Origin of the sequence: Kribbella catacumbae DSM 19601 (assembly GCF_000372465.1) — a bacterium.
Classification (GTDB): domain Bacteria; phylum Actinomycetota; class Actinomycetes; order Propionibacteriales; family Kribbellaceae; genus Kribbella; species Kribbella catacumbae.
Window position 1 is genome coordinate 1 of the sequence record NZ_AQUZ01000073.1, and the last position, 41,694, is coordinate 41,694.

The following is a 41,694-nucleotide window of genomic DNA, read 5'->3' on the forward strand; positions in this document are numbered from 1 at the left end:
GGGGCGTTGGTGCGGTCGGTGTCGGGGGTGCTGCTGCGGTTGGTGTCTGGGGCGGTGCCTGGGTTGCTGGTGCGTTGGTTGGGTGGGGTTAGGTGGGTGGCGAGGGTGAGGAGGAGTTCTTGGGTGAGGGTGGGGTCGNAGATGATGCCGACGGCCATGGCCATGCGTTGGCCGAGGGTGCCGGGGTGGCCCAGTTCGGCGAGGGCGTCGGCGAGTTGGCGCAGGGTGGCTTTGAAGCGGATCACGTCGCCGGTGGAGGCGCGGATGGTCAAGGTGGTGGAGCCGTGTTCGTCGACTCGGCCGGCCCAGACTCCGCGTTCTTTGGCGTTCTGTTCGGCGGTGGCGCGGGCGCCNTCGGGGTCGGCTTGCTGGATGGCGGCTTTGACGATCTTGTCGAGCTGGATGGGGGTGACGGTGTCGATGATGCGGGCGACGCGGCGGTCGACGATCGCGGCGGCTTCGACTGACAGGGCCAGGCAGGCGGTGGCGATGGTGCGGGCCTTCCAGGGCTCGCCGTGACCGGATCTGACCATGGCCAGGATCAGGGGGAGGCGGTGTCGCAGGGCCAGGGATTGGCCGATGAAGGCGGCTGCTGATCCGGCGGAGCGGCCGATCGCGGCACCGAACTCGGCGGCGGCGAACTCGGCGAAGCCGGGGCAGCCGGGGCCGCCGCAGTTCCAGCCGCGTTCGCCGCCGGGGAGTGATACGTGGCCGGGGATGGTGGCGGGGTCGGGGTGGAGGTCGGCGAAGCGCAGGGACAGTTCGAGCAGGTCGAGGTCGGCGCGGGTCAGGTCGGCCTGCGCGTCGGTGGCCGCGGCGAGGGTCTCGGCCGCGTCCAGCTCATCANCATCACGTTCGAACATGTCTTCGAATTTACGCCTCCAAGGGGCGGCAAGCAAATCGTGCGGTGGCTTGATTCGCCTTATCCACAAGGGGAAACGTCACACGGAGTTCAGTGAAGGAAACGGATATACGACGAGCGGCGGTCGACCGTCGGCGAGGCATCCGAGCTGCGGGCGGATCGGCAGCTCTTGCTTGAAAGGAAACAGCTGGGTAGGACGGACCTGGTCACCGGACATGAGCGGGCACGTGGTGAAGCAGGCGACTCAGCAGGTCGCCCGGGGAGTACAGCACCTCTCGATCCCGTTGACACCAGCACAACGTGCCCGGCTGGCGGCAGATGGGCGGCTGCTGGTCTCCTACGAGACAGCGCAGAACCAGGTGCAGGCGTTCGACGTACGGCTCAGCGGGCGGTGAGGTCGAGGCCGTTGCCGTCTGGGGCGCGAAGCTTCAGGCGGTCGGCCTCGATGGTGTAGGTCAGCTCGCCCTTCAGCGCACCCAGGACGGTCTGCTCCAGCTTGGCGTCGTCACCGGTACAGGCCTTGCGGGTGGTACTGAGCTCGCCGAAGGTGAGCTTGCCGGCGGTCTTGGCGACGATGCCCTGGAACTCGTTGCAGCCGGTCGATCCGGTGACGCGCTCGCCGGCGATCGTCAAGTGCGCCTTCTCGGATCCCACCGAATGCGACGCGGTCTGGCCGGCGATGACGGTCTCGAGCGACCACTTGGTCCCGTCGAGCGGCTTGTCGGGCTGCGCGGTCTCGCGGTCCTGGAGGACGAGCTCGGTGCCGCCGCGGGTGAGCGTGAGCTTGTCGGCTTCGAGTTTCCACGTCGGCCGGTCCCGCAGCAGTTGGCCTACCCAGTCCTCCTGCGCATGGCGAGCCGGATCGCAGCCCATCTCGGTGCCACCCAGTTCGCCGACCGTCAGCTTGCCGTCGTCGGTGGAGACCTCGCCGCCCAGCTGGTTGCAGCCGGTCTCAGCGTGCACGTTCCCATCCTTGAACCGCAGCCCGATCCGGGTGTTCGGCGCCAACTGCTTCGGCTTGCCGTCCTCGGTCACCGAGATGGACAGGAAGGATCTCCCGGTGAGCGAGCCACCCGCGGAAGATTCGCTTCCACAGGCAGAAAGCAACATCATCCCGGCCGCAGCGACAACCACCATCCGCATCCTCATAACCTACGGACGCCACAGCCCACCCCCGGCGTTGCACCTACCGCAGATGCCCACCCAGTACTTCGGCCGCGCGCGCCACGTCATCGGCGGTGGTGGTGAGGTGGAAGCAGAGACGGAGGCGACCCGCGCGGACGGCAGCCACGATGCCGGCTTCCGCCATCAACTCGGGGACCTTCTCATCGGCCTCGGCGGACACGATCGCGGAATGGTAGGGCGCCAGGCCGACGGCCTCCCGGAAATCGGCCGCGAGCAACGTGTTGTGAGCATGGATGGCTTCGACGCCGACATCCCGGAGCAGTTCGAGAGCCGGGGCGGCCGCCACCCAGCAGTGCCAAGCGGGCGAGACGTTGAAGCGACGCGCGTCCTCGGCCAGTCGCAGGGGTGATCCGTAGATGCTCGTCCAGGGCGACGGACCGGCGTACCAGTTGGCGTTGAGCGGGGTGAGGGCGTCGAGGTACTCGGGTTGCACGGTGAAGAAGGCGGTACCGCGCGGCGCGAGCAGCCACTTGTAGCCGCCCGTGATGGTGAACGCGTACTGCGAAGCGTCGATCGGCAGCCACCCGGCGGCCGAGGGCAAAGAACGGAAATGTCAGGCTGGTGAATTCACCCTCCGCAATCAATACATCACAATTAGTTGGCAGCCAAGTGGCGATCATTCCGGCGAATACCGAGACCTGGCTGCCGACCGCGATCAGGCCAGGCTCGACGCCCACCAGTTCGCCGTACGCCGCCCGCGCCGCCGGCCGGGTCGAATTCGCGCCGGGCCTGGTCGATGCTCGTCATGGTTCAACCCTCGGCCCGGCCGAGCTCAAGCGGTAGGCCGTCCTGCTGAGGTCTGATCAAACGAATGCTTTGACCAGGTGAACACCTCGGGAGTTCAAGGCAAATACTCGCCAACGCTAGTTTCGCGGTGATCTTCGTAGCACCATGCTCCTCGGTGAAACCCTTTCTGAGCTAGGAGCGAATTTCCTGTGGCAATCTCCAGAGCGCGCCGGCGCATCGTCGCGGCGGCGCTGCCGCTGGCCGTCATGGCCGCGATGGCCGGACTTCCCGGTACCGCGAACGCCCTGTCGGCCGACGTCGTCATCTCCGCGGTGTACGGCGGCGGTGGCAACTCCGGCGCGATCTTCAAGAACGACTACATCGAACTCGCGAACCTGAGCGACAGCCCGGTCGACGTGTCGTCGTGGTCGGTCCAGTACGCGTCGGCCGCGGGCACGACCTTCCAGCTCACCAACCTGACCGGCAGCATCCCGGCGCACGGCAAGTACCTGGTCCAGCAGGCCGCGGGAGCGGCCGGGACGACCTCCCTGCCCACGCCGGACGCGATCGGCACGATCCCGATGTCGGGCAGCTCCGGCGTCGTCGCGCTCCGCACGAACCAGACCGCGCTCTCGGGCTGCGGCACCACCTGCTGGAGTGCACCGAACGTCAAGGACCTCGTGGGCTACGGCGCGACGGCGAACGTCGAGGGATCCGCGGCACCAGGGCTCAGCAACACGACGGCCGACGCGCGGACCGGCACGATGGTCGACACCGACAACAACGCGGCCGACTTCACCTCCGGCGTACCGAAGGCGACGAACTCCGCCGGGACCACGGTCACCGCAGGCGACGACCCGGGCGACCCCGGCGATCCGACGCCCGGCCCCGTCCGCATCCACGACATCCAGAGCAGCAGCCGGGTCTCCCCGCTGGTGGGCACGAACGTCACCAACGTCCCCGGCATCGTCACGGCGGTCCGGGTCACGGGCAGCGCGCGCGGGTACTGGTTCCAGGACCCGACCGCTGACGCTGACCCGCTGACGAGCGAGGGCCTGTTCGTCTTCACCGGAAGCACCACGCCGGCGGTGGCTATCGGCGACTCCGTTGTGGCTTCCGGCCGCATCACCGAGTTCCGGCCGGCCACGGGTGCGCAGACGCTCACCGAGATCGGCGGCACGGTCAAGACCATCAAGGTCAGCGGCGGTAACCCGCTGCCGGCCGCAGTACCGGTGGCCTTCCCCGACGCCTTCACCAAGACCGGCAACCTCGAGACGCAGCCGCTGGAGCCGTCGAGCTACGTGCTGGACTGGCTCGAGGTGCACGAGGGCATGCGGATCACCGTGGCCCAGGACACTCGCCTGGTCAGCCCGGTCGACACCCAGTTCGGTGAGCTGTGGGTGACGCTCAAGCCGGGTCAGAACCCGACTCCGCGCGGTGGCACCGTCTACAAGTCGTACGACGACCAGAACAGCGGCCGGCTGAAGATCCTGTCGCTGACAGGCGCTCCTGCCGCGAACGTCGGCTCCACGCTCGCCGCGGGGACGACCGGACCGCTCGACTACCAGTCGTTCGGCGGCTATGTCCTGCAGGCGACCCAGCTCGGCACGATCACCGAGGGCGGCCTGAAGAGGCAGAAGGTGCTGCCGCCGAAGAAGGCCGGCGACCTGTCCGTCGCGACCTACAACGTCGAGAACCTGGCCGCCAACAACCCGGCCTCCAAGTTCGCCAAGCTGGCGCAGGCGGTCGTGTCCAACCTCGGCTCGCCCGACATCCTCGCGCTGGAAGAGATCCAGGACAACAACGGCGCGACCAACGACGCGATCGTCGCGGCCGACCAGACCGTCGCGAAGTTCGTCGCCGCGATCCAGACGGCCGGCGGACCGGCGTACGACTGGCGCTCGATCGACCCGAACGATGACACCGACGGCGGCCAGCCAGGCGGCAATATCCGCCAGGTGTTCCTGTTCAACCCGGCCCGTACTACGTTCGTCGACCGCCCGGGCGGTGACGCGAACACGCCCGTCTCAGTGGTCCGCGCACGACCGACCAGCAACCAGGTCGCATTGTCGGTCTCGCCCGGCCGGATCGACCCGGCCAGCGACGCGTGGGGATCCAGCCGCAAGCCGCTCGTCGGTGAGTTCCTCTTCGACGGCAACAAGCAGCTGTTCGTGGTAGCCAACCACTTCAACTCCAAGGGCGGCGACTCTCCGCTGTCGGCGGCGGTCCAGCCGCCGGTGCGCGGTACCGAAGTACAGCGGCTGAAGCAGTCTGCTGAGGTGCACGAGTTCGTCAAGGATCTCAATGAGAAGAGCGCTGGGCGCGCCCGCGTCGTCGTACTCGGCGATCTGAACGACTATCAGTTCAGTCCGGCCATGCAGACCGTGACCGGCAACGGCGCCGAGCTGAAGATGCTGATCGACACGCTGCCCGTCGAGGAGCGGTACAGCTATGTCTTCGACGGCAACTCGCAGGTGCTCGACCACATCGCCGTCAGCCCGGCGATCAAGGGCTTCTCGTACGGCGTTGTGCACATCAACGCCGAGTTCTCCGACCAGGCGAGCGACCATGATCCGCAGATCGTGCGGATCCTGACCGGCTGCGACATCAACCCGCTGCCGGCTCGCTGCCGGCCTGGTAGCCCGGTGGTAGACGAGTAGAGATGACGACCGACCTCGACCCCAGACGGCTGCTGATCTTCCGAGAAGTAGCCCGCCTGGGGTCGTTGTCGGCGGCGGCGACCGCGCTGGGCTGGACGCAACCCGCCGTCGGGCAACACATGCAGCGGCTGGAACGCGACGTCGGCATCCCGCTGATGCTCCGCTCCGTCCGCGGCATCACCCTGACCGAAGCCGGTACTGCGCTGCTGGCGCATGCCGATGCTCTCGCCTCCCGGCTGACGGCTGCCGAGACGGAACTGCGGGCCTTCGCGTCGATGGAACTGGGCACGCTGTCGCTCGCGGCCTTCCCATCGGCCGCCGCCGTCCTGGTGCCACCCGCGCTGGCGAAACTGGAGTCGCGCGCACCGGCCCTCGAAGTACGCCTAACAGAAGCAGAGCCCCCGGAAGCGCGAGCCCTGGTCACCTCAGGCGAGGCCGATCTGGCGATCGTCTTCGAACATGGGGTTGTGCAGGAAGGCGAGCTCGTCTTGTTGCCGCTCCTTGCGGATCCGCTGCGGGCCGTGCTGCCGTCCGGCCATCGGCTGGCTGGCCGGGTGCGGCCGATCGCGCTTGGCGATCTGGCTGGGGAGCGGTGGGTTGCGGGGTGTCCGCGGTGTGAGGAGAACCTGCTGACCACTACCCGGGCTGCCGGATTCGTTCCGGACGTCCGGCATCGGACCGACGACTATGTGGTCGCTCAGCGGCTGGTGGCCGAAGGGCTCGCTGTCACCTTGCTGCCAGGGCTCGCGCTGCTCGCGGCGCCGGGGAAAGGCGTGGCCGTGTTGCAGGTGCGGACCTCACCTGAGCGGCGGGTCGGTGTGCTGGTTCGGGCAGAGTTGATGCAGAGTGCGGCGGTCGTGGCCGCTATCGATGCCTTGCGCGTGGTGGCTGATCGGACCGCCAAGCGACTGGTCTCCTTGTCGTAGGGTCGAGGAGTGACTGGACCTGGCTTGGTGATCTTCGACAACGATGGCGTGCTGGTGGATTCGGAGCGGCTGGCGAACGGGATCCTCGCCGAGCTGCTGACCGAGGCAGGACTGCCGTACACGTTCGAGGAGACCGTCCGCGACTTCATGGGCGGCAGCATGGTCTCGATGCGCCAGCAGGCTGAGGCCAAGCTGGGATCGGCGTTGCCCGCGGATCTCGAGGACCGGTACCACGAGCGGCTGTTCGCCGGCTTCGCCCAGCTGCAGCCGGTTCCCGGCGTACGGGAGGTGCTGGATCAACTGGATGCCGAGGGCATCACTTATTGCCTGGCCTCGTCGGGCACGCATCGGCGGATCCACACCGCGCTGACCACGGTCGGCTTCTGGGACAGGTTCGAGGGCAGGATCTTCAGCTCGGAAGACGTTCGGCACGGCAAGCCGGCGCCCGACCTGTTCCTGCACGCGGCGACCACGATGGGCGTCAAACCGGCCGACTGTGTCGTCGTCGAGGACAGCCCGCTCGGCGTCGCCGCCGCCAACGCGGCCGGGATGCGGGTGTTCGGTTTCGCCGCCATGACCGACCCGGCCAAACTGTCCACCGCGACCGCGGTTTTCCACAACATGACCGCCCTCCCGGAGCTGATCTCCGCCGCCTGAGACACTGGTAGCGCTATGTCAGAGCTTGAAGAGCCCTCGAAGGTTCGTGCTGAAGCGGTCGTGGACCTCGGCGCGATCCGCCACAACGTGGCCACGCTGCGTGCGCGCGCGAGTACCGCGCAGCTGATGACCGTGGTCAAGGCCGACGCCTACGGGCACGGGATGATCCCGGTCGCCCGGGCCGCGCGGGAGGCCGGTGCGGACTGGATCGGTACCGCGGTGCTCGACGAGGCGCTCGGGTTGCGGGAGGCCGGTGACACCGGGCCGATCTTCTGCTGGCTGACCACGCCGGGCGAGCCGCTCGAGCAGGCCATTGCCGCTGGCATCGACTTGTCCGCGTCCGCGCCCTGGGAGATCGACGAGGTCGCCGCCGGCGTGACGGACCGGCCCGCTCGAGTGCACCTGAAGATCGACACCGGCATGAGCCGCGGCGGCGCAGTACCGGAAGAGTGGCCGGCCCTGATCCGCTCCGCGCTGGCGGAGGTCAAGGCCGGGCGGATCGAGATCGCCGGCGTCTGGTCCCACCTGGCGTCGTCGGACGAACCGAAGAGCCCGGTGAACGAGTTCCAGGTGGCGACGTTCACCTCCGCCGTCGACGTGGTGGAGTCCTTCGGGATCGACCCGGGGCTGCGGCACCTGGCCAACTCCGGTGGCACGCTCGCGCTGCCCGAGACGCATTTCGATCTCGTCCGGCCCGGCATCGCGACGTACGGGCTGTCTCCGTTCGGGCGTGATCTGCCGTCGGACGAGCTCGGCCTGCGACCGGCGATGACGCTGCGGGCGCGGTTCGCGATGGTGAAGCGGGTCCCGGCCGGTACAGGGGTCTCCTACGGGCTGACCTGGACCGCGCCCAAGCCGTCGACACTCGGACTGATCCCGCTCGGGTACGGCGATGGCCTGCCGCGGCACGCGTCGAACGGTGCGCCGGTCCAGGTCGCGGGCGAGCGTCGTACCATCGTCGGCCGGATCTGCATGGATCAGTGCGTGGTCGATTGCGGCGACGACGAGGTGGCGGCGGGCGACGAGATCGTGCTGTTCGGGCCGGGCATCGACGGCGAGCCGACCGCGGACGACTGGGCGGATGCCGCAGGAACCATCAACTACGAGATCGTCACCCGGCTGGGCGCCCGCATTCCCCGCCGGTACGTCGACAGCGGGAGGTGACCGGGATGGCGAACGTGGGTCGCACTGCCGGTCTGATCGGCGCCGCGGTCGGAGTGCTCGCAGCGGGTGCTGCCGCCGGCGTCGCCGTCGAGCGCCAGGTGATCGGCAGGCGTTCCGGTCAGCGCGCGCAGCTGGAAGCCGAGCCGTTCGGCTCGCTGCGCGGTACTCCACACGTCTTCACCGCCGACGACGGCGTCGAGCTGTACGTCGAGGTCGATGAGCTCAAGCGATCCCGCCGCCCGGAGCCGCCCGCGAAGCGCAGGCTCCGTCGCAAGGTGGCGAACCCGCCCGAAGACCTCACGTTGATCTTCCTGCACGGCTACGGGCTGAACATGGACTGCTGGCACTTCGAGCGCCGCGACCTGGCCGGGATCGGCAGGATGGTCTTCTACGACCAGCGTTCGCACGGCCGGTCCGGGCGGTCGCCGAAGGAGAACGTCAGCATCGAGCAGCTCGGCCGCGACCTGTACGGGATCCTGGAGAGGTTCGCGCCGACCGGGCCGGTGGTCCTGATCGGGCACTCGATGGGCGGGATGTCGATCATGGCGCTGGCCGAGGCGCACCCCGAGCTGTTCGGCGACCGGGTGATCGGCGTCGGACTGTGCTCGACCAGCGCGGGCGGGCTGGACCAGGTGCCGATCGCGCTGCCGGGCCGGATCGGGATGCTGGTCCGGACCCTGGCGACGCCGACGGTCTCCGCGCTGGCGCGGATCCCGGACGTGGTCGAGCGCAGCCGCAAGGCGGGCACGGACATCAGCTACCTGCTGACCCGGAAGTACTCGTTCGGCTCCGAGGTGCCGCCGGCCTTCACCGAGTTCGTCAACGAGATGATCGCCGCGACGCCGATCTCGGTGATCGCGGAGTTCTACCCGATCTTCGCGCTGCACGACAAGTACGGCTCCCTGGAGCCGCTGCAGAAGGTGGAGTGCGTGGTGATCGGTGGTGACAAGGACCACCTGACGCCGTTCGAGCACTCCGAGGAGATCGTCCGGCACGTGCCGGGAGCGGAACTGGTCGAGGTACCGAACTGTGGTCATCTCGGCCTGATCGAGCACCATCGTGAGTTCACCGCGGCCCTGCTCGGGATGATCGAGCGGGCCGAACTAGCCCTGGGACAGACATGACCGACCTGCACGTGGTGGACGCGACCGCGGAGCACGTGGCCGAGATCGTCGCGGTGATCCACCACGCCTTCTCCGCCCGCCGGACGCTCGACCCGCCGTCGACCGCGTTGTCCGAGAACGCCTCCACGGTTGCCGCCGCCGTTGCGCAGTACGGCGGGCTGCTGGTGCGGATCGACGGCGAACCGGCCGGGGCGATGCTGTACGACGTGTCGGGCGAGGTGCTCGCGTTGCGCCGGGTGTCGGTGAATCCGCGCTTCCAAGGGCGCGGGGTGGCGTCGGCGATGGTCGGGTGCGCGGAGGACGCCGCGCGGGCTCGCGGGTTGCGGCGGGTGCGGTTGATCGCGCGGGTCGAACTGCCTGACACGGTCGAGTTCTGGCGGCGGCGCGGGTACTCGGTGGTCGCGCGCGAGGGGCAGAACCTGATCTATGCGAAGGCGATGCCGATCTCGCTGAGTGTTCCGACCGCGGATCACATGCGAGCTGCTGCTGAGGAGCTGGCCGGGCAGTTGCGGGCGGGCGACGTACTGGTGCTGTCCGGCGATCTGGGCGCAGGGAAGACGACGTTCACCCAGGGCCTCGGCGCTGGTCTGAAGGTGCGGGGCGACATCACTTCGCCGACGTTCGTGATCTCTCGCGTACATCCTTCGCTAGCCGGTGGACCGGCGCTGGTGCACGTGGACGCCTATCGCCTGGGCGGAATCGCCGAGTTGGACGACCTGGACCTGGACGCCAGCCTCGACGAAGCAGTCACCGTCGTCGAATGGGGTCAAGGCCTAGCCGAAACCCTGGCTCCCGACCGCTTGGACATCGTCGTCACCCGAGGCGACAACGACACCGACGAAACCCGAGACCTCCGTATCACCCCCGCCGGCCCCCGCTGGGCAGAAACCGGCGTACAGCTCTCATCGTTGAACAGGAGCTGACTGTGCTTCTCGCCTTTGATACCTCCAGCGCTGCCGTCACCGTGGCGCTTGCCGACCCGATCACCGGCTCCGTGCTCGCTTCCTCTTCCACCGTTGACGCCTTGCGGCATGGGGAGTTGCTTGCTCCGGCTATCGCTGACGCGTTGGCTACTGCGGGTGCTTCGCCTCGCGACCTCACGAAGATCGCCGTGGGGGTGGGGCCGGGGCCGTTCACCGGGTTGCGGGTTGGGCTGGTGACTGCGCGGACCATGGCTGACGTGCTCGGGATCGAGATCGCGGGTGTTTGCAGTCTCGACATCCTCGCTCGGCAGTCCTCGCTGAGCTTGCCGGTTGCCGTCGCGACTGACGCCCGCCGCAAGGAGATCTACTGGGCCCTGTACGACGGTCCTGCGGCTGACGGCAGCCGTCGGCGACTGGAAGGACCCGCCGTGGACCGCCCGGCCGAGGTCGCGCACGTGCTTGCCGGGTTGCCGGTGATCGGCCGCGGCGCCGTCCTGTACGCCGAGGCGCTCGGAGTCGAGACCAGCGACGTGATCGAGTACCCGTCGGCCGAAGTACTGGCTCTCGGGGTGGCGACCGGCACCCTGCAGGTCGTCGCGCCAGACCCGCTCTACCTGCGCCGCCCCGACGTCACGATGTCCGGCGGCCCCAAAAGCGTGCTTCCCAAGTGAGACCCGCGATCCGCCCAGCCACCGCGACCGACCTGGACGCCCTCGTGGCGCTCGACCAGGTCTGCTTCGGCGACTCCGCCTGGAGCACCGAGTCCTGGACGGCGGAGTTCGCCCGGCTCGCCACGGATCGCGTGGTGCTCGTGGCGGACGAAGGAGTCGCGGTCGGGTACGTCGTACTGCTGGTTCCCCCGGTTGGGGAGGATCCGGTGGAGCTGCTGCGGATCGCGGTCAGCCCGGCGGAGCGGCGTACGGGGATCGGCGGGCAGTTGATGACGGCCGCGTTGCAGCGCTGCGCCGGCCGCACGGTTCTACTAGAAGTTGCTGCAGGCAACGAGTCGGCCGGGGCGCTGTACCGTGGCTTCGGGTTCGAACAGATCAGCCGGCGGCGCGGGTACTACGCCGGCGGCGAGGACGCGGTCATCATGCGATGGCAGGAGGATCATGAGTGAGAACGAGCCCCTGATCCTGGGGATCGAAACCTCGTGCGACGAGACCGGGGTCGGCATCGTGCGCGGGCAGACGCTGCTCGCTGACGCGATCGCCTCCAGTGTGGAGGAGCATGCCCGGTTCGGCGGCGTTGTCCCCGAGGTCGCCAGTCGCGCGCATCTCGAGGCGATGGTGCCGACGATCCGCCGCGCCTGCGAGACCGCCGGGATCAAGCCGACCGACGTCGACGCGATCGCCGTCACCAGCGGACCCGGCCTGGCCGGCGCACTGCTGGTCGGTGTCGCCGCCGCCAAGGGACTCGCGCTCTCACTCGAGAAGCCGTTGTACGGCGTGAATCACCTGGCCGCGCACGTCGCCGTCGACACCCTCGAGCACGGCGACATCCCCAAAGGCGCGATCGCGATGCTCGTCTCGGGCGGTCACTCGTCGCTGCTCGCGGTCGAGGACATCACCGTCGGCGTCGAGCCGATGGGCGCGACCATCGACGACGCGGCCGGCGAGGCTTTCGACAAGGTCGCGCGGGTGCTCGGGCTGCCGTTCCCGGGAGGTCCATATGTCGACAAGGCGGCACGGGATGGCGGGGACGCGCTCTACGTCCGGTTCCCGCGCGGGCTGACGAGCCAGAAGGATCTGGAGCGGCATCGGTTCGACTTCTCCTTCTCCGGTTTGAAGACGGCCGTCGCCCGGTGGGTCGAGGCCAAGCGGCGTGACGGTGAGGACGTTCCGATCAACCACGTCGCTGCTGCTTTCCAAGAGGCTGTTTGCGATGTGCTGACGCGGAAGGCGATCGACGCCTGCAAGGACCGCGGTTACGAGCACCTGCTGATCGGCGGCGGGGTCGCGGCGAACTCCCGACTGCGGGCGATGGCCGAGGAGCGTTGCTCGGCGGCAGGGATCGCAGTACGGGTTCCGCGGCCGGGGTTGTGCACGGACAACGGGGCGATGGTGGCCGCGCTCGGTTCGGAACTCGTCCGGGCCGGGAAGGCGCCGTCGCCGTTGGGGTTGCCGGCCGATTCGTCGATGCCGATCACGACGGTGCTGAACTCATGAGGTGGCAGCACCCGGCCGGGTTCGAAGCCGATGACGCCGCCTCGCGGATCGATCTCGATGTGGTGCACGGGTTCCTCAGTGCGGCGTACTGGGCGCCGGGCATGCCGCGCGAGGTGATGGCGAAGGCGATCGCGGGGTCCTTGAACGTGGGCGTCTATGAGCCCACCGGCACGCAGGTGGCGTATGCGCGGGCGGTGACGGATCGGGCCACCTTCGCGTGGATCGCGGATGTGTTCGTGCTGGAGTCGCATCGGGGTCATGGGCTCGGCAAGTTCGTCGTGTCGACGTTGCTGGAGCATCCGGAGTTGCAGGGGTTGCGGCGGATGATGCTGGCGACGGCGGATGCGCATGGGCTCTATCGGTCGTACGGGTTCGATGACGTGCAGGATCCGAGCATGCTGCTGGTGGTCCAGCGCGATGCGGCGTCGTTGTACGGCCAGTCGTGAGCTTTCCCCGCATCGACCTGCTGGTGGCACCGCCGGATGCGACGGAGTTGGTGGTGCTCGCGCATGGTGGGGCGGAGAACTCGCTTGAGGTGCCGGGTGCGTTTCGGCCGCCGATCCTGCGGATGTGGCCGTTCGCGCGGGCGGCCGCTGCCGGTGCGCCGGGTGCGGCGGTCGGGCTGATCCGCTATCGCTATCGCGGCTGGAATGGTGCCGACGCGCATCCCGCCGCCGATCTGCGGGCGGTGCTCGACAAGTTGCCGCCGCGGATCACGCGCGTGCTCCTGATCGGCCACTCGATGGGCGGCCGCGCCATTGTTGCTGCCAGCAACCATCCCCTGGTGGCCGGTGTGCTGGGCCTGGCGCCTTGGCTGCCGTCTGGCGAGCCGCTGGTCGCGCCGCGAGGCCCCGTCGTCCTGGCTCACGGCACGGACGATCGGGTCACCAACCCGGCCTTGACTGCCGACTATGCCCGGCGATTGCGCGCGTCAGGAGCGCCGGTCGCGCTGCTGTCCGTCGACGGCGAGACTCACTCGATGCTTCGCCGCAGCGCGGACTGGAACGCGCTCGTCGCAGGCTTCACCGCCGGTACGTCGTATGAACCCATGGGTGAGTTGCCCCGATCATCGCGCTCGGACAGCGCTCTGCGTGGTGTGGTGGACGTTGCGAAATCCAGGCTGCACCTCCGAGTCGTCGGCTCGCTTTAGTGGCGGGCTCCTGGCCGGGGTGGCGGCAACAGACGCAGCACCTCGTCCGTCGGCGAGCCGGCCAGGAGCCCGCTCGTGAGATCGATCATATGTTCGAATCTAGTGCGAGCGCAAGTCGGCGACAGGAATACGCGACCGCGTCCCGGCCGATCCGGGTGACGATCAGCGTGGCGCTCGCGGAGCCCTTGGGGGACAGCTTCTTGCGCAGTACGGCGGGGTCGAAATCCACGCCGCGCTTCTTGATCTCGAGAGTGCCGATGTCCTGCGCGCGTACCCAGGACCGCAGCGCCTTCTCCTTGTAGGGCAGCTCCTCGATCACCTCGTACGCCGAAGCGAGCGGCGTCGCCACCAGAGCATCGCCGCTCACATAGGCGATCCGCGGATCCAGGAGCCACCCGTCGACCGCCTCGGCTACCGCTGTGACCAGCCCTGCCCTGACGACGGCTCCGTCGGGCTCGTAGATGTACTGCCCGACCGGAGCGCTCACAGCCTCCGGGGCCGACGTCACGGTCGCGCCACTGGGCAGGAGCGTCGCGCGACGCGCAGTACCGGCGTAGAGCTTGCCTGACCAGAGTGCGGCCTCTTTGACCTCGCCTGCGTCGCTGACCCACTCCGCCTCGACACCATCCGGTACTGCGCTGTGGGGGATGCCTGGTGCGACCTTGACGCAGGCAGTGCCCGTCAGTAGCTCGGTGATGAAGGACCAGGGCGGCGAGTAGGCGTTGTGGTCGAATACCCGCTTCCCATCCGCCCGCCGTGCCGGATCAGCAAAGACCACCTCGTACTGCGAAACGTCCTGCGCCTCAGCGTCACCTACCAGGACCTCCCCGGGCAGTCCTAGCGCCGCAAGATTGGCCCGAGCCGCAGTGGCCGTCGCTGGGTCCCGTTCGACACCAGTGACTCTCAACCCGGCCCGGGCGGCACTGATGAGGTCCCCGCCGATCCCGCAGCCCAGGTCGACCACAGTGGCACCCGGGAGTGCTTGGGCGATGCGTGTGGCTCGGTGTACTCCGACAGTTGTCCGGGTGGCCTGCTCCAGACCGTCTGGGGTGAAGTACATCCGCTCTGCGTCGGCTCCGAACTTGGCGGTCGCCCTGTGTCGCAGTGAAGCCTGCGTTACCGCTGCGGTGACCAGCGCAGCGTCGTACCGGCGTCTGAGCTGTTCGACCAGGCGCAGCTCGCTGCCGGGGGAGAAGGCGGCGCAGGTCTCAGCTAGTACTGCGGACCCGTCCGGCGTTAGCAGTGACGTGATCGATGAGGGGTCCACTCGCCCAAGGTTAGAGCGGGCTGGAGCAGGCCTTGCTCCAGGTGTTGGTCCTGGTGGAGAACAGGCGCCAGTTCATCGCCGAGCGGGTCCTTGGGCCGTAGATGCCGTCAACGGCTAGCCCGTGGCGCTTCTGGACTGCCCGGATCACCCCGCGGGTGTTGCTGCCGTAGACGCCGTCCACTGTGAGCTTGTAGCCGTAGCAGTAGTTCAGATTGCGCTGCAGGGTCCGGATGGCGGTGTCCGGGTCGCCTCTGCGGGAGGTGGTCCGGTACGGGTCGTCGCCGTACATGAGATTGCAGGTGGTGCTCGCGCTGTTCCATACCGCCGGCATGGGGATGCCCCAGCCGGTCCTGCCGACAGGTACCAGCCGGGCGTACAGGCACTGCGGTGTCACGGCCGCAGCCGTCCGCAGGCTCTCTGTGGTGGTGTCGTGAGCAGGCTTGACCTGTACTGCGGGTGCTCCGCCGCCTGGGGCCGGGGCCGCCGCGCCAGGGTTGGTGGACGACGAGTTGTGGAGGCCGTTGGCCGCGAGGCCGGCGACCACGAACGGGCTGACCGAGATGGCCGCGAACACGACCTTCTGGCGGGCTGTCAGCTTCGGCAACGACGGGAGGCGGAGGGCCATGATTCTCTCCTCGAGTAGTCGATCCCGGGGCGGCCGGGAACCCTACAGAGACGACGGTCCCACGGCCGGGTGGGGTTCGCACAGGCCTCGGTGGCGGAAAGCGTCCGGGCGGTCACGTGCGGTGGAAGTGTTCGCCAGGGGCGAGAATCTGGCACTCGAGTTGACCGAGTGCTAATCGCGGCCTAGATTCGGTGTTGGCACTCTCCACCCGAGGGTGCCAGCGGCCCGGCCTCTGATCCCCGCGACGGCAGAGGCGAACGGCCGCCTGCAACACCTATGACAACACCAAGAACTCGACCGTGGAGGTCAGCAAGTGTCGGTCACGATCAAGCCGCTCGAGGACCGTATCCTCGTTGCGCCGCTCGAAGCCGAGCAGACCACGAAGTCCGGCCTGGTGATCCCGGACACCGCCAAGGAGAAGCCGCAGGAGGGCGAGGTCCTCGCCGTCGGCCCCGGCCGCATCGACGACAACGGCAACCGCGTCCCGCTGGACGTCAGCGTCGGCGACAAGGTCATCTACTCCAAGTACGGCGGCACCGAGGTCAAGTACGACGACCAGGACTACCTGATCCTGAGCGCCCGCGACATCCTCGCAGTCGTCACCAAGTGACGATCGCCTGCAGTTCCTGACTGATACCGCTCCGGTGCCGGATCCCGGCACTGGAGCGGAGTCGGTTCTCCGGGGCGTGCGGGCACCAATGTTGAAACTCAGAGAGGGACTTGTTTTTATGCCGAAGATCCTCGAGTTCGACGAGAACGCGCGGCGCGCGCTGGAGCGTGGCGTCGACAAGCTCGCGAACACGGTGAAGGTGACGCTGGGGCCCAAGGGCCGCTACGTCGTGCTGGACAAGAAGTGGGGCGCCCCGACCATCACCAACGACGGTGTGACCGTCGCCCGTGAGGTCGAGCTGGACGACCCGTTCGAGAACCTCGGTGCGCAGCTGGCCAAGGAGGTTGCCACCAAGACCAACGATGTCGCCGGTGACGGTACGACCACCGCGACCGTGCTGGCGCAGGCGCTGGTGCACGAGGGCCTGCGGGCCGTCGCGGCCGGCGTCAACCCGATGGGCCTGAAGAAGGGCATCGAGGCCGCCGTCGAGGCCGTCTCGAAGAAGCTGATCGAGACCGCCCGCCCGGTCGACGACAAGGGCGACATGGCCCACGTCGCCACCATCTCCGCCCGCGACGCCGAGATCGGTTCGCTGATCGCGGAGGCGTTCGACAAGGTCGGCAAGGACGGCGTCATCACCGTCGAGGAGTCGAACACCTTCGGCACCGAGCTGGACTTCACCGAGGGCATGCAGTTCGACAAGGGCTACATCTCGCCGTACTTCATCACCGACGCCGAAGCCGGCGAAGCGGTGCTGGACGACCCGTACATCCTGATCAACCAGGGCAAGATCTCCGCTGTCGCGGACCTGCTGCCGCTGCTGGAGAAGGTCGTGCAGTCGGGCAAGACGCTGCTGATCATCTCCGAGGACGTCGAGGGCGAGGCGCTGTCGACGCTGGTCGTGAACAAGATCCGCGGCAACTTCACCTCCGTCGCCGTCAAGGCGCCGGGCTTCGGTGACCGCCGCAAGGCGATGCTCGAGGACCTGGCGGCCCTCACCGGCGCCCAGGTGATCGCTCCCGAGGTCGGCCTCAAGCTCGACCAGGTCGGTCTCGAGGTGCTCGGCACCGCCCGCCGGATCGTCGTCACCAAGGACAACACCACCGTTGTCGAGGGTGCCGGCAAGTCCGACGAGATCGAGGCCCGGGTCAACCAGATCAAGGCCGAGATCGAGCGCACCGACTCCGACTGGGACCGCGAGAAGCTGCAGGAGCGGCTGGCCAAGCTGGCCGGTGGCGTCTGCGTGATCAAGGTCGGCGCGGCCACCGAGGTCGAGCTGAAGGAGAAGAAGCACCGGATCGAGGACGCGGTGTCCGCGACCCGTGCGGCCATCGAAGAGGGCATCGTCGCCGGTGGCGGCTCCGCCCTCGTCCACGCCTCCGCGGTGCTGGACAACGGCCTCGGCCTGGAGGGCGACGAGCTCGCCGGCGTCCGGATCGTCCGCAAGGCGATCGTCGAGCCGCTGCGCTGGATCGCCGAGAACGGCGGCTACGAGGGCTACGTCGTGACCGCCAAGGTCGCGGAGCTCGAGGCCGGCAGCGGCTTCAACGCCGCCACCGGCGAGTACGGCGACCTGCTGGCCCAGGGTGTCCTGGACCCGGTCAAGGTCACCCGCTCGGCGCTGGCCAACGCCGGCTCCATCGCCGCTCTGCTCCTCACCACGGAGACCCTGATCGTCGACAAGCCCGAAGATGAAGAGCCCTCCGCAGCCGGTCACGGCCACGGCCACGGCCACTGATTCTTCGTTCCAAGCTCCACCCGAACTGCCCGGCAGACCACCAGGTCCGCCGGGCAGTTTTTCTTGTACTACGCACCCACGCGACGGCGCGCCAGCAGCCGAGGCCCAGAACGCTGGTGGGGATGTCGATGAGATCGGCCGCTAGCGCGTTATGGGGCGACTGGCGCCCTGTAGCGCGCTAGTCGCCCCAGAAGCGGCTAGTCGCCGCTCTACCGAAGCGGGTTGGGGCGGGGTGGCCGGGTAACGATTACTGTTTGTAGTGGAAAAAGGGCTGGGATCACCTATTGCCACTATGCAAAGGGGGTTGGCCGCCGTACTATCTTGCACGCTGAACGGTCTGTAGCAAGGGGGGCTAGGGGTGACGGAGGTCCAGGTGCCGCACACCCATGATCGCGTTGAGCTTCGTGATCTTGCTGCTGCGGCCGGCGCTGGTGACCGGGTTGCGCTGAACGATCTGCTGACCCGGGTCCGGGCTGTGGCGCATCGTTATGTGCGGTCCAGGTTGTGGACGTATCCCGGTGGCGCCGACATGGTCGATGACGTCGCTCAGGAAGTTTGTGTCGCGGTGTTCGGCGCGTTGGGCCGGTACCGGGACGAGGGGAGGCCGTTCGAGGCCTTCGTCTACGGCATCGCGGCCCGCAAGGTCGCCGATGCCCAGCGTGCGTTCGCGGTGGCGGACTTGTCGACGCCGGATCTTCCGGACGGGGCGGACGAGTCGCCGACGCCTGAGGAGCACGCGGTCAGACATTCAGAGGTCCAGCACATCGTGGGGCTGCTGGACAGATTGCCGGAGAAGCTGCGGGAGATCCTGCGGCTCCGGGTGGTAGCGGGGTTGTCAGCCGAGGAGACCGGCCGGGCACTGGGGATGACACCGGGGGCGGTGAGGGTCGCACAGCATCGGGCGTTGAACACGCTCAGGGGGTTTGTGGGGCATGAGGCAAAGTCGGAACGACGGGCAGGGGAGGAGCGAAATGGCTGATCGTTTTGATCTCGACGCGATTGAAGCCGATGACGCGCTGCTCGACCTGCTCGCAGCCGGTGGGGAGTCCGCCTGGGAGGCGGGCGAGCACGACCCGGCCCTGAAGCTGCTGGCCGATCTGCGGCTCGCGGTGGAGGTCGAGGATGAGCTCCCGGTCGAGACGATCGACGATCCGGAGAGTTTCCTGGCGCGCTGTGCCGCCCTGAACCCGGTCACGGATCCGTTCGCGCGCAAGATGGCGGCCAGAAGCCTGGCGCTCGGCGTCGCCGCGGTGGCCGCGTTGTCGGTCTCCGGGGTGGCCGCGGCCGTCACGGGTGACCCGCTGTCGCCGTACGAGAAGGTGATCGAGAAGGTCGTCGACGGGCTGCGCGAGGAGACGAGCTTCCCGAAGGAACAGCTCGACGGCATGCCGGTGGTCGACAAGACCAAGATCGTCAAGGTCGCGAAGGACTACCAGCAGAAGCAGGTCGAGGCCCAGGAAGAGCAGAAGGCCAAGGACGGCGAGCTTCTGGTCTCCGCCGAGGACCCTGCTCGCGCCCAGCTCGGGCCGAAGCCGCCGCTGGCCCGGCCGATGCTGCAGACCGAGGAGCAGCTGCTGATCGAGCAGCCTGTCGTCCCGGTGGTGCCACCGGTCGAGCAGAAGCCGGTCGAGGAGAAGCCTGCCGACCCGCCGGTGGAGCAGCCGGTCGACCCGAAGCCGACTGAGGAGCCGACGACACCCGTCGACCCGAAGCCGACCGAGGAGCCGACGACACCCGTCGACCCCAAGCCGACCGAAGAGCCCACCACCCCGACCACGCCGCCGCCGACGGAACCGGCGACCGAGCCGACCACGGCTCCGTCGACCCCGCCGCCGACCAACAGCGACAACGGCTCGACGGGCAACCCGGGGCAGGAGCAGACGACGCCGGTCACCCAGCCGACGACGGTGCCGAGCACCGGTACGGGCGACACCGGTACGGAGAGCCAGACCGGCGACGACCAGACCACACCCGGTGACCAGACCGCACCCGGCGGCTCGAAAGACGACGAGACCGGCGACCAGGGCTCCGAGGAAAAGCCGGCCGACCCGATCGCCGAGGTCTCGAAGATCGTTGAGACCGTCGCCAAGGTCATCCCCGTCCTGCCGACGCCGACCGGCGCACCGGCAGAGGAGCCGGCCCGCCTGCGGCAGTACTTCGGCAAGGGGTTCTCGGCCACAGGCAAGCACGCTAGTGACAAGCCCGCGCTGGGATGGGCCAAGTCGCAGTACGCCAAGGGCAAGCACTCCAACGGCAAGTACCCGGAGGGCCAGCACGCCGCGATCGCGCGGGCGCACGGCTCGGTGGCACCGGTCACCATCCGGCAGATCCTGAGCGTGCTCAACACGCCCATGCCGGAGCGCTGACCAGCACACCGATTCGGGCTGTTGGGTGGCCGCGGCATAGGATGGGGTCCCGTTCTCGCCGTGCAAAGGTGCCTGCCTCACTCATGGACATCACACCCGCTGGAGTTCCCGACAAGTTCGCCGTCCTCGGCCTGACGTTCGACGACGTGCTGCTACAGCCGAACGAGTCCGACGTCATCCCGTCCGAGGCCGTCACCAAGTCAAAGGTCAGCCGCAACATCGAGGTGAACATCCCGCTGGTGTCCAGCGCGATGGACACCGTCACCGAGGCGCGGATGGCGATCGCGATGGCGCGCCAGGGCGGTCTCGGCGTGCTGCACCGCAACAACTCGATCGAGGACCAGGCCCAGCAGGTCGATCTGGTCAAGCGCTCCGAGTCCGGGATGATCGCGCAGCCGATCACCATCGGCCCGGACGCGTCCATCGGCGAGGCCGACGCGCTCTGCGGTCAGTACCGGATCTCCGGCGTGCCGGTGGTCGACAACGCCGGCGTCCTGGTCGGCATCGTGACGAACCGGGACATGCGGTTCGAGAGCGACCCGGCCCGGCCGATCCACGAGGTGATGACCCGCCAGCCGCTGGTCACCGGCCCGCAGGGCATCTCGGCCGACGACGCGATCAAGCTGCTCAGCCAGCACAAGATCGAGAAGCTGCCGCTGGTCGACGAGGCCGGCAAGCTGACCGGTCTGATCACGCTGAAGGACTTCGTCAAGCGCGACCAGTTCCCGCTGGCCACCAAGGACGCCTCCGGGCGGCTCGTGGTCGGTGCCGCGATCGGCTTCTTCGGTGAGGCCTGGAAGCGCGGTATGACGCTGATCGAGGCGGGCGTCGACGTGCTCGTGGTCGACACCGCGCACGGTCACTCGCAGGCCCAGTTGGACATCATCCGCAAGCTCAAGGCCGACCCGGCCACCCGCGGCGTGGACATCGTCGGCGGCAACGTCGGCACCCGCGCGGGCGCCCAGGCGCTGGTCGATGCCGGCGCCGACGGCGTCAAGGTCGGCGTGGGCCCGGGCTCGATCTGTACGACCCGGGTCGTGTCGGGGGTCGGCGTCCCGCAGGTCACCGCGATCTACGAGGCGTCGCTGGCCTGCAAGCCGGCCGGCGTACCGGTGATCGGCGACGGCGGCCTGCAGTACTCCGGTGACATCGCCAAGGCGCTCGTCGCCGGCGCGGACACGGTCATGCTCGGCTCGCTGCTGGCCGGTTGCGAGGAGTCGCCCGGCGACCTCGTGTTCATCAACGGCAAGCAGTTCAAGGCGTACCGCGGGATGGGCTCGCTCGGCGCGATGCAGTCCGGCGGCCTGCGCAAGTCGTACTCCAAGGACCGCTACTTCCAAAGCGACGTCGGCAGCGACGAGAAGCTGATCGCCGAGGGCGTCGAGGGCCAGGTCCCGTACCGCGGCCCGCTGGCCGCCGTCGCGCACCAGCTGATCGGCGGCCTGCGCCAGTCGATGTGGTACTGCGGTTCGCGGACCGTCCCGGAGCTCCAGGACAAGGGTGTTTTCGTCCGGATCACCTCGGCCGGCCTGCAGGAGTCGCACCCGCACGACATCCAGATGACGGTCGAGGCCCCGAACTACTCGGGCCGCTGACCGCCATGGACAGGGGTTGAGTCCAAACCACCTTGCCGTGTGACAAGGTGGTACCTCCCACTGGTACGCACCAGTGGTAGGTACCAGTGCTGGAGGTCTGGGTGGCCGTCGAGGTGCCGCTTCGGCGGATCGAGGTGAGTGGTCTGACCTCGCTGAGTCATGCCGCGCTGGACTTGTCGAGTTCGGTTACGCTCCTCGTCGGGCCCAACGGTGCGGGTAAGAGCAACGTGGTCGACGCCTTCGAGATGCTGGGCCGGATCATCGACCAGCAGTTGAATGACAGTCTGGTGAGGACTGGCGGGTTCGCGACCCTGCTCCACCGGACGGCGGACCCCGCGCTGTCGCCGGAAGCGATCGAGATCGAGGTTTGGGGCCACTGGCACCAGGAGATGTCGAACGGATACAAAGTTCGGATCGAGCCGGGTGCCGATGACACCGCCGTGGTGCGCGAGACCACGATGTTCCACGATCGATCGAAGTACGACCGGCCGCACGAAACGAGTCTGGGAACAGCCCGGGAAAGCCGGCTGCGGGAACAGGCCGAAACTGCGCCCAAAGCGTCGTACGTGCTCAGCGTGGTCTCCGGCTGCCGGGTGTTCCACTTCGATGACACCAGTGCCGATGCGCCCGTCAAACGGCGGGTGGACCTGGCCGACAACGTGACGCTGCTGCCGGACGCACGCAACATCGCCGCGGTACTGCTGCGATTGCGAGCCGAAGACCCGCCTCGCTACCGCCGGATTGTCCGGGTCGTACGTACGGTGGCTCCGTACTTCGACGACTTCGTGCTTGAGCCAGAGGGGACCGCGATCCGGCTCAGATGGAGCGAACGCGGCCTGGACTCTGTCTTCTCCGCTGACAATCTCAGCGACGGGACTCTGCGTTTCGTCTGCCTCGCCGTGCTGCTGCTGCAGGACAACGCTCCTGGCACGATCGTCCTCGACGAACCCGAACTCGGCCTGCACCCTTTCGCGATCCATCAACTCGCAGCTCTCCTCCGTCGCGCGGCGAGCGATCGGCGGGTGGTCGCCGCCACCCAGTCGGTCACCTTGCTGGAGCAGTTCAGTGTCGAGGAGGTTGCGATCGTCGAGCGAACTGGCTCGGGAACACAGATCCAGCGACCTGACCCGCAAGCCCTGGCGGAGTGGCTTGACGATTACTCCCTGGGCGAATTGTGGGAGAAGAACCTGCTCGGTGGCCGCCCGCGTCCGGACGACTCCCCCCGCGTGGTCAGTGGATGAGCACACCCCGCCAGATCGCGATCGTGGTGGAGGGACAGACCGAATCGGCCTTCGTCAGCGAGATCCTCGCGCCGTACCTGCAGCCGATGAACGTCTACGTCACGCCGGTGATCGTCAAGACCTCGCGACTCGCCGACGGAACCACCTTCAAGGGTGGCGGAATGGTGTGGAAGCACTATGACAACGACATTCGGAGGTTGCTGCGAGCCTCGCACCTTCGGTGCGTCTCGATCCTCGTCGACTTCTACGCTTATCCGCGCAATGCGCCCGGCGCGGACTGCTGTGCCCGTCCGCATCGGCCGCGCCGATGTACTGAGCTGCGGATCGCTGCGATGGCGGACGCTGTCGCTGATCCGCGGTTCGTGCCGCACGTCGTACTGCATGAATTCGAGACCTGGGTGATCGCAGCCGCGATGGAGACCAGCCACGTTCTCGGGGACCAAGCGGTCGCAAAGCGGCTGCAGGTTCAAGCGCAGTCGGTCGAGGGGGATGTCGAACTGCTGAACGACTCGTCCGCAACCGCTCCCTCCAAGCGCGTACTCAAGTCCTGGCCCGACTACGACAAGGTCACCGATGGCATCGAGGTCATACGGGAGGCAGGACTGCCGGTAGTCATGGAGCGCTGTCCGGGGCTGAGCACCTGGGTCGACCAACTGCTGGCCCACTGACCGATGGCGGGCGCTCGGCTAGGTAGTCTGACCCTATGACCGAGATCGAGATCGGCCGCGCCAAGCGCGGCCGGCAGGCCTACGCGTTCGACGACATCGCGATCGTGCCGTCGCGGCGGACCCGCGACCCCGAAGAGGTCTCGGTGGCCTGGCAGATCGACGCGTACCGGTTCGAGCTGCCGATCCTGGCCGCGCCGATGGACTCGGTGATGTCGCCGGCCACCGCGATCGAGATCGGCAAGGCCGGCGGTCTCGGCGTGCTGAACCTCGAAGGGCTCTGGACCCGGTACGACGACCCGACCTCGCTGCTGGAGGAGATCACCACCATCAGCAAGGAGCAGGCCACCACTCGGCTGCAGGAGATCTACTCGGCGCCGATCAAGCCCGAGCTGATCTCCCAGCGGGTGCAGGAGATCCGGGACTCCGGCGTCACCGTGGCCGGCGCTCTGTCACCGCAGCGGACCAAGCAGTTCGCCAAGCACGTCGTGGACGCGGGTGTCGACCTGTTCGTCATCCGCGGTACGACGGTGTCGGCCGAGCACGTGTCCGGTCAGGCCGAGCCGCTCAACCTCAAGCAGTTCATCTACGACCTCGACGTACCGGTCATCGTCGGTGGATGTGCGACCCACCAGGCCGCGCTGCACCTGATGCGGACGGGCGCGGCCGGAGTACTGGTCGGCTTTGGTGGTGGCGCGGCGCACACGACGAGGAAGGTCCTGGGCGTGGCGGTGCCGATGGCGTCAGCCGTCGCGGACGTCGCCGCGGCCCGGCGGGACTACATGGACGAGTCCGGTGGCCGCTACGTGCACGTCATCGCAGACGGTTCGGTCGGCCGGTCGGGTGATCTCGCGAAGGCGATCGCGTGCGGTGCGGATGCCGTGATGGTCGGCTCGCCGCTGGCCCGGGCAAGTGATGCACCGGGTGGCGGCTTCCACTGGGGTGCCGAGGCCTGGCACGCGGATCTGCCCCGCGGTGAGCGGGTCGAGTTCGGCGTCAGCGGCACGATGGAGCAGATCCTGTTCGGCCCGTCGTTCGTCCCGGACGGGACGATGAACCTGGTCGGTGCGCTCAAGCGCGCGATGGCGACCACCGGCTACACGGAGCTCAAGGAGTTCCAGCGGGTCGAGGTCGTCGTCGGGTGAGAGGATGGTCGGCATGGGATGGTTCAAGCGCCGTACCGAAGCCGACAATGTCGCTCTCGCGGGAGCGCGGGCCCAGCTCACCTCGGAGGACGTCGACCAGATCCGGTTCCTGCTGACCACCAAGAAGACACTCTTCGCTGTCAAGTACGTGATGGAGCGGACCGGGATCGAGCCCAAGCAGGCACGCGACCTGGTCGAGGACATCCGGCTCGGCCGCTACGTTCCACCGGTCACCGACACCCCGATCGTCCGGCTGCCCGGAGCGAACCTGGCCGAGCGCACCCGCGCGCTGAAGGCCGCCGGCGAGCTGCACCAGGCGACCGCCCTGGTGGTCAGCGAAACCGGCATGACCGAACTCGAAGCCGGCCTTTTCGTCGGCGCCCTCCACCCCAGCCCGCAGGACTCCTAACCTTTGACGTAGGAGAACTTCTCCGCGACCTTGCCGTCGCGCAACCGTAGTACGTCGACCCCGCGCACGTGCCCGTGCCCGCCGTCCGCCTCCGCCCACGAGAACTTCCACCGGACGATGGCACGATCACCGAGCACCACCGACTCCTCGGTCTCGAACAGCGGATCCTCGGTGCCGGTGAACAGCTGCCGCCACTGCTCCCGTACTGCGTCCGCTCCCTCGAAGCGCCCGCCGTCGGGAGCCGGTGAGGTGGACTCGAAAACGCAGTCCGCGGTCATCTGGGCCATGATCGCGTCGACATCCCCGTCGCCGAAAGCCTTACCCAGCAAGGCAACCGTGGTGTGCCCGGGTGTCCAGGACGGGTCGCGGCCGAAGGTGCCGAGCAGTGAGTCGGTAGCGCTGGAGAAACCCTCGAGCCGCGGGCCGATCGCACCGCCGCCGCGATAGAGCTCCTCCCGATCCTTGAACCAGGCCGCGACCCCGGCGACTACCTCGGGATCGAGCTGGGCATCCCCGCCGATCGCGACCGCCAGATCCCAGCCGTGGACGAGATGGTCCGCCGCCAGTTGCGACACATACTCCGCGGCCGACTCCTCGCCGTACGAGAGTTGCACGGTGGCGCCTCGTAGTACGGGTTCGGTGATGGCGTTCTGGGCGGCGCGTGCCGCGTGCGCCGCGGCATCAGCGGGATCGTCGCCGAGCAGGTCGCCGTCGAGCGAGTCGCCGACGTCTTCGATCGTGCGGCCGGCCAGCAGCGGTACGGTCCAGCGCTCCTCGCCGACGACATGGTTGACCAGCGTTCGCACGTCCCAGTCCGCGCAGGGTGTCGGAGCGTCCCACTGGTCCGACCGCACCAAAGCCACCTGCCGGACGAACTCCTCGCTGGCACGGCGATGTAGTTCAACAACGTCCATGATGTTCTCCCCCTTCAGCGTCAGCGTGCGCTCAGGGGGATAACCAGGTCAATGCTTACAGCTGGGCGGCCGCCTCGTGGGCGTGCTGGGAGGCGGTGAAGTCACCCTTCGCGGCGAGCAGATCACCGTGGTGACGCAGGCAGTCGCCGGCCAGGGTCTTCATCTCCAGATCCGTCATCGTGAACGGGATCAGCGCGGTCGCCACCTCGGCGCTCCAGCCGGCCAGGTCGAGGGCCATCTCGATCTGCCCGCTCGCGTGGTACGCGCCGGAGATGTCGAGCAGCACCTGCGCCCAGACCGGCGCATAGGTGCTCGTCTCGTACCGCATCCGCTGCGACTCGCGCTCGGACGAGATCGCGAAGAGGTAGTGCGCCTCGAGGCCCAGCGTCAGCGCGGTCTCGGCGTCCTGCTCGAGCATCGGGCGGACCAGTTCGGCCAGCTCGGTGGCCCGTACTGCGGCCGACTCGGGGTCGGTCCGGCCTGACACCGTCGCCAGCGTCATGCCCGGCGCGGGCTCGCTCAGCGCCACCAGCCGGTGGTACTGCTCGTAGGGTCCGAGCTTGATCTCGGCCGTCTCCAGTGCGGTGCTCAATGACGGCGGGATGCCGCGTTCGAGCTCCTCGGTGACGATGGCGGCCGTCGCCGGATCGGTCGCGAACGCCGTCCGCAGGCAGTTCTCGCCTTCCAGGACCCGGCCGACGATGCCGAGGTGCTTGCCCTTGCGAGTCAGCGCGGAGACGAGCGTGCGCAGATCCGTCGCCGACTCCGAGTCGGCCAGCGTGTCAGCGGTGTTCAGCCCGACCTCGTCGGCCTCCAGCGCGAGATCCAGGCGGCCGTTGGCGGCGTGGATGTCAGCCGAGACGGCTGTCGCCGAGCAGAGGTAGCGCGCGTACGACAAGGACTGCGAGCTCGCGTTGATCTGGTCGGCCAGTTGCAGGAACAACTGGGTGGCCGCGTCCGCCGACGCGACGGCCAGGGCGGGATCGCCGTACCGGCGGAGGATGAGCGCGTTCATCGCGAGCACCCGGGCGAAATCGGGCTGGTGCAGGATGCCGTCGTCACCGCCGACCAACTGGCCGTACGCGATCACGGCGCCGTCCATCTCCAGTACTGCGGTCGCCCCGTACCCGCGATGCGCCTGGGTCATCGCGCGGCGGGCGCGGACGTCGGCCAGGAACGACGTGCAGTCCAAGACCTCGGCATCGCTCAGCTCGGTGTAGCCGAGTTGGGCCTCGTGCAAAGCGGCAAGCGCTTCCTCGTGACGGCCCGAGGCGTTCAGGGAGCCGGCCAGCTCGTACTGCGTCGCCGCCATCAGGTGCTTGGCCTCGTAGTGATCCGGGCGGTCCCCGGCGCGCTCCCTGGCCAGCTCGATGACGCGTTGCTGGTACGGTCCGGCCTCGTCGGCGCGGCCCTCCTCGATCAGCACCTGGGCTGTCTGCAGTGCCTCGCCGAGCTCGTCCTCAGGGGGCGTCCATAACCCCCCGCTGTCCACCATCTTTACAAGCCACCCCTTCAAAGGTTCAGTCGTTCACCCTAGCGCCAAGACGCCCCGATCTGCGCACCTTCGAGTCCACGACATCAACTACTGACACAAGCTGTTACCGACAGGTAGCCTGGGTGGATGAGCGAGCAGACCTCGATTCCTGCCGACCCTGAGCTCGACCCGACCGCGTCGTACGCGACTGACCAGTCGGTCATCCGCCGGCTGGCCGGTCTGTTGCGCGCCTCGGCGGGCACGCGCACGTCCTATGCGCCCGCGACCGGGCAACCGATTGCTGAGCTGCCGCTGTCCGGACCGGACGACGTGATCGCCGCGGTCCGGTCCGCGCGCCGGACCCAGCGGAGCTGGAAGGGCACGTCGATCGCCGACCGGGCCGCCATCCTGCTGCGGTACCACGACCTGGTCCTGGACCACCGTCACGAACTCGTCGATCTGGTGATCGTCGAGTCCGGCAAGGCCCGCAAGCAGGCCTTCGAGGAGGTCGCGCACGTCGCGCTGACCGCCCGGTACTACGCCCGCAAGGGCCCCGAGCTACTCGCGCCGCAGCGCAAGCTGGGCATGTTCCCGATCCTCACCCGCGCCGAGCAGCGGTTCGTGCCGAAGGGTGTCGTCGGCATCATCTCGCCCTGGAACTACCCGCTCAGCATGGCGATGGCCGACGGCCTGCCCGCGATCATGGCCGGCAACACAGTGGTCCACAAACCCGACAGCCAGACGCCGCTGACCGCACTGCGCGCGATCGAACTGCTGTACGACGCGGGCCTGCCGCGCGACGCCTGGCAGCCGGTGAACGGCGACGGCCCGACCGTCGGCGGCGCGATCATCCAGAACACCGACTACGTCTGCTTCACCGGTTCGACCAAGACCGGCAAGCTGGTCGCCCAGCAGGCCGGTGAGCGGCTGATCGGCTGCAGTCTCGAGCTCGGCGGCAAGAACCCGATGCTCGTACTCCGCGACGCCGACGTGAACCGCGCTGCCGAGGGCGCCGTCCGTGCGTGCTTCAACAGCGCCGGCCAGCTGTGTGTCTCGATGGAGCGGCTCTACGTCGCGGACCAGATCTACGACGCGTTCATCACCGCCTTCCTCGACCGGGTGAAGCGGCTCAAGCTGTCGGCCGGGACCGGCTGGGACGTCGACATGGGCTCGCTGATCTCCAAGGCCCAGCTCGAGACGGTCACCCGGCACGTCGAGAACGCCCGCGAGCACGGCGCCGTCGTACTGGCTGGTGGGAAGCCGCGGCTGGACATCGGGCCGCTCTTCTACGAGCCGACCGTGTTGTCCGGCGTGACGCCCGAGATGGAGTGCTTCGACAACGAGACGTTCGGCCCGGTGGTCTCGGTCTACCGATTCTCCGACGAGTCCGAGGCGATCCAGCGCGCCAACGAAGGCGAGTTCGGGCTGAACGCCAGCATCTGGACCAAGGACGGCCGGCGCGGTCGCGCGATCGCGGCCCAGCTGGTGGCCGGGACGGTCAACGTGAACGAGGGCTACGCCGCGACCTTCGGCTCGATCGACACCCCGATGGGCGGCATGCGCTCCTCCGGCCTCGGCCGCCGCCAGGGCGTCGAAGGCATCCGCCGGTACGTCGACCCGCAGGCGATCGCGACGCAACGGGTACTCCCGATCGCCGCCTCGCACGGACTCAAGGACGAGGCGTACGCCGAGCTGATGACCGGAGCCCTACGAGTGCTGAAGAAGTTGGGACGCGCATGATCTTTGACCACGACGTCATCATCATCGGATCGGGATTCGGTGGCAGTGTCAGTGCGCTGCGGCTGGTGGAGAAGGGGTATGACGTCGGGGTCCTGGAGGCCGGCGCGCGGTTCGAGGACCAGGGGTTCGCGAAGAACTCGTGGGACAAGAGCCGGTTCCTGTTCGCGCCGAAGCTCGGCTGGTACGGCATCCAGCGGATCAGCGCCCTGCGGGACGTGATCATCCTGTCCGGCGCCGGAGTCGGCGGCGGCAGCCTGGTCTACGCGAACACCCTGTACGAACCGCTGCCCGCGTTCTACACCGACAAGCAGTGGGCCCACATCACCGACTGGAAGGCCGAGCTCGCCCCGTACTACGACCAGGCGAAGCGGATGCTCGGCGTCACCACCTATCCCGGCTTCACTCCGGCCGACGCGGTGATGAAGCAGGTCGCCGACGACATGGGTGTGGGGGAGACCTTCCACCCGACGCCGGTCGGCGTGTTCTTCGGCGAGCCCGGTGTCGAGGTGGACGACCCCTTCTTCGGCGGCGCGGGCCCCCGGCGTACCGGGTGTATCGACTGCGGCGAATGCATGACCGGCTGCCGGCACAACGCGAAGAACACTCTCACCAAGAACTACCTGTACCTGGCCGAGAAGGCCGGTGCCGAGGTGTACCCGATGACCACGGTGACGTCGGTCGAGGAGCTGCCGGGCGGCGGCTACGCGATCGAGACGCGGCGGACCTCGAACCGCAAGCTGACCCGCAAATTCACTGCCCAGCAAGTGATTTTCGCGGCCTCCGCCCTCGGTACGGCGAAGCTCCTGCACCGGCTGCGCGACGAGGGCAAGCTGCCGCAACTGTCGGACCGGCTCGGCGTGCTGACCCGGACCAACTCGGAATCGTTGCTCGGGGCAATCGCCAAGGACCGTTCCGTCGACTACACCAAGGGTGTCGCGATCACGTCGTCGTTCCACCCCGACGAGATCACCCACATCGAGCCGGTCCGGTACGGCCGGGGCAGCAACGCGATGTCGCTGCTGCAGACCGTGCTGACCGATGGCGGCGGCGACAAGCCGCGCTGGCGGACCTGGGTGCGCGAACTGGGCGTCCAGCGCAAGAACCTGCGCCGGCTGTACGACCTGAAGCACTGGTCGGAGCGGACCGTGATCGCGCTGGTGATGCAGACCGCGGACAACTCGATCACCACCTTCGGCAAGCGGGACCGGTTCGGCCGCTGGCGGCTGACCTCGAAGCAGGGCCACGGCGCCCCGAACCCGTCCTGGATCCCGGTCGCCAACGAGGTGGTCCGGCGGATGGCCAAGATCATGAAGGGGACGCCGGGCGGCACCATCGGCGAACCGTTCAACGTGCCGATGACCGCGCACTTCATCGGCGGCTGCGCGATCGGCGACTCGGCCGCGACCGGGGTGGTCGATCCGTACCACCGGGTCTACGGCTACGACGGCCTGCACATCATGGACGGCTCGACGATCTCGGCGAACCTGGGCGTCAACCCGTCGCTGACCATCACCGCCCAGGCCGAGCGGGCGCTGGCGTTCTGGCCGAACAAGGGCGAGGACGACGACCGGCCCGCCATCGGATCGGAGTACCGGAAAGTGGCGGCGGTCACACCGGTGAATCCGGTGGTGCCGGCGGAAGCGCCCGGAGCGCTGCGGTTACCCATTGTCGAGATCACCCGGCCGGAGCGGGCTGTGACAAAACCGTGACACAGTGACAACAAAGTCCCCGGCCAGTGACAGTGAAAAGCCCTCAGGCGATTGCCTGAGGGCTTGATTACCTCCAGAAAAGGGAGCAGGTCCCTCGGGAACGTTTCCGCCCAAATCGTTTCCCGAGGGACCCACTCAAGCCGGGGTGAGGCGCCCGGCGCTTTGGGATCGGGTCACCAGCCATAGCTGGCGACCCGAGCTCGTGTCCTCACTCTACTACCGATTCGAGCCATTTTGACCGGCTCGCAGTGGTCGTAATCACTCTGCGTGCTGTTCGTAATGTGCGACCTTTCAGTCGCTCCTCGTAATCGAGAAGTTGTGATCTTGCGATCACCGCCTCTGCACACATCAACGAGGCCACACACAAGGGGTTACGAGGTTCCCGAAAACTTTTCTCCGGCGTGACGCCCCTCGCAGTGCCTGCCGTGCAGGCTGGCTTACTGTGGGCCGACCGTCCGATCAGGCAGGAGAACCATGAACGACATCCTCGAGGTGGCGCGAGAGCAGGTCCTGGAGCGGGGCATCGGCCTTTCCCAGGAGCAGCTGGTCGAGGTACTGCGCTCGCCCGACGAGATGCTGGACGACCTGCTCGCGCTGGCGCACGAAGTACGGGTCAAGTGGTGTGGTGAAGAGGTCGAGGTGGAGGGGATCATCTCGCTGAAGACCGGCGGCTGCCCGGAGGACTGTCACTTCTGCTCCCAGTCCGGCCAGTTCACCTCTCCGGTCCGCGCGGTCTGGCTGAACATCCCGGAGCTGGTCGCGGCCGCCAAGGAGACCGCGGCGACCGGTGCGACCGAGTTCTGCATCGTCGCCGCCGTCCGCGGCCCGGACGCCCGGCTGATGTCGCAGGTGAAGGCCGGCATCGAGGCGATCAACGCCGCGGTCGAGATCAACATCGCCTGCTCGCTCGGCATGCTCACCCAGGAGCAGGTGGACGAGCTCAAGGCAATGGGCGTGCACCGCTACAACCACAACCTGGAGTCCGCCCGCTCGTACTTCGGCGACGTGGTCACCACGCACTCCTTCGAGGAGCGCTGGGCGACCTGCCTGATGGTGCGCGAGTCGGGGATGGAGCTGTGCTGCGGCGGTCTGGTCGGGATGGGGGAGTCGCTGGAGCAGCGCGCCGAACTCGCCGCCCAGCTGGCCGAGCTGGAGCCGCACGAGGTACCGCTGAACTTCCTCAACCCGCGGCCGGGCACGCCGTTCGGTGACATGGAGATCATGGCCGGCAAGGACGCGCTGCGGACCATCGCCGCGTTCCGGCTGGCGATGCCCCGGACCGTACTGCGCTACGCCGGTGGCCGTGAGCTGACGCTGGGCGACCTCGGCACCCGTGAGGGGTTGCTCGGTGGCATCAACGCGGTCATCGTCGGCAACTACCTGACCACGCTGGGCCGCCCGGCGACCGCCGACCTGGACCTGCTGGCCGACCTCAAGATGCCGGTCAAAGAACTCCAGAAGACGCTGTGACGACGCTCGTGTACTGCGGTCACTGTGGCCGCGAGGCCATCGACGGCAATCACGACGACTGCCGCCAGGCGCTGACGATGGAACCACCCCGGTACTGCGACCAGTGCCGCCGCCGGATGATCGTCCAGGTCCACCCGATGGGCTGGTCCGCTCGCTGCTCCGTGCATGGCGGCCTCTCGTCGGAAAGGCCCTGACCGGACCGGCAGCGCTTCCTCGAACTGCGGAAGCGCTGCCGAGCCTGTGGCACTCAGCGGACGGCGTCGGAGGCCGCGACCACGTCGACCAGGCCGTGGCCCTTGTCGAACGAGGTGCTGCCGCCGCGTGGATCCGGCTGGTACGTCGCGCCGTCGGCGTACTGGTGAGCCGTGGAGACCAGCGCCGCCTCGACCTGGGCGGCAGTGGCGGCCGGGTTCGCCTGGAACAACTGCGCGACGATCCCGGCGATATGCGGCGCGGCCATCGACGTACCGCTGATCGTGTTGTAATCGCCGCCCTCGCGTGGATCCAGGCCGGTGGTGCAAATCGGCAGATAGATCCGGCAGGACGACGTGATGTCCTCACCTGGCGCGGACAGGTCCGGGTAGGTGGAGACAGTGCCGTTGAGCCCGCGCGACGAGTACGACGAGACCTTGCCCGCGCGGGTGCCGGTGCCGAGGTCGTAGTACGACGCGACGGACAGTACGCCGCCGGTCGGGTCCTGCCCGGGCGGGTTCGTCAGCGAGGTGGTGCCGTCGCCCCCGTCATTGCCGGCAGCCCAGACTGTGACCACGCCTTCGGCCGCGAGGGCGCGTTGCAGCTTCACGGTCGCCGAGTTGGGGTCGAACGCGCCGCCGCCACTCGGGCCGTACGAGTTGTTGGTGACCTTGATCGGCGGGCACGTGCTCGCTGGGACACCGGCCCCGCAGGGTGCTTCGTGGTTCTCCAGAACCCAGTTCAGCGCGGCGTCCGCGCCGACGATGGCCAGGGCGGCGCCGACCGAGACGGACACCAGCGATGCGCCCGGGGCGGCTCCCTGCAACTTGGTTCCGTCCGACAAGGTGACCTTGCGTCCGGCGACGATGCCGTTGACATGGGTCCCGTGGCCGCCGAGCGACAGCAGATCGGTATCGGCGGAGCCTGCGTCCACCGGCAGGCACAGGGTCTCGAGGAGCGGATCGCAGACGATCTTGAGGTTCTTCACCACGGCCGAACTGCCGTCGGCCCGCTGGAAGAATGGGTGCGCCGGGTCCACCCCGGTGTCGATCACCGCGACGCTGACGCCGCGGCCGTCGAGCGAGTTGCCGTCGGCCCCGGTCCGGGTGGCCGCGGCCTCCGCACCGCGGGTCGCCTGGTGCGACGTCGACAGGCTGGTCTTGATCGGCTGGTTGCCTTCGAGATAAGTGACGCCAGACTGGGTCCGGGCCGCGAGGATCTGCGAGCGGGTGCCTTGCGCAACCACCACGCCGATCCGGTCGTACGACGTGAGGTGCCGCAGGCCGCTGGCCTTGACAGCGTTGCGCGCGGCAGTGAGGTCACGACCGTGAACGAGCACTGTGGCCTTCTGTTGCAGCAGTGGCAGGCCGGCGAGCCGGTCCAGCTGCTTGCTGAGGAAGGGTTGGACGGGTGCGGTCGCCGTAGCCGTCTGTTGGGCATGGACCGGCGTACCGATCGAGACGGCCAGCAGGCAGGCGGCGGAACCGGCGATCAGCGCACGGGCAGGATGATTTCGGAGACTGGATCGCATGCTGTTCTCCTCACTGAGTCGGAACGGCGCCGGATTGGGACGGTCCGGACGCCGGGCAGAACACATAGCTACGAGCCGGTAACAAATGTAGAACCGGTTGGCTGGATTGAGAAGGGCTGGATTTTAGAAGGGATCGCGCGGACATGACTGATGAGCTCCTGAGCCGGACTCTGCTCGAGGCGGACGCGCAGCTGCTGTGGCATCCGTACTCGTCATTGACTGAGCCGGCGCCGATGCATCTGGTTCGTGGCGCGTCCGGCGTACGGCTGCAGTTGGAGGACGCTGCCGGCGGCACGGTCGAGGCGATCGATGCGATGTCGTCGTGGTGGTGCATGATCCACGGCTATCGGCACCCGGTGCTCGATGCGGCGCTGAAGGCACAGGTCGACGACTTCAGCCATGTGATGTTCGGCGGGCTCACGCATGAGCCCGCGATTCGGTTGGCCGAGCGGCTGGTGGAGATCTCTCCGGACCCGCTGCGGCACGTCTTCTTCTGCGACTCCGGGTCGGTCTCGGTCGAGGTCGCGATCAAGCTCGCGCTCCAGTATCAAGGGGCCCGCGGCAACCATGACCGGACCCGGATGCTGACCATCCGGGGCGGGTACCACGGCGACACGTTCGCGCCGATGAGCGTCTGCGATCCGGTGAACGGGATGCACTCGCTGTTCACGGGAGCCCTGAAGGAACAGGTCTTCGGGCCGCAACCGCCGGCTGGCTTCGACCGCGCGGACGACGACCCGGAGTACCTGGCCTGGGCGGCGACGATGCGGCAGGTCGCGGCGCAGTACAGGGATCAGGTCGCGGCGATCATCGTCGAGCCGATCCTGCAGGGCGCCGGCGGGATGTATCCGTACAGCCCGGCCTGCCTGAAACTGCTGCGGGAACTGGCCGACGAGCACGGCTTCCTGCTCATCCTGGACGAGATCGCCACCGGCTTCGGCCGTACCGGCACTCTCTTCGCCTCCGAGCACGCCGGGATCGATCCTGACATCCTCTGCATCGGCAAGGCGCTCACCGGCGGCTATATGTCGCTGGCAGCCACCCTCTGTACTACGGACGTCGCGCACACCGTGTCGGGTGGGCCGGGCGGAGCGCTCATGCACGGGCCGACCTTCATGGCGAACCCGCTCGCGTGTGCTGTCGCCCTGGCGAGCATCGACCTGCTCCTCTCGCAGGACTGGGCCGGGCGGGTCGCCTCGATCTCGGCCGGACTGTCGGCTGGGTTGGCGCCCGCGGCTTCGTTGTCCGGCGTGAAGGATGTCCGGGTGCTCGGAGCCGTCGGGGTGGTCCAGCTCGGCGGGCCGGTCGACATGGTGCGGGTGACGAACGCCGTACTGCGCCGTGGTGTGTGGGTGCGGCCGTTCCGCGACCTCGTCTACACGATGCCGCCGTACCTGTGCACCGACGAGGAGATCGCGTCCATCTGCTCGGCGATCACCGAAGCGCTTGCCGAGGGCAACTGATGCTCGAAGAGTGGCTGGCGCCGAAGGCTGCTGCGCTGGAGTCGCGCGGTCTGACCCGCCGGCTTCGGGCGCGGGCGGCGGGCGAAGTACTGATCGACCTTGCGGGCAACGACTACCTCGGGTTGGCTCGCGATCCGCGGGTGATGGATGCAGCGGTGGCTGCGGTGCGGACGTGGGGGACCGGCGCAACTGCTTCGCGGCTCGTCACTGGTACCACGGCGTTGCATGCGGAGTTGGAGTCGGAGCTGGCGGCGTACACCGGTCACGAGGCTGGGCTCGTCTTCTCCTCCGGATACCTGGCCAACCTCGGCGTCATCACCGCCCTCGGCGGGCCGGGGACATTGCTCGTCTCGGACGAGCATGTCCACGCGTCGGTCGTGGACGCCTGCCGCTTGGCTCGGTCGCGGGTGGAGGTTGTCCCGCACAACGATGTCGAGGCGATCGGCAAAGTACTTGCCGAGCGCAACGAACCGCATGCGGTCGTGCTGGTCGAGTCCGTCTACAGCGTGCTCGGCGACGCCGCGCCGCTGACCGCCTTGGCCGAGATCGCACAGCAGAATGGCGCGGTGCTGCTGGTCGACGAGGCACACGGTCTCGGCGTGACCGGCGGCGGTCGCGGCTCGGTCGCCGCTGCCGGACTGGCCGGTCTCGACCACGTGCTCGTCACCATGACGTTGTCCAAGGCAATGGCCAGCCAGGGCGGCGTCGTCCTCGGCCCACCGGTACTACGCGAGCACCTCGTCAACCGCGCCCGCGCCTTCATCTTCGACACCGGCCTCAACCCAGCCGCCTGCGCAGCAGCACTCGCAGCACTCCGCATCCTGACCGACGAACCCAGTCGCCCGGACACCATCCACACCACCGCAGCCCGACTGGCAAAAGCCTGCAACGTCGCCCCATCCGCCGGCGCAGTCGTCTCAGTCCCGATGCCCGGCCCCCGCGAGGCTGTCCAGGCAGCCGAGCAATGCCTGGCCGCCGGCGTACGAGTAGGCGTCTTCAGACCCCCCTCGGTCCCAGACGGAATCAGCCGCCTCCGCCTCACCGCCCGAGCCGGCCTGACCGACACCGAGCTAGACCACGCCTGCGCAGTGCTCGGCCTGATTGGGTCGTAGTCTCTGTCAGACGGTCGGTGTAACGAACGGGGTCGATGGATGCGAGTCATGCTCACAGCGGTGGATCCCGTCCGGGCGGTGCAGGCTGACATCCTTGTCGACGCTGAGCCGGACGCGACTGTTGGTGCGGTGACAACGCAGCTCGTGCGGGCGCTGGCCGGGCTCGGCAACGCTTCCGGTTCGGCGTCCGTCACGAGTCTTCATGGCTCCTGGACAGATCCAGCGATCTACGTCGATGGGCGGATCGTCGACGCAGGTCTTGCTCTGGCCGCTTCACCCCTGCGTGAAGGGGCGGTCGTCAGCATTGGCGACTCCAGAGGCTGCCTGCCCGCTGAGCCACAGGGTTTGGTCGAGTTGCGCGTGGTCAGCGGCCCAGGGGCCGGAGCCGTTCACCGGCTCGGCATAGGCGACTATTCGCTTGGCGCATCCCCGGAGGCCGGCATCCGCCTGACTGGTCAAGACATTCCCGACCTGATTGGCAATCTCACTGTCTCGACCTCCGGCGCGGTGACCCTGCGGGCGGACGTATCCGAGGGCTCGACGGGTATCGAGAGGCCCATCGACCCATCAGCCGGGCCGATTGTGATCCCGGATGACACGGGAGAGGAAGGCGCGACGGCCACGGTAGATCCCATCGCCCGGCCGAAGCTGCTGGAACTGGATCGGCGGCCGATGGAGTCCACCAGCCGCTGGGCTGCGACCGCCTGGGCTCCCGGCGTTCAGTTGACGGTCGGCCCGGTCGTACTCACGGTGGCCGAAGTGCAGCTCCCCGACGCATCGCTGTCGCCAAGCCCGACCGGCGGCACCCTCGACTTCAACCGGCCGCCGCGCTTGTTGCCGCCGCCCCGAATGACGGAGTTCGCCCTACCGACCGAACCGCAGAAGCCGCATCGGCAGACCTTTCCCTTGTTGATGATGTCGTTGCCGATGATCGGGTCGATCGCGCTGGCAGTGATCATGCGCCAGCCCAGCATGCTTCTCTTCGGCCTGCTCACACCGCTCATGTACTTGGGCCAGTACTTCCAGAGCCGGCGAGAGGGCAAGTCGTCGTACCGCGAGGAGTTGGCCGCGTACCACGCACGCAAGGCGCGAGTCGAGCGCGACGCCCGACGGGCGCTGGCCGCTGAACGTACCGCACGGCGGCGGGATCTACCGGATGCTGCCAGCTTGTTGCTGCTGGCAACCGGCCCTCGCTCTCGGCTGTGGGAGCGCCGGCCGACCGACCCGGATTGGCTCGCGCTGCGGCTCGGTACGGCGGATCTCCCCAGCGAGGTGATGGTGGACGACACGAGTCGTGACACTCACCTGCGCAAGCAGACTTGGACCGCACCCGACGTACCGGCGACCGTCCCGCTGGCGTCAGTGGGCGTACTCGGCATCGCGGGCCCCGGCGGGGAGGCCCAGCGGCTCGGCGCCTGGATGACAGGCCAGCTTGCCGCGTTGCACAGCCCTCGGACGCTCCGATTGATGGTGCTCTGCCCGTCCGAGGCGACAGCGCAGTGGCAGTGGGCGCGCTGGCTTCCGCATCTTCGAGGCGACGCCGACGACGGCTATCTGGGCTGGATCGGCAACAACAACGAGACGACCCAACGACGGATTACCGAACTCACCAAGCTGGTCGAGGCCCGCAGGAAAGCACTGCGGAACACCGACTACCAGCCTCCTACGTTCGCCGAGCAGATCGTCGTGATCATGGACGGCGCTCGACGACTGCGCCTCATCCCGGGCGTGGTCGGACTGCTGCGTGACGGTCCCTCGGTCGGCGTCCGGTTCATCTGCCTGGACGATGACGAACGCCAGCTACCTGACGAAGCCAACGCCGTCGTAGCACCGCACGGCTTCTGGTGGCGGCTCCGGCAGACCGGGACCACCACCGTGGACGGGATCCGGCCGGACCTGGTCAGCGACCAGTGGCTCGACCGGCTCGGCCGATCACTGTCGCCGATCAGAGACGTCTTCGGCGGCGAGGATGCGCTGGGGCTTCCTCCGGCGAGCCGCCTCCTCTCCGTACTGCGGATGGATTCGCCCGAGCCCGGCCAGATCGTCCAGATCTGGAAGGGCGGCGGCAGAACCACCCAGGCGGTGATCGGCGAGGGAGCCGAGGGGGTCTTCGCCGTCGATGTCGTCCAGGACGGTCCGCACGGACTGATCGCCGGCACGACCGGGGCCGGAAAGTCGGAACTCCTGCAGACCTTCATCGCATCCCTGGCCATTGGCAACCGGCCCGACGAGATGAACTTCGTCCTGGTCGACTACAAGGGCGGCGCCGCCTTCAAGGACTGCAACCATCTGCCGCACACCGTCGGCATGGTGACCGACCTGGACGGGCACCTCACTACCCGCGCGCTGGCCTCGCTGGCGGCCGAACTGCACCGCCGCGAACATCAGTTGAGCCGTGCCGACGCCAAGGACATCGAGGAGTACCTGGAGCGGATGGCGCCCGGGGACGAGCCGATGCCCCGGCTGCTGATCGTGATCGACGAGTTCGCCGCCATGGTCACCGAACTGCCGGACTTCGTCTCCGGGATCGTCGACATCGCCCGCCGCGGCCGGTCCTTGGGGGTCCATCTGATCCTTGCCACCCAGCGGCCGGCGGGTGTGGTCACGAACGACATCAAGGCCAACACCAACCTCCGCATCGCCCTGCGAGTCACCGACGCGGACGACAGCTCAGACGTGATCGATGGGCCTGACGCCGCCCATATCTCCAAGTCGACGCCAGGTCGCGGATTCGCCCGGCTGGGGCACTCCTCGCTGATTCCCTTCCAAACCTCTCGCATCGGCGGCCGACCACCCGGACTGGTTGCCACAAGCATCGACGCTCGTCCACTGCGCTGGCAGGATCTCGGCTGGCCTGTCGACTTCGGCCAGCTCGCAGTTGACGACGATGTCGACGTACCGACGGATCTCGCCACCCTGGTCCGGGCGCTCCAAGGCGCGGCGAAGCTAGCCGGGGTGGCAACACCCGCAAGCCCATGGTTACCGCCGCTGCCGGACAACGTGACGCTAGATGAGTTGCCCAAGTCGGCGGACGACTCCTCAGACCTGCCGCCGATCCCGTTCGGTCTCGCCGATGTCCCGCACGAACAACGTCGCGCCCCGGCGGAGTACAGACTCGACTCGGCTGGTCACCTCGCCATCATCGGAGCACCACGCAGTGGGCGCTCGGCGACCCTGCGCGCCCTGGCCGGTGCCATCGGGCGACTCATCGAGCCACGCGACCTTCATCTGTACGGCGTCGACTGCGGCAACAATGCGCTGTTGCCGCTCGTGAGTCTCCCGCACACGGGCGCTGTGGTCGCTCGTGACCAGGTCGACCGGTTGACCCGCCTGACAACCCGGCTCCAGAAGACGATCGGCCATCGCCAGCAACAACTCGCGGCGAGCGGCTTCGCCGACATCGCGGAGCAACGCCGCCGGAGCGGACCGGACGACCGGCTGCCGTATCTGGTCGTCCTGCTGGATCGCTGGGAGGGCTTCACCGCCGCCTTCGAATCCGTTGACAACGGCAAGCTTCTCGAGGCCTGGCTGCAGATCCTGCAGGAGGGCGCCGCGGCCGGTGTCAAGGTGATCATGACGGCCGATCGGACGGCGCTGGTCGGCCGGATCTCCACCCTGCTGGAAGATCGGCTGCTGCTGCGGATGACCGACCCGACGGACTTCCTGACGATCGGGATGCAGACCAAGGAAGTACCGGAGCACTTCCCGCCCGGCCGCGGTTTCAGGGCACAGGGATTGCTGGAGACACAGGTGGCGCTGCTTGCCGGGAACGACGACGGTACAGCGCAGGTCGCGGCCCTCCACGAGATCGCGGCCCAGGTGACACCACTGGCCGACATCCCACTGAGCCTGCGCCCGTTCCGCGTGGACCCGCTGCCCGCCTCGATCACCGCCGACGCCGCCCTCAAGCTCGGCCCGCAGCCGCTGCGGCCGACCGAAGTACTGGTCGGAGCAGGCGGCGACTCCCTCGGTCTCCGCGCGTTCGACGCGTACGAGCACGGCCCCGGCCTCCTCATCGTCGGCCCGCCCCGCTCAGGTCGCACGACGACCCTGCTCACCATGGTCCATTCGCTGACCCAACGCGACTGGCAAGTGCTGGCCATCGCGCCACGCCGCAGCGCACTGCGCGACCTACTCGGCACCCCTGGCATCGCCGGCGTCTTCGGAGCTGATGCCGACAGCAACCAACTGGAAACAGCCCTGAACGAACTGCCGACTCCCTCCGCGATCGTGATCGACGACCTCGAACTCCTGGGCCAGGACACACCCTTGGCCGAACTCCTTGAGGCCAGAGTCGCTCTCCTCCGCGACACCGGCAACCTGATCATCGGTGCCGGCACCGCCGCAGACCTCTACAACGCCTACCGGGGCCCCTCAGTCGCCATGAAAAAATCCCGCGCCGGCATCGTCCTCAACCCCGAAAAATACGACGACGCAGAAATCTTCGGCATCCAGCTCCCCCACGGCCTCACCGGCGCAGCCCCACCAGGCCGAGCCCTCCAGATCACCGCCGGCCGCTGGGAACGCATTCAGGTCGCCCGACCGTCGTAGAAGCCGGCCCGCTGAGCCACAAGGGTGTTGGTGTTGTGTACGGGTTTATCTGTCGACGGTTTGGATTTCGCCGACGGTGATGGGCAGGGTGGCGGTTTGGTTGGGGCCGGTGATGTCGGGTTGGCGGGTGCCGAACAGCCACCATTGGACGGTCCAGCGGACTGTGGCGGTGAGGGTGTAGTTGCCGGATTTGGCGTAGGTGACGGTGCAGGCGGCGGATTCGTCTGCCGACTCAGTCCACGGAACGCCGATGCCTGCGCAGGATGGTGGGGTGCCGCGGTCTCCTGGGTCGATGTCGATCTTGGGAACGATCTGCCAGCGCAGGCCGTAGC

General features: G+C 68.1%; 38 protein-coding genes. 29 read left to right on the forward strand and 9 right to left on the reverse strand.

Going from position 1 to position 41,694, the window contains the following annotated elements; translation table 11 throughout:
* The coding region (locus A3ES_RS0140880; protein WP_020392636.1) for a DUF222 domain-containing protein at window positions 1–863 on the reverse strand (863 nt) is incomplete at its 3' end.
* Window positions 864–1,077: 214 nt separating this feature from the next.
* Between A3ES_RS0140880 and A3ES_RS0140885 the strand changes: the two genes are divergently transcribed.
* Window positions 1,078–1,257, forward strand: a complete 180-nt coding sequence (locus A3ES_RS0140885) for a hypothetical protein (protein WP_020392637.1) — start codon at window positions 1,078–1,080, stop codon at window positions 1,255–1,257.
* Here A3ES_RS0140885 and A3ES_RS0140890 read toward each other — a convergent pair.
* Together A3ES_RS0140890 and A3ES_RS50200 are read right to left on the reverse strand one after the other, a co-directional pair.
* A complete protein-coding gene (locus tag A3ES_RS0140890) occupies window positions 1,244–1,999 on the reverse strand; it encodes an META domain-containing protein (protein ID WP_020392638.1) in 756 nt (251 codons plus the stop codon). The two genes, A3ES_RS0140885 and A3ES_RS0140890, sit on opposite strands and share 14 nt — an antisense overlap.
* A gap of 49 nt (window positions 2,000–2,048) precedes the next feature.
* Window positions 2,049–2,588, reverse strand: coding sequence for an aminotransferase class V-fold PLP-dependent enzyme (locus A3ES_RS50200; protein ID WP_020392639.1), 540 nt, complete (start codon window positions 2,586–2,588; stop codon window positions 2,049–2,051).
* A 68-nt stretch (window positions 2,589–2,656) separates the two neighbouring features.
* On the opposite strand from A3ES_RS50200, the gene A3ES_RS54690 reads away from it, so the two are divergent.
* From A3ES_RS54690 to A3ES_RS0140950, 12 genes are all read left to right on the forward strand, one after another.
* A complete protein-coding gene (locus A3ES_RS54690; protein WP_020392640.1) occupies window positions 2,657–2,830 on the forward strand; it encodes a hypothetical protein in 174 nt (57 codons plus the stop codon).
* Between the two features lie 152 nt (window positions 2,831–2,982).
* A complete protein-coding gene (locus tag A3ES_RS0140900) occupies window positions 2,983–5,433 on the forward strand; it encodes a lamin tail domain-containing protein (RefSeq protein WP_020392641.1) in 2,451 nt (816 codons plus the stop codon).
* Window positions 5,434–5,435: 2 nt separating this feature from the next.
* On the forward strand, window positions 5,436–6,359 hold the full coding sequence (locus A3ES_RS0140905) for a LysR family transcriptional regulator (protein ID WP_020392642.1): 924 nt from the start codon (window positions 5,436–5,438) through the stop codon (window positions 6,357–6,359).
* 9 nt (window positions 6,360–6,368) lie between these two features.
* Entirely contained in the window at window positions 6,369–7,016 is a 648-nt protein-coding gene (locus A3ES_RS0140910) for an HAD family hydrolase (RefSeq protein WP_157631026.1), read from the forward strand.
* Window positions 7,017–7,031: 15 nt separating this feature from the next.
* A complete protein-coding gene (gene alr / locus A3ES_RS0140915; protein WP_020392644.1) occupies window positions 7,032–8,180 on the forward strand; it encodes an alanine racemase in 1,149 nt (382 codons plus the stop codon).
* A 5-nt stretch (window positions 8,181–8,185) separates the two neighbouring features.
* Window positions 8,186–9,304, forward strand: a complete 1,119-nt coding sequence (locus A3ES_RS0140920) for an alpha/beta fold hydrolase (protein ID WP_020392645.1) — start codon at window positions 8,186–8,188, stop codon at window positions 9,302–9,304.
* Window positions 9,301–10,227, forward strand: coding sequence for a tRNA (adenosine(37)-N6)-threonylcarbamoyltransferase complex ATPase subunit type 1 TsaE (tsaE, locus tag A3ES_RS0140925; RefSeq protein WP_020392646.1), 927 nt, complete (start codon window positions 9,301–9,303; stop codon window positions 10,225–10,227). The genes A3ES_RS0140920 and tsaE overlap by 4 nt, the downstream gene beginning before the upstream one ends.
* A gap of 2 nt (window positions 10,228–10,229) precedes the next feature.
* Window positions 10,230–10,898, forward strand: coding sequence for a tRNA (adenosine(37)-N6)-threonylcarbamoyltransferase complex dimerization subunit type 1 TsaB (tsaB, locus tag A3ES_RS0140930; protein ID WP_020392647.1), 669 nt, complete (start codon window positions 10,230–10,232; stop codon window positions 10,896–10,898).
* Window positions 10,895–11,347, forward strand: coding sequence for a GNAT family N-acetyltransferase (locus A3ES_RS0140935; protein WP_020392648.1), 453 nt, complete (start codon window positions 10,895–10,897; stop codon window positions 11,345–11,347). Before tsaB ends, A3ES_RS0140935 begins: the two co-directional genes overlap by 4 nt.
* Entirely contained in the window at window positions 11,340–12,395 is a 1,056-nt protein-coding gene (tsaD, locus tag A3ES_RS0140940) for a tRNA (adenosine(37)-N6)-threonylcarbamoyltransferase complex transferase subunit TsaD (protein WP_020392649.1), read from the forward strand. Before A3ES_RS0140935 ends, tsaD begins: the two co-directional genes overlap by 8 nt.
* The gene (locus A3ES_RS0140945) at window positions 12,392–12,841 is read left to right on the forward strand and encodes a GNAT family N-acetyltransferase (RefSeq protein WP_020392650.1); all 450 of its coding nucleotides are present in this window, start codon (window positions 12,392–12,394) and stop codon (window positions 12,839–12,841) included. Before tsaD ends, A3ES_RS0140945 begins: the two co-directional genes overlap by 4 nt.
* Entirely contained in the window at window positions 12,838–13,545 is a 708-nt protein-coding gene (locus A3ES_RS0140950; RefSeq protein ID WP_020392651.1) for a dienelactone hydrolase family protein, read from the forward strand. The genes A3ES_RS0140945 and A3ES_RS0140950 overlap by 4 nt, the downstream gene beginning before the upstream one ends.
* A gap of 85 nt (window positions 13,546–13,630) precedes the next feature.
* Here the strand turns inward: A3ES_RS0140950 and A3ES_RS0140955 are convergent, their stop codons facing one another.
* Both A3ES_RS0140955 and A3ES_RS0140960 read right to left on the reverse strand, forming a co-directional pair.
* The gene (locus tag A3ES_RS0140955) at window positions 13,631–14,812 is read right to left on the reverse strand and encodes a class I SAM-dependent methyltransferase (RefSeq protein WP_020392652.1); all 1,182 of its coding nucleotides are present in this window, start codon (window positions 14,810–14,812) and stop codon (window positions 13,631–13,633) included.
* A gap of 10 nt (window positions 14,813–14,822) precedes the next feature.
* Window positions 14,823–15,437 (reverse strand): peptidoglycan-binding domain-containing protein, encoded by a 615-nt coding sequence (locus tag A3ES_RS0140960; protein ID WP_020392653.1) that lies wholly within the window; start codon window positions 15,435–15,437, stop codon window positions 14,823–14,825.
* A gap of 313 nt (window positions 15,438–15,750) precedes the next feature.
* Between A3ES_RS0140960 and groES the strand changes: the two genes are divergently transcribed.
* The 9 genes from groES to A3ES_RS0141005 all read left to right on the forward strand — a co-directional run bounded on the left by groES (window position 15,751) and on the right by A3ES_RS0141005 (window position 25,206).
* Window positions 15,751–16,047 (forward strand): co-chaperone GroES, encoded by a 297-nt coding sequence (gene groES / locus A3ES_RS0140965; RefSeq protein ID WP_020392654.1) that lies wholly within the window; start codon window positions 15,751–15,753, stop codon window positions 16,045–16,047.
* Between the two features lie 118 nt (window positions 16,048–16,165).
* Window positions 16,166–17,785: a chaperonin GroEL gene (groL, locus tag A3ES_RS0140970; RefSeq protein WP_020392655.1), complete on the forward strand. Its 1,620-nt coding sequence runs from the start codon at window positions 16,166–16,168 to the stop codon at window positions 17,783–17,785.
* A 358-nt stretch (window positions 17,786–18,143) separates the two neighbouring features.
* The gene (shbA, locus tag A3ES_RS50205; protein ID WP_051084928.1) at window positions 18,144–18,764 is read left to right on the forward strand and encodes an RNA polymerase sigma factor ShbA; all 621 of its coding nucleotides are present in this window, start codon (window positions 18,144–18,146) and stop codon (window positions 18,762–18,764) included.
* Window positions 18,757–20,151: a hypothetical protein gene (locus A3ES_RS51960; protein WP_051084929.1), complete on the forward strand. Its 1,395-nt coding sequence runs from the start codon at window positions 18,757–18,759 to the stop codon at window positions 20,149–20,151. The genes shbA and A3ES_RS51960 overlap by 8 nt, the downstream gene beginning before the upstream one ends.
* Before the next feature lie 83 nt (window positions 20,152–20,234).
* Window positions 20,235–21,746 (forward strand): IMP dehydrogenase, encoded by a 1,512-nt coding sequence (gene guaB, locus A3ES_RS0140985; protein WP_020392658.1) that lies wholly within the window; start codon window positions 20,235–20,237, stop codon window positions 21,744–21,746.
* Window positions 21,747–21,847: 101 nt separating this feature from the next.
* Window positions 21,848–22,987, forward strand: a complete 1,140-nt coding sequence (locus tag A3ES_RS0140990; protein WP_040456842.1) for an AAA family ATPase — start codon at window positions 21,848–21,850, stop codon at window positions 22,985–22,987.
* Window positions 22,984–23,655 carry a DUF4276 family protein gene (locus tag A3ES_RS0140995; protein ID WP_020392660.1) on the forward strand — a complete coding sequence of 224 codons (672 nt, stop codon included), beginning with the start codon at window positions 22,984–22,986 and terminating at the stop codon, window positions 23,653–23,655. The genes A3ES_RS0140990 and A3ES_RS0140995 overlap by 4 nt, the downstream gene beginning before the upstream one ends.
* Before the next feature lie 35 nt (window positions 23,656–23,690).
* Window positions 23,691–24,797 (forward strand): GuaB3 family IMP dehydrogenase-related protein, encoded by a 1,107-nt coding sequence (locus A3ES_RS0141000; protein WP_020392661.1) that lies wholly within the window; start codon window positions 23,691–23,693, stop codon window positions 24,795–24,797.
* A 13-nt stretch (window positions 24,798–24,810) separates the two neighbouring features.
* On the forward strand, window positions 24,811–25,206 hold the full coding sequence (locus A3ES_RS0141005) for a hypothetical protein (RefSeq protein WP_020392662.1): 396 nt from the start codon (window positions 24,811–24,813) through the stop codon (window positions 25,204–25,206).
* Here the strand turns inward: A3ES_RS0141005 and A3ES_RS0141010 are convergent.
* Entirely contained in the window at window positions 25,203–26,120 is a 918-nt protein-coding gene (locus A3ES_RS0141010; RefSeq protein ID WP_020392663.1) for a TIGR03086 family metal-binding protein, read from the reverse strand. The two genes, A3ES_RS0141005 and A3ES_RS0141010, sit on opposite strands and share 4 nt — an antisense overlap.
* 55 nt (window positions 26,121–26,175) lie before the next feature.
* Window positions 26,176–27,615, reverse strand: a complete 1,440-nt coding sequence (locus A3ES_RS0141015) for a tetratricopeptide repeat protein (RefSeq protein WP_063746051.1) — start codon at window positions 27,613–27,615, stop codon at window positions 26,176–26,178.
* Between the two features lie 126 nt (window positions 27,616–27,741).
* Between A3ES_RS0141015 and A3ES_RS0141020 the strand changes: the two genes are divergently transcribed.
* The 4 genes from A3ES_RS0141020 (at window position 27,742) to bsaP (ending at window position 32,707) form a co-directional block, all read left to right on the forward strand.
* Window positions 27,742–29,334, forward strand: coding sequence for a succinic semialdehyde dehydrogenase (locus A3ES_RS0141020; RefSeq protein ID WP_020392665.1), 1,593 nt, complete (start codon window positions 27,742–27,744; stop codon window positions 29,332–29,334).
* Window positions 29,331–31,043 (forward strand): GMC oxidoreductase, encoded by a 1,713-nt coding sequence (locus A3ES_RS0141025; RefSeq protein ID WP_020392666.1) that lies wholly within the window; start codon window positions 29,331–29,333, stop codon window positions 31,041–31,043. Before A3ES_RS0141020 ends, A3ES_RS0141025 begins: the two co-directional genes overlap by 4 nt.
* 474 nt (window positions 31,044–31,517) lie before the next feature.
* Window positions 31,518–32,513 carry a biotin synthase BioB gene (gene bioB, locus A3ES_RS0141030; protein ID WP_020392667.1) on the forward strand — a complete coding sequence of 332 codons (996 nt, stop codon included), beginning with the start codon at window positions 31,518–31,520 and terminating at the stop codon, window positions 32,511–32,513.
* A complete protein-coding gene (gene bsaP, locus A3ES_RS0141035) occupies window positions 32,510–32,707 on the forward strand; it encodes a biotin synthase auxiliary protein BsaP (protein WP_020392668.1) in 198 nt (65 codons plus the stop codon). Before bioB ends, bsaP begins: the two co-directional genes overlap by 4 nt.
* A 53-nt stretch (window positions 32,708–32,760) precedes the next feature.
* Here the strand turns inward: bsaP and A3ES_RS0141040 are convergent, their stop codons facing one another.
* Window positions 32,761–34,236, reverse strand: a complete 1,476-nt coding sequence (locus A3ES_RS0141040; RefSeq protein WP_020392669.1) for a S8 family serine peptidase — start codon at window positions 34,234–34,236, stop codon at window positions 32,761–32,763.
* A 143-nt stretch (window positions 34,237–34,379) separates the two neighbouring features.
* Here A3ES_RS0141040 and bioA point away from each other — a divergent pair, with 143 nt between their 5' ends.
* Genes bioA through A3ES_RS0141055 form a run of 3 tightly spaced genes read left to right on the forward strand, consistent with a single transcriptional unit; the run spans window position 34,380 to window position 41,362 of the window.
* Window positions 34,380–35,699 (forward strand): adenosylmethionine--8-amino-7-oxononanoate transaminase, encoded by a 1,320-nt coding sequence (bioA, locus tag A3ES_RS0141045; RefSeq protein ID WP_020392670.1) that lies wholly within the window; start codon window positions 34,380–34,382, stop codon window positions 35,697–35,699.
* Window positions 35,699–36,811 carry an 8-amino-7-oxononanoate synthase gene (locus A3ES_RS0141050; RefSeq protein WP_020392671.1) on the forward strand — a complete coding sequence of 371 codons (1,113 nt, stop codon included), beginning with the start codon at window positions 35,699–35,701 and terminating at the stop codon, window positions 36,809–36,811. Before bioA ends, A3ES_RS0141050 begins: the two co-directional genes overlap by 1 nt.
* A 48-nt stretch (window positions 36,812–36,859) precedes the next feature.
* Complete coding sequence (locus A3ES_RS0141055) at window positions 36,860–41,362, forward strand: FtsK/SpoIIIE domain-containing protein (RefSeq protein WP_020392672.1); 4,503 nt, start codon at window positions 36,860–36,862, stop codon at window positions 41,360–41,362.
* Between the two features lie 45 nt (window positions 41,363–41,407).
* Here the strand turns inward: A3ES_RS0141055 and A3ES_RS0141060 are convergent.
* A partial coding sequence (locus tag A3ES_RS0141060; protein ID WP_026163674.1) for a hypothetical protein occupies window positions 41,408–41,694 on the reverse strand: 287 nt, incomplete at its 5' end.

Coding starts and splice junctions, on each gene's coding strand:
- A3ES_RS0140920 (WP_020392645.1), top strand. CDS start 8,186: ATGGCGAACGTGGGTCGCACTGCCGGTCTGATCGGCGCCGCGGTCGGA.
- A3ES_RS0140885 (WP_020392637.1), top strand. CDS start 1,078: ATGAGCGGGCACGTGGTGAAGCAGGCGACTCAGCAGGTCGCCCGGGGA.
- A3ES_RS51960 (WP_051084929.1), top strand. CDS start 18,757: ATGGCTGATCGTTTTGATCTCGACGCGATTGAAGCCGATGACGCGCTG.
- bioB (WP_020392667.1), top strand. CDS start 31,518: ATGAACGACATCCTCGAGGTGGCGCGAGAGCAGGTCCTGGAGCGGGGC.
- A3ES_RS0140905 (WP_020392642.1), top strand. CDS start 5,436: ATGACGACCGACCTCGACCCCAGACGGCTGCTGATCTTCCGAGAAGTA.
- guaB (WP_020392658.1), top strand. CDS start 20,235: ATGGACATCACACCCGCTGGAGTTCCCGACAAGTTCGCCGTCCTCGGC.
- groL (WP_020392655.1), top strand. CDS start 16,166: ATGCCGAAGATCCTCGAGTTCGACGAGAACGCGCGGCGCGCGCTGGAG.
- A3ES_RS0141025 (WP_020392666.1), top strand. CDS start 29,331: ATGATCTTTGACCACGACGTCATCATCATCGGATCGGGATTCGGTGGC.
- tsaD (WP_020392649.1), top strand. CDS start 11,340: ATGAGTGAGAACGAGCCCCTGATCCTGGGGATCGAAACCTCGTGCGAC.
- A3ES_RS0141015 (WP_063746051.1), bottom strand. CDS start 27,615: ATGGTGGACAGCGGGGGGTTATGGACGCCCCCTGAGGACGAGCTCGGC.
- A3ES_RS0141020 (WP_020392665.1), top strand. CDS start 27,742: ATGAGCGAGCAGACCTCGATTCCTGCCGACCCTGAGCTCGACCCGACC.
- A3ES_RS0140995 (WP_020392660.1), top strand. CDS start 22,984: ATGAGCACACCCCGCCAGATCGCGATCGTGGTGGAGGGACAGACCGAA.
- A3ES_RS0140960 (WP_020392653.1), bottom strand. CDS start 15,437: ATGGCCCTCCGCCTCCCGTCGTTGCCGAAGCTGACAGCCCGCCAGAAG.
- A3ES_RS0141040 (WP_020392669.1), bottom strand. CDS start 34,236: ATGCGATCCAGTCTCCGAAATCATCCTGCCCGTGCGCTGATCGCCGGT.
- A3ES_RS0141000 (WP_020392661.1), top strand. CDS start 23,691: ATGACCGAGATCGAGATCGGCCGCGCCAAGCGCGGCCGGCAGGCCTAC.
- tsaE (WP_020392646.1), top strand. CDS start 9,301: ATGACCGACCTGCACGTGGTGGACGCGACCGCGGAGCACGTGGCCGAG.
- A3ES_RS0141005 (WP_020392662.1), top strand. CDS start 24,811: ATGGGATGGTTCAAGCGCCGTACCGAAGCCGACAATGTCGCTCTCGCG.
- A3ES_RS0141055 (WP_020392672.1), top strand. CDS start 36,860: ATGCTCACAGCGGTGGATCCCGTCCGGGCGGTGCAGGCTGACATCCTT.
- A3ES_RS0141010 (WP_020392663.1), bottom strand. CDS start 26,120: ATGGACGTTGTTGAACTACATCGCCGTGCCAGCGAGGAGTTCGTCCGG.
- bioA (WP_020392670.1), top strand. CDS start 34,380: ATGACTGATGAGCTCCTGAGCCGGACTCTGCTCGAGGCGGACGCGCAG.
- A3ES_RS0141050 (WP_020392671.1), top strand. CDS start 35,699: ATGCTCGAAGAGTGGCTGGCGCCGAAGGCTGCTGCGCTGGAGTCGCGC.
- A3ES_RS0140945 (WP_020392650.1), top strand. CDS start 12,392: ATGAGGTGGCAGCACCCGGCCGGGTTCGAAGCCGATGACGCCGCCTCG.
- alr (WP_020392644.1), top strand. CDS start 7,032: ATGTCAGAGCTTGAAGAGCCCTCGAAGGTTCGTGCTGAAGCGGTCGTG.
- A3ES_RS0140890 (WP_020392638.1), bottom strand. CDS start 1,999: ATGGTGGTTGTCGCTGCGGCCGGGATGATGTTGCTTTCTGCCTGTGGA.